Origin of the sequence: Enterobacter cloacae subsp. cloacae ATCC 13047 (genome assembly GCF_000025565.1) — a bacterium.
Lineage (GTDB): Bacteria > Pseudomonadota > Gammaproteobacteria > Enterobacterales > Enterobacteriaceae > Enterobacter > Enterobacter cloacae.
Genome location: NC_014121.1, coordinates 1,601,292 through 1,658,962 on the forward strand (window position 1 = coordinate 1,601,292; position 57,671 = coordinate 1,658,962).

Here is a 57,671-nt window from a genome sequence, read left to right on the forward strand (position 1 = left end):
GTCAGTGTCTCAATACGCTAACTTCTCCCTCAGGGAAACCCAACTATTAGGTAATATTGTAAATAATGCAATTGCAGTTAAAAGTAGAATGCACAATAATAGCTAAATACTTTCATAAGATCCGACTTGATTTAAAAATGGAATCGGCAATGATTTTTTTCAGCAAATTAAAATATCTTTTCTTTATCTAATGTATTAGTCTGTAATATTGGGAGGCAATTTGAGATGTCTATGTATGTGGATAATATTACTGGCGAGTTTTGCTTTCACAAAAATCTGGCGCTCACACCCTTTCTAACAAAAAAAGAAATAATGGAGAGTAATTGTTTAAATTGGGAGCCTTGGCCAGACAAGGGGGATAAAACTGTCTCTTATAGGACTATCTTTGACATAAAAGGAAACAAACAGGGTGATATCTATTTAATTGTTAATTTTGTTCAATGTAATGATATAAATGCTATTATTGGTAGTTGGAGTTTTGCTCCTGCAAAGTTAATCGATGGGGAGCAAAAGAAACCAGAGGGAAAGGTTACAAAAAGGCTAAGGGATTGGTTTAAAGAAAAAACTAATATCAACCTTCCGATTTATGGTTCATGGGGGCATATTGATGCGTCTTATGACTATTGGAATTGTTCAGGCACTATTTTTTGCAATTATCGTTCCAGTTTCAGAGATGATAAATCCTGGAAGGCTTACTGTAAATGGAATAGCATTAAACTTTAATTTGGGGATGGGGGCCGTATTGGGGGAGGGGCGTTGAACTTAGTGGAGAAAAACTGTAGACAGATTATGAGCCCAAAAAGAACTAAATATTATTCTATCTGGTTTGTTGGTATATAACACCTTAAGTAAATTCGCAAGTTTTTTGAACGTCTGGCCAAATAATATATGAATCATTTCAGTAACTGTGAAAAAAAGATTGGACGTGCAGATATTGCTAAAAATGAAGAGGAATTATCTATTATTCTTCCGGATGATTTCATTTCACATTATCTGCAATTTAATGGTGGCACTCCTGAGAAAAGTTGGTGGGCCGATGATGAAGATTTTGAACCAGTAGAGGTGGCTGGGTTTAAACCGTTTATTTATAATAGTCATACAAATGATGACCCAAGATCTTTAATTGATGGTTGCTATATCAGCATGTTGGATAGGCAAGTGATCCCTGAAAACCTTTTTCCCTTCGCAAATGATTGGGGAGGAAATTTCTTCTGTCTGGATTTAGATGATTACTCAATTGTATACTTTGCTACAGATTCTTTTGATGAGTATTTGACTATGCAAGAGAATCACATAAAACTTCAAAGATATCTGACAAACTCATTTTCAAACTTTGTTAATGGATTAGTAACAGAAGAAGATCTTTCTTAAGAAGCCATTAAATGTAAGAAATCTATTCACTGCAATTTATAAGGGTAAATGTAAATTGAATAAGATGCCAGATAATTCGATTATTGTTATTGATGTGGCTGGGACTAGTATAAAAATACGTGTTTTGGGAAGTGGTTTAATTATGAAAATGCAGATGATAGGTTTTTCATTAAAATATGAATTAATGGTTATACCTGTAATCGACGAACAGGATAAACAAAGAATAATAAGACTGTTAGTTGACGAAGATGCTCTTTTTTTATTTGGATATGGTTGGTATCCATCAGAATTAATAGAGTATTATCAAGAACAAAACATCAAATTTGGTAAATATAAAATTATATACTGGAGTGATAGAGATACATACCATATAGAGGAAAGATAACCCTCATAAAATAAATCCTGGAGAGCACTTATCAACCATTTTGATAATCTTCAAAGTACAGGAGGCTTTGTTGAATAAATCGAACTTTTGCTGAGTTGAAGGATCAGATCACGTATCTTCCCGACAACGCAGACCGTTCCGTGGCAAAGCAAAAGTTCAAAATCACCAACTGGCCCACCTACAATAAAGCCCTCATCAACCGTGGCTCCATAACTTTCTGGCTGGATGATGAAGCTATTCAGGCCTGGTATGAGTCAGCAACACCTTCTTCACGAGGCAGACCTCAGCGCTATTCTGACCTTGCCATCACTACTGTGCTGGTCATTAAACGCGTATTCAGGCTGACCCTGCGGGCTGCGCAGGGCTTTATTGATTCCATTTTTTCTCTGATGAACGTTCCGCTACGCTGCCCGGATTACAGCTGTGTCAGCAGGCGGGCAAAGTCGGTTAATGTCAGTTTCAAAACGCCCACCCGGGGTGAAATCGCACACCTGGTAATTGATTCCACCGGGCTGAAGGTCTTCGGTGAAGGCGAGTGGAAAGTCAAAAAGCATGGCCAGGAACGCCGCCGTATCTGGCGTAAGCTGCATCTCGCCGTTGACAGTAAAACACATGAAATCATCTGCGCTGACCTGTCGCTGAACAACGTTACGGACTCAGAGGCCTTCCCCGGGTTAATCCGGCAAACCCACCGGAAAATCAGGTCAGCCGCCGCCGATGGCGCTTACGATACCCGGCTATGTCACGATGAACTGCGGCGTAAGAAAATCAGCGCGCTTATCCCTCCCCGAAAAGGTGCGGGTTACTGGCCCGGTGAATATGCAGACCGTAACCGTGCAGTGGCTAATCAGCGAATGACCGGGAGTAATGCGCGGTGGAAATGGACAACAGATTACAACCGTCGCTCGATAGCGGAAACGGCGATGTACCGGGTAAAACAGCTGTTCGGGGGTTCACTGACGCTGCGTGACTACGATGGTCAGGTTGCGGAGGCTATGGCCCTGGTACGAGCGCTGAACAAAATGACGAAAGCAGGTATACCTGAAAGCGTGCGTATTGCCTGAAAACACAACCCGCTACGGGGGAGACTTACCCGAAATCTGATTTATTCAACAAAGCCAGTACAGGATGAAAAAATACTTTTGTTTTACTGGCTCAAGGTTTTTTTACCTAAAATTCAATAAGTCAACGGAAGTAAATGTTGTCTGTAGTTTCACAGTTCAACAACATGGCTTGTATGATAGGTTTTAGTCCTATGATATGGAGCATAACGTGTTGTCTTGATGAGAACCTGCGCACTGCGAATTCCGAGATTGTTCGGCGATAGACCTGGAACGCTACTTGAACCGTTTACTAAAGCATACCCTGAAAAAGACCAGGGTAATGTTCAACAGCTGCATGCTGAAAAAAGAGTTATTAATTACGACAAGATTGATATTTTCCCAGAGGAGCCATGATAAATTTGCAATCTTATAATGAAGTGTTGGGTTTTCTTGAGTTATTTTTTCAAAAATATATTCTTGATTATAATTGCCTCCAGGATATGCAATTTATTTTAGAGGGTTGTCGAAAAGAAAAAACGGTGGCTATTCGAGCTATAGACTCATGCTTTATGGTATATAGACGGAAGACTCAAGATTATAGAGTCCTTACTCATGAGGAACAGGAGATTTGGAGGCAGTTGTTCAATGTATGGCAATAAATTTTTATAAGCAAAACTGGCAAGATTGTTATTTAAATTAATATCCTGTATTGTTTTACTAAGGTTATGCTATTACCATCGACATCAGGAGGTAATCTCTTTTTTTTGTAAGATAGTATAAATCCGGAGTAAAAGTGATGACAGAAAAAGAATTACAAGAGAATCTTGTTTATTTAATGAAAAAATATGTTCGGGAAAGCCAACAGGAAGCTTTTTATGAAGACATATCAATGCCTGAAGTGCCAGTAAAAGGTATTTTAGCTGAATTTAATAAAGTCAAAAAAAGAACTGTTGATGAAGCGGATGGAGTTTTGATACGTGATATTTACTTTTATTTTTGTTGACTAACCTTTAAATGGAAAATTACTTTACTTAGGTGGTTTGTGACATTTTTTTGGACGATGAACAGGTTGATGCCTCGGACAGGATAAATGACTCTTGACTCGTCCCAATCCTTATCTGTGAAGGATAGTACAAAGATTAATTACAGCTTTTAATTTATATATCACGCATTACGCTTGATGTCTTTCTTTTTATTTTATTCACTAACTGTTCGCCGCTGATGATAATCCACTCTAAGGGGCGATTGAGAAAATAACCCATTACCGCCTGCTGCACGAGATGCACGGGAACGTACCGGTGGTTTGAGTCTACAGCGACCAGGACAGCTACGATCCGCTGGCGCGTATTGACGGCGATGATGCACCGGCGATCTTCTGGTTCCACCGCCAGCCCAACGGCATGTCGGAGCGGATAGTGGATATTGAAGGGCAGGTGCGCTGGGAAGGGGGGAACAGTGCCTGGGGCAAGCTGCTGCGCGAGAGCGAGACGCAGGGATCAGGATATTCCCAGAACATGCGGATGCAGGGGGAACTCCTGCATCGTGAGACAGGGTTGCCCGACAATCAGTTTCGGTATTTTTTGACCTGGCCGATTACTCTGAGGTACAGAAATGAAGAGAGATGACAGCGCGGTTGCATGGATCGGATATAGACACTGCACTTTCAATAGACTCCTTCACAAGGTGATTCGTGGTGGTTTGATGCATTAAGGAACGTGAAATCTTTCTGAAAGGACTTTTAAGAGCCTACATTGAGGTGATGTTACCATGATAAATGATAATAAACTTATTGATTATGCGCGAGAAAAAATACCGAATGAATATAATTCTTCTTTAAATAAAAATAATAATGTTCAATGTGCATCATTTATAAACAATACTCAAGATGAGTTGCGAATAATGAAAGCGCATAAAAATAATACAAAACTTACAGGGTTGAAGGTAGAAGGTCTTGATGAATTAATTATTGCTCTTGAAAATTTTGATGAAGAAACTGTCTTAGTAATTAATATCCGAACTAAGTTATTTTCCTTTAAAATTTATTCAGATAAAAATAATGCTCCACTGAGTGTTATAATCCTTAAGTTAAAAAAGAAAACCAACGAAGATATTCGATTTGGGCGAGATGTTCTTGGCATTACGACTCCTCCTCCTGACATAGAAAATGATTAGTCTTTATTGCTTAAACTGGTGTACAGACCAACCAGAATCTCCATGCGTAGCGTTCCGGTATGAATTTACACTTGCATACATGGCTCCTTTGGAAAATGGAAACACAGTTTTAGGCGCATACCAGAAATTGGATATGCTAAAATAAATTGGAATAAGAAATCAGAGAAGCCGGTCATGAATTACGATTCATATAATGAAGTACTAGATTACCTCAATGTTTTTTTCAACGAAAGAGTGAATTCATCAATTTATTTGGAAAAACTAATGACTTTGATCGAAGGATCTCGCTCTGAAAAAACGGTGATGATAAGAGCTATTTATGAAACATACATGCAGTATGTAAAACAAAATAGAGATGGCATAAAAGTTAGCGCAGGGGAAAAAGAAATGTGGATTGACTTATTGCACCATTGGCAATAAGACTTTATTGTTATGCGCATGTAATTGTAAATGTTATAACAAATGTGATTTGTACACGGAAAATTCTCGTCATATGGTTGTTATCATGTTAAGTCGAATATATCATTAAGATCTTGTTAGACAGTCAAAAGTAAAGCAGGGGAACATGATTGCATTAAATTTAAATCCGATTACCGGTGATCTGAAATTTGATGATCTGCCTTTGGGAATGGATACTGAAGAAGGCTTTTGTAAGAGTGGTTTATACCACGAATTAATCAAGCGCAAAGCTGTAAATAAAATCATGCCGAATCACTACCTTGTTGACTCAGTAGCGTTTTTCGACAAAAAATTTCAAGTTACTATACGCCCAGTGTGCTATGGTTTTCCTTTTATGCTTCATCTTGTTGATAAAAATAGTCAATACTATAACGCATTAAATGACTGGAATGCGCGAACTAATATTCATATGCTTAATGACTCAGTGAAAAGCTTGTCTGATTGGCTGAAAGAATCATTAAACCTGGAAACGCCTGATACCACGGAAACAGACATGATGAGATGGCGCTTTGAATGGGGGCGGGTTTCCGTCTCATATGAGATAAAATCATTTAATCATGGGATATATATAGTTTGGAATATAACATAGTCACTTTCAGATAAGATGGTTTAGATATGTTAGAAATGCATTTTGATGTTAATAGTGGCTTGGTGGCCATTGATAACTACCCCCTTGAATTAAAGGATTTAGAGACGTTTAAAAATTCGGAGTTTTACAAGTTATTCTCGCCATTTACGACAATAGGCCATTATTACTTCTCTATTGATAATATAGATTGGAAAGATCAAACTTTCATTTTGGAATTGAGGCCCTCAGTGTTTTCTTTTTCCCCTTCAATATTCCTTACAAGTAAGACTGGAAATTTTTATAAAACTTTAGGAGATTGGAATAAAAGAGCCAATTTGAATAATTTATCTGAAGAAGAACAACGCTTGACAGCATGGATTGAGAATGAAATAACCTCGCACCCCAAACTTAAAATTATCACTGCCCCGTATGGAATTCAATGGGATCATGAATGGGGAAGAATTATTGTACAGTCTAATGAAAAAAGCTTCGATTGTGGTATTTATATCGAATGGAATGTTTGATTAAATAATGTTAGTGATTAATAAATCGCCCCGTTTTCTTCTCACTTTACTTGATTAACAAATTCAAAAGTTTAAAAGAAATGAAAATAACTAATCGACTGAAAAAGAAAATATTAGTCCTGGATGGCATAGATAATGAATTTATAGATTATGGCACAGAAATAGCATGCCCTGAATGCGAGGGTGTAATAATCTATTCCATCGTGAACTCATATGAGTTTGACTTGCTTTCTGAAGAGGTAAAACACTTCCTGGCTAAGAAAATGAGAGGTGTGAAGTTCGTCAGTGACAGTAATATATATATTTACGATGACAGCCAACTAAATGTTTCGCAAAACACATGTTCAAAGTGTTTAAAAGAGTTTTCTACTGTATTAACGTATAAAGAAGTGCAGCCAGCCCGATACCGGGTTTATCTTGTGGGGCTTTTTGAAGGTGATTTGAAACAGCTCAAAATTTAAAAGTTGAGGTTTGCCAATGATTGAAAATCTCATTTGTAGTAAAGAGAATGACCTGCTTCAATGGGCATGTAGTGAAAGTAACATACTGGTTAATATGCCATTTTTAGACTATGCAATGGTCGACTCAACACGCCAGTTAGTCTTTGCGTTAAGCGAGCCAAAGCCAGTACAAACCGTTTTGACCATCTTAAATGCTCAGGGCGAAAAACTATTTTGGTCTGCACCTCCTGAAGGCGCGACTTTCTATTACTTAACATTCAACCTGTCAAAGGAAGTGGTCGTTGTCTGTAGCTATCCAGAAAAAAAAACGGCTGGCATGATTGGTTTTACTCCTGGGATATGACGCGTAACGCGTTGTCTTGCTCAGGCCCTGCATATTAAGATCAAATGCGCCCAAAATGATAACAATAACCGGGTGGCAAAAGAGGGACTGCATAAGCAATTTCAACAAGCGGCTAAAAAACACAACTGAGAGGCAAAGGATGAGCACGGTTTACATTGTCATTTTAACCTATATCAAACCACTCGAAGAAATTGATGCAGCGATACCAGCGCATGTGGAGTGGCTGAAAAAGGGGTATGCTGAGGGGATTTTCCTCGCATCCGGAAGACGGGTCCCGAGAAACGGTGGTGTCATTCTCGCTAAAAGTGAGAGTCTTGCCTCACTTGAAGAGCGACTACGCGAAGATCCGTTTCAGAGGTTAAAGCTTGCGACGGCTGACATCATTCCTTTTGAACCCAGCATGAAAACAGAACGCTTAGCCAATGTGTTTTGACCGCGCAATAAAAAAAATCCACGCCAAAGCGTGGATTTTTTTCATTCATACCGACTCAGACGTTAAACAGGAAGTTCATCACATCGCCATCTTTAACGATGTAGTCTTTCCCTTCAGCACGCATCTTGCCAGCTTCTTTCGCGCCTTGCTCACCCTTGTAGGTGATGAAGTCTTCAAACGCGATAGTCTGCGCACGGATAAAGCCTTTCTCGAAATCGGTGTGGATCTTGCCCGCAGCCTGTGGAGCCGTTGCGCCAACAGGGATAGTCCACGCACGTACTTCTTTCACCCCAGCGGTGAAGTAGGTCTGCAGGTTGAGCAGGGCATAACCTGCACGGATAACGCGGTTCAGACCTGGCTCTTCCAGACCCAGCTCGGCCATGAACTCGTCACGCTCTTCGTCATCCAGCTCGGCGATATCGGCTTCTACAGCGGCGCAAACCGGAACAACGACAGAACCTTCTTTCTCGGCGATAGCACGAACCTGATCGAGGTACGGGTTATTTTCAAAACCGTCTTCGTTCACGTTGGCAATGTACATGGTTGGCTTCAGCGTCAGGAAGCTCAGGTAGCGGATAAGCTCTTTCTCGTCTTTGCTCAGGTCCAGAGAGCGCAGCATACCTGCGTTTTCCAGCTGTGGCAGACATTTTTCCAGTACCGCTAATTCGGCTTTGGCGTCTTTATCGCCACCTTTGGCTTTCTTGGAGATACGGTGGATCGCACGTTCGCAGGTATCCAGATCCGACAGCGCCAGCTCGGTATTGATTACATCAATATCTTCCGCCGGGTTTACTTTACCTGCTACGTGGATAATGTTGTCGTTCTCGAAGCAACGCACCACGTGACCGATCGCTTCGGTTTCACGGATGTTGGTCAGGAACTGGTTACCCAGACCTTCACCTTTGGATGCACCTTTCACCAGGCCCGCGATGTCCACGAACTCCATGGTGGTTGGCAGAATGCGCTGCGGCTTCACGATTTCCGCGAGCTGGTCCAGACGCGGGTCGGGCATTGGCACAACGCCGGTGTTAGGCTCGATGGTACAGAACGGGAAGTTCGCCGCTTCGATACCCGCTTTGGTAAGCGCGTTAAACAGGGTGGATTTGCCCACGTTTGGCAGACCGACGATACCGCATTTGAATCCCATTTCTAAATCACCTTAATATCTTGATAATCAATCCGTTAACGATAACCGACTGATGAAAAGTAAATAACTACGCCTATTATACACGTAACCCGCCTACCGCGCGGTAAAAATGCCGTATCGGGCAGATTATTGCGCTTTGAAAGCATGTAAGCGGTTTGTCGCTTTGGTTAACCCATCTTTGAGCCAGATTTCAGTGCAGCGCGCCGCTTCGTCTACCGCCTCATCAATCAGTTTCTGCTCAGAAACCGGGGGCTTACCCAGCACAAAACCAACAACTTTGTTTTTATCGCCCGGATGGCCGATTCCTACGCGCAAACGGTGAAAATTCGGGTTATTACCCAGCTTACTGATGATATCTTTCAGACCGTTGTGTCCGCCATGGCCGCCGCCCAGTTTAAACTTTGCCACGCCTGGCGGCAGGTCCAGCTCATCGTGAGCAACCAGAATCTCATCCGGATTGATGCGATAAAACGTTGCCATTGCCGCCACGGCCTTGCCGCTCAGGTTCATAAAGGTGGTAGGCACCAGCAGGCGCACATCCGCGCCGGCGAGATTGATACGTGAGGTATACCCGTAGAATTTTGGTTCTTCACGCAGGGGAGCACGTAACCGTTCGGCCAGCAGATCAACGTACCAGGCCCCGGCATTGTGGCGGGTTGCAGCGTACTCTGCGCCTGGGTTGGCGAGGCCGACAATCAGTTTAATCGTCACGATTCAATTCCTAATGGGTTCCAGATCTGGCGCGTAGTTTACTGTCTGGCGCGCCGCTTGACAAAATTCTGCGACCTTAACAGCGAAATACGAATAATTACTTATTTGAACAATTAGAATTTCAAGCTGTTCAATGCGTTATTTGTAAATTTTTGTTTGGGAGTAATCTGTAATTGTGATCATTGACGCAACTCATAAAAGGGGCGTTGTCTATACTTTACACACAAGGAATAGGGACTTATTCCCTACAACCCAAAGTTCCGGAGGTGACATATGAAACGCAAAAACGCTTCGTTACTCGGTAACGTGCTGATGGGGTTGGGGCTGTTCGTGATGGTAGCCGGTGTGGGTTATTCAATTTTAAACCAATTGCCGCAGCTTGATCTCCCACAATACTTCGCGCATGGTGCGGTATTGAGCATCTTCCTGGGGGCGGTACTGTGGCTCGCCGGGGCGCGTGTGAGCGGTCATGAGGAAGTGTGTGATAAGTACTGGTGGGTGCGCCATTACGACAAACGCTGCCGCCGCGACCAGCATAAGCACAGCTAGTGCGCATAGAATAAAGAACACTGAAACGACTCCAGATGGAGTCGTTTTTTTTTGCCTGAGGGGTTGACCCTCACGTAACGTAAGGCACCAGAGTGGCGTCACTGGCAAAATAAAAGGAGCAGTTATGTTGATTCAGGTGGGTGAACTGGCAAAACGCGCTGGGATCACCGTGCGCACATTGCATCACTATGAGCAAACAGGGGTATTGCTGCCTTCTGCCAGAAGCGCGGCAGGTTACCGGCTTTATAATCTGGCGGATGTACAGCGCTTGCATATGATTCAGGCACTGGCAAAAGCGGGGCTGGAGCTTGCTGAAATCAGGGATTTTCTGGAGCAGGCGTCGCTTTCGTTAACGGAACTCCTCGATGCGCAAATCAGTTTGCTGGATAAACAGCTGCGCAGCATTAACACGCTGCGTGACAGGCTGGTGGACTTGCGCACCGGGCTTACCGGCGATGAAACCCCCGATCTGGAATCCTGGCTACAGACTCTGGAGTTAATGAATATGTACGATCGCTGGTTTAGCAAAGAAGAGTTACAGCAACTGCCGTTTGCGGTGCAGAAAGATGCGCTGGCGGCTGTCTGGTCAGGGCTGGTTACCGAGGCCAACACGCTGCTGGAACAGCACATACCCGTTTCTGACCCGCGGGCGATGGATCTCGCGACGCGCTGGATGGAGCGCCTGGAGCAGGACACTGCCGGCAAGCCGGAGTTTCTCACCCGGCTGAACGAGATGCACAGCGTCGAGCCGCAAATGCGTGAGCAAACGGGCATCACCGCAGAGATGACCGACTACATCACGCGGGCGTTTGCCGAATCGAAGCTGGCCATCTGGGAAAAGTATCTCTCTGCCGATGAGATGGCTTTTACCCGGAAACACTACTTTGACCGCATGATGGAGTGGCCGCCGCTGGTGGCGAAGCTGCACCAGGCGCAGCGGGAAAATCTCGACCCCGCCTCTGACGAGGCGCAAAAGCTGGCTGAAACCTGGCTGGCGTTGTTCCAGTCATACGCAGGAACAAACCCTGAGACGCAGCAAAAGTTTCGCGCTGCTATGCAGCAGGAGCCGCATCTGATGAAAGGGACGTGGATGACGCCTGCTGTGCTTGAATGGCTCCAGCAGGCGATAGGGATAATGATGCAGAGACGTTTCTCCGCATCAGATGAATCACAGATCCGCTAACGCGGCGTCACGGTTGGGATAGAAGGCAAGGCGGCCAGGGATCGGCTGCACGCCAGCGCGCGCCATAGTGCGCAGCGGCTGAAATTCCAGATTACTCACCCGCAGCTCGCAGCCTTCCGGCAGACGTTTTACAAAGCGCTGGAAGGCGTCCAGCCCACCGGCGTCCAGCACCGGTACGGCATCCCATTTCAGCACCACAATCCGTTTGCCCGCAATGCGGGATTCCAGATCGCTGAACAGGCCTTCCGCCGCAGCGAAGAACAGCGGACCGATTACCCGCAGCACCAGCACATCATCAGGCACCTCCACGTTTACCGGGGAAAGGCGCGTCATCTGCGCGATCCGGCGCATAAACAGCAGGGAAGCCAGCACGATGCCGACGCTGATGGCGATCACCATATCGAAGAGCACGGTCAGCGACATACAGATCAGCATGACGATGATGTCGTCTTTCGGTGCGCGACGCAGCAGGTTCACCACCTTATGCGCTTCGCTCATGTTCCAGGCCACCATCAGCAGCAGGGCGGCCATGGCGGAGAGAGGCAGCCAGGAGAGCAGCGGCGCGAGGATCAGCAACGCGAGGATCACCAGCAGGGAGTGGATAACCGCTGAAACCGGTGAGGTTGCACCCGCGCGCACGTTGGCCGCAGAACGGGCGATAGCCGCGGTGGCTGTAATACCGCCGAAGAACGGAGCGATGAGGTTACCTAAGCCCTGGCCGACCAGCTCGCTGTTGGCTTTGTGCTTGGTACCGGTCATGCCATCGAGCACTACGGCGCAGAGCAGAGATTCAATCGCCCCCAGCATCGCCATTGAAAAGGCGGCGGGCAGCAGTGCGCGCAGCGAATCCCAGCTTAAGGTAAAGCTGGAACCGGGCATGTCCCAGGGAAGAACCAGCTGTGGTAACAGTTGGGGAATACCGCTGCCCTGAGAACCGTCCGCCAGAACATAGTGGAACTGCGAGCCGATGGTGGCGACATGACCACCAAACATGTTGACGATGGCCATCACCGCGCAGCCCAGCAGCAACGCGGGCAGGTGGCCAGGCAGACGAATGCCTAAGCGCGGCCAGACGATGAGCGTACCCAGCGTAACGATCCCGATGGCGGCATCGCCCTGGTTGGCCGTGGGCAGTGCCATAAACAGTGCCCCCACTTTCTGCAGATAGTGCTCAGGAACGTGAGGCATCTGCAGCCCCAGGAAATCTTTAATTTGCATCGTTCCGATGGTGATGCCGATCCCGGAGGTGAATCCCAGCGTTACGGAAAGGGGAATATATTCAATCAGCCGGCCAAAGCGGGCCAGGCCAAAGAGAATCAAAAAGAGGCCAGACATGAGCGTGGCAACCAGCAGGCCTGCCAGGCCAAACTGCTGTGATACCGGATAGAGGATCACCACAAAAGCAGCGGTAGGGCCGGACACACTGAAACGCGAACCGCCCGTGAGGGCAATCACGATCCCGGCGACGGCCGAGGTATACAGGCCATACTGTGGAGCCACGCCGCTGCCAATCGCCAGCGCCATGGCGAGCGGAATGGCGATAATACCAACGGTGATCCCGGCAATCAGGTCACGGATAAAGCGTGACGAGGTGTATTTCTCTTTCCAGCATGCGTCGATGAGGGCGCGAAAGGGCAGAACATGTGAGGAAGTGATGTTTTTCACAATTATCTATCATCCGTATGCGCATCATCTGTCATATCAATGGCAGGTGAAGGAGGCATTAATCATACAAATAAAACCCAGAGACAAAAAAACCCGCCGCAGCGGGTTTTTCGGCCGTGTTCGATTAGTGTTCGAACATTGCAGAGATGGATTCTTCGTTGCTGATACGACGAATCGCTTCGGCCAGCATCCCGGACAGGGTCAGGGTACGTACGTTTGGCAGTGCCTTGATCTCGTCACTCAGTGGGATGGTATCGCATACCACAACTTCGTCAATGACGGAGTTACGGAGGTTGTTTACCGCGTTACCGGAGAAGATCGGGTGAGTCGCGTACGCGAACACGCGCTTGGCACCACGCTCTTTCAGCGCTTCAGCGGCTTTACACAGCGTACCGCCGGTATCGATCATGTCGTCAACCAGCACGCAGTCACGGCCAGCAACGTCACCGATGATGTGCATCACCTGAGAAACGTTAGCGCGCGGACGGCGTTTGTCGATGATTGCCATGTCGGTATCGTTCAGCAGCTTAGCGATAGCTCGGGCACGTACCACGCCGCCGATGTCCGGAGAAACCACAATCGGGTTGTCCAGGTTCAGCTGCAGCATATCTTCCAGCAGGATTGGGCTGCCGAATACGTTATCAACCGGGACGTCGAAGAAGCCCTGAATCTGCTCTGCGTGCAGGTCAACGGTCAGTACGCGGTCAACGCCAACGCTGGACAGGAAGTCCGCGACAACTTTAGCGGTGATTGGCACGCGCGCGGAACGGACGCGACGGTCCTGGCGGGCATAGCCAAAGTAAGGGATTACAGCAGTGATACGGCCTGCAGAAGCGCGACGCAGGGCATCGACCATAACAACCAATTCCATCAGGTTGTCATTCGTTGGAGCACAGGTGGACTGGATGATGAAAATATCACCACCGCGTACATTTTCGTTAATTTGTACGCTGACTTCGCCGTCGCTAAAGCGACCTACAGCGGCGTCGCCGAGGGAAGTGTACAGGCGGTTGGCAATACGTTGTGCTAGTTCCGGGGTGGCGTTACCAGCAAAAAGCTTCATATCAGGCACGAGAAGAACCTCAGGCATGCGTCCAGTGGTGGATAGCGTTCGCCGCAAACTGTGCGGGGCCAGGCGAAATGCTATCCAGGCGGTGTATTAAAGAGCGCGATGCAACGTCTGGAACAGGGTGACGTTGTCACCGAAACTCAGTCTGCGCCAGAATGGCCTGCTGTAGGGGGGAGGTGTTCATCCCGCGCGCTACAAAACCATGCAGCCAATCCGGCGCTTGCTCAAGCACCTGACGAGCGGCGGATTCGGTGTCAAATTCAGCAAAGACACAGGCCCCTGTACCAGTCAGGCGCGACGGCGCGTATTCTAACAGCCAGGAAAGCGCCGCATCAACCTCGCGAAAACGTTTTCTTGCGATAACCTCGCAATCGTTGCTGAATTCACAATTTAATAACGTTTCTATTGACCGCGCCGGGGTATTGCGTGGCAGCTCAGGATCTTTGAAGATGACCGGTGTCGGAATGCTGACGCCTGGATGGGCTACGAGGTACCATTTTTCCGGCGGTTCAACCGGGGAGAGGATTTCACCCACCCCCTCAGCAAATGCGGCATGACCGCGCACAAACACCGGGACATCCGCCCCCAGCGTTAACCCTAACGCGGCCAGTTCATCCGTTGACAATCCGCAGCCCCAGAGATGATTCAGGGCGACCAGGACGGTCGCGGCATTGGATGAACCGCCACCCAGCCCACCGCCCATCGGCAGACGCTTCGCAATGCGAATATCCGCACCGCTCCCGGCGGGCAAGCGCCCGGTGTCAGCCGCAGCGTTCATCAGCAGACGCGCGGCGCGCACGATCAGGTTATCCTCATGCGCTACGCCTTCCACCGGCGTCAGCAGACAAATCTGCCCGTCCTGACGCAGCTCAATCGAGAGCGTGTCGCCATAATCGATAAACTGAAACAGCGTCTGCAGGGTGTGATACCCGTCAGCACGTTGGCCGGTGATATATAAAAACAGGTTAAGTTTTGCCGGAGAGGGCCAGTGGGTCATCATTTAACGATCCAGTTGTCCATTTTCAGCTTGATGCGCTGGCTACCCTGCGTCAGCTCCATATTCGATGGCAGCGACGGTTTACTGTTGCTGTCATAGGCGCTGTACACCACCTTCCAGGTTTTACCGTTCTGCGTGTAGTTCACCTGGCTCAGACGGTACTGATCGTCCAGGGTGTAGTCGGTGGCGTCACCCGGCAGGCCCAGGATCCACTGGCGCAGGCTGTTCAGCGGGATAGGCATTCCGGTCAGTTTGCCAATCATCTCTTCCGCGTCGGTGGCGGTGTAGTGCTGGCCTTTGTTATCCGTGATCTGCGCTTCACCCGGCTTAGCGTTAAGCTCCAGCTCGGTACTGCCCAACGGGTTCAGCAGCAGCAGGCGGTAGTTATCCTGCCCCGTTTGCTGCCAGAAGAAGCGGGCATAAACCTTTTGTTCGTCAGAGAGATAAGCAAACGCGCCGCGGGTCTGGTACTGACTTAAATTACGTACGTCCTGCTGGTGCTGACGCCACTGTGGTGAGTCAGGGCTTTTGCCCGGGCCTTTTGGTTGAGTGACAGAACATGCGGTCAGAACCAGTGCTGCCAGCGGCAGCAGGCGAATCAGTCGGGTCATAATGAGGACAAATCCTTGAGATACGTTGCAGTTATAACTGTTAATGCTAGCGTTGAAGGGTGTCACCGTCTACGTTCAAATTATCTCAAAGCGTTGAGTAACCTATTACTCCGAAAGGGGGCAGTCTCTTTTATTGATCTCGCGCATCCTGTATGATGCGTCTTGCTAACCTTATTAACGCTGGTACTACTCCCGCTCAACATGACCCTATTAGCACTCGGCATCAACCACAAAACCGCCCCGGTTTCGCTGCGAGAACGCGTCACGTTTTCGCCGGATACGCTCGACCTGGCGCTGGATAGCCTGCTTGCACAACCGATGGTGCAGGGCGGGGTGGTGCTCTCGACGTGCAACCGTACCGAGCTTTACTTAAGCGTGGAAGAGCAGGATAACCTGCATGAAGCGCTGATCCGCTGGTTATGCGACTACCACAATCTCAACGAAGACGAGCTGCGTAAGAGCCTGTACTGGCATCAGGATAACGATGCGGTGAGCCATCTTATGCGTGTCGCGAGCGGTCTGGATTCGCTGGTGCTGGGCGAGCCGCAAATTCTCGGTCAGGTAAAAAAAGCGTTTGCGGATTCGCAAAAAGGGCATCTGAAAGCCAGCGAGCTGGAGCGTATGTTCCAGAAGTCATTCTCCGTGGCGAAGCGTGTGCGAACCGAAACCGACATTGGTGCCAGTGCGGTTTCTGTTGCGTTCGCGGCCTGTACCCTTGCACGTCAAATCTTCGAATCCCTGTCGACCGTCACCGTGATGCTGGTCGGCGCGGGCGAAACCATTGAGCTTGTGGCGCGCCATCTGCGCGAGCATAAAGTAAAAAAGATGGTTATCGCTAACCGCACCCGCGAGCGTGCACAGGTGTTGGCAGACGAAGTCGGGGCCGAGGTGATTGCGCTGAGCGAGATCGACGAACGTCTGAAAGAGGCGGACATCATCATAAGCTCGACGGCCAGCCCGCTGCCGATTATCGGTAAAGGGATGGTAGAGCGCGCGCTGAAATCCCGTCGTAATCAGCCAATGCTGCTGGTGGATATCGCCGTTCCGCGTGATGTCGAACCGGAGGTTGGCAAACTGGCCAACGCCTATCTCTACAGCGTGGATGACCTGCAAAGCATCATTTCGCACAACCTTGCCCAGCGTAAAGCGGCAGCGGTGCAGGCGGAAACCATTGTCGAGCAGGAAGCCAGTGAATTTATGGCCTGGCTGCGCGCGCAAAGCGTCAGCGAGACCATCCGCGAATATCGCGGTCAGGCGGAGCAGGTGCGTGATGACCTGACTGCCAAAGCGTTAGCAGCTCTGGAACAGGGCGGCGACGCACACGCTATTATGCAGGATCTGGCCTGGAAACTGACCAATCGCTTGATCCATGCACCAACCAAATCACTCCAGCAGGCTGCCCGTGACGGGGACGATGAACGCCTGACTATTCTGCGCAACAGCCTCGGGCTGGAATAGCGCCCTATACCCATTTTCTATTATAAGGTGCACTTACGCCTATGAAGCCTTCTATCGTCGCTAAACTGGAAGCTCTGCACGAGCGCCATGAAGAAGTCCAGGCGCTGCTCGGCGATGCCGGGACCATTGCGGACCAGGAACGTTTTCGCGCACTGTCGCGTGAATATGCGCAGTTAAGTGATGTTTCAAAATGCTTTACCGACTGGCAACAGGTTCAGGAAGATATCGAAACCGCGCAGATGATGCTTGACGATCCTGAAATGCGCGAAATGGCGCAGGAAGAGCTGCAGGATGCCAAAGCGCGCTCAGAAGAGATGGAGCAACAGCTGCAGGTGCTTCTGCTGCCGAAAGATCCAGACGACGAGCGTAACGCGTTTGTGGAAGTCCGCGCCGGAACGGGCGGTGATGAGGCAGCACTGTTCGCCGGAGACCTGTTCCGCATGTACAGCCGTTACGCCGAATCGCGTCGCTGGCGCGTGGAGATCATGAGCGCCAACGAAGGCGAGCACGGCGGTTTTAAAGAGGTGATCGCCAAAATCAGCGGTGACGGCGTGTATGGCCGTCTCAAGTTTGAGTCCGGCGGCCATCGTGTGCAGCGTGTACCGGCGACCGAGTCGCAGGGCCGTATTCACACTTCAGCCTGCACGGTTGCGGTGATGCCAGAGCTGCCGGAAGCGGAACTGCCGGACATTAACCCGGCGGATCTGCGTATCGATACCTTCCGTTCTTCCGGGGCGGGTGGTCAGCACGTTAACACCACCGACTCCGCCATCCGTATTACCCACCTGCCAACCGGCATTGTGGTGGAGTGTCAGGACGAACGCTCTCAGCACAAAAACAAAGCCAAAGCGCTGTCCGTGCTGGGTGCGCGTATTCACGCGGCGGAAATGGCAAAACGTCAGCAGGCGGAAGCTTCTACCCGTCGTAACCTGCTGGGCAGCGGCGATCGTAGCGACCGTAACCGTACCTACAACTTCCCGCAGGGCCGCGTGACCGACCACCGCATCAACCTGACGTTATACCGTCTGGATGAGGTGATGGAAGGCAAGCTCGATATGCTGATTGAGCCTATCGTGCAGGAATACCAGGCCGACCAGCTGGCGGCATTGTCCGAGCAGGAATAATGGATTTTCAGAGCTGGTTACGCCAGGCCACCGGCGCGCTCTCTGACAGTGAAAGCCCGAAGCGCGACGCCGAAATTTTGCTGGAATATGTGACGGGAAAAGCCCGCACGTATCTGTTGGCCTTCGGTGAAACCGAACTGACCGTAGAGCAGGAAGCGCAACTGTCCGCGCTGCTTGCCCGCCGTAAAACCGGCGAGCCGGTGGCACATCTGGTCGGGGAGCGCGAGTTCTGGTCGTTACCCTTGTTCGTCTCAGCGGCGACGCTGATCCCACGTCCCGACACCGAATGTCTGGTGGAGCAGGCGCTGGCGCGGTTACCCGCAGCGGCCAGCCGCATTCTTGATCTTGGAACGGGCACTGGCGCAATCGCGCTGGCGCTCGCCACCGAGCGGCCCGATTGCGCGGTAACGGCTGTTGATGTGATGCCCGACGCGGTGGCGCTGGCGCAGCGTAACGTTGAGCGACTGGGCGTGACTAATGTGACCGTGCTGCAAAGCAGCTGGTTCAGTGCGCTGGAGAAGCAGACGTTCGCGATGATTGTCAGTAATCCGCCCTATATCGACGAACATGACCCGCACCTGGCGCAGGGGGATGTTCGCTTTGAACCGCTGACGGCGTTGGTCGCAGGTAATGCAGGGCTGGCCGATCTGGAACACATTGTGACAACGTCACGACAACATCTCCTGCCCGGCGGCTGGCTGCTGGTGGAGCATGGCTGGACGCAGGGGGAGGCGGTGCGTGGGCTCTTCAGGCAGACGGGTTATGCTGCTGTCGAGACCTGCCGCGACTACGGCGGTAACGAGCGTCTGACGCTGGGGCAGTGGCAATGAGCCTGTTTACCGTGCTTATTACCGTCCACCTGATTTCCGTTGCGCTGACCATCGGCTTTTTCATTGCTCGTTACTGGTGGCGCTACAGCAACAATCCGCTGATAAATGCACGCTGGGTGCGTATCGCGCCGCACTGCATCGATACGGTGTTATTCCTTTCCGGTGTCGGACTCATGTGGAAGACCGGCTATCTGCCATTTACTGATAAAGGCGCATGGCTGACTGAAAAGCTGTTTGGCGTTATCATCTATATCGTTTTGGGTTTTATCGCGCTTGGACGTCGTCGTCCGCGCAGCCAGCAGGTCGGGTTTATCGCCTTTCTGCTGGGTCTGGTGGTGCTGTACATCATCATTAAACTCGCCACCACAAGAATACCGTTACTGGGGTAAGTCATGAGGTCCTTAGCCGATTTCGAATTTAATAAAGTGCCGCTCTGCGATGGCATGATCCTGATTTCGGAGATGATTCGCGACGATTTTACGTCGCAGTATGTCTACGATGAGCTGGAAAGTCTGGTCAGCCTGGCGCGCGAAGAGATCAATCAGGCGCGTCCGCAGGACTGGCAACTGGAAAAGCTGCTGGAGCTTTTCTACGGCGAGTGGGGTTTCTGCGACACGCGTGGCGTGTATCGCCTGTCTGACGCATTATGGCTGGACCAGGTCTTAAAAAATCGTCAGGGCAGCGCCGTTGCGCTGGGCTCTATTTTGCTGTGGATCGCGCACCGTCTGGATATTCCACTGGTGCCGGTCATTTTCCCGACGCAGATGATCCTGCGTGCCGAGTGGCTGGACGGGGAGATGTGGTTAATCAATCCGTTTAACGGCGATACGCTGGATGAACATACGCTGGATGTCTGGCTGAAAGGTAATATCAGCCCGGTGGCCGAGCTCTTTAACGAAGATCTCGACGAAGCCGATAACGCCGAAGTGATCCGCAAGCTGCTGGATACGCTGAAATCTGCACTGATGGAAGAGCGGCAGATGGAGCTGGCCTTGCGCGCCAGCGAAGTGCTGCTGCAATTTAATCCGGAAGACCCGTACGAAATTCGCGACCGCGGGCTGATTTATGCCCAGCTCGACTGCGAGCATGTGGCGCTGAACGATTTAAGCTATTTCGTCGAGCAATGCCCGGAAGACCCGATCAGCGAAATGATTCGCGCGCAGATCAACGCGATCTCGCACAAACAAATTACACTGCATTAATCTTAATTCCGATTCACACCTGAATAAGGCGATCCTATGAAACAAAAAGTGGTTAGCATTGGTGATATCAACGTGGCAAACGACCTGCCGTTCGTGCTGTTTGGCGGTATGAACGTGCTGGAATCCCGCGATCTCGCCATGCGTATCTGCGAGCACTACGTGACCGTGACCCAGAAGCTGGGCATCCCGTACGTGTTTAAAGCCTCTTTTGACAAAGCCAACCGCTCTTCCATTCACTCCTACCGTGGCCCGGGCCTGGAAGAGGGGATGAAAATTTTCCAGGAACTGAAGCAGACCTTTGGCGTGAAAGTGATCACCGACGTTCACGAGGCGTCTCAGGCGCAGCCTGTGGCTGACGTGGTTGACGTTATTCAGCTGCCAGCGTTCCTGGCTCGTCAGACTGACCTGGTGGAAGCGATGGCCAAAACCGGTGCGGTCATCAACGTGAAGAAGCCGCAGTTCGTGAGCCCTGGCCAGATGGGGAACATCGTCGATAAGTTTATCGAAGGCGGTAACGACAAGGTGATCCTGTGCGACCGTGGTTCCAACTTCGGTTACGACAACCTGGTTGTGGATATGCTGGGCTTCACCGTGATGAAAAACGTCTCTAACCAGTCTCCGGTGATCTTTGACGTGACCCACTCTCTGCAGTGCCGCGACCCGTTTGGTGCCGCGTCTGGCGGCCGTCGTGCGCAGGTGACCGAACTGGCGCGCGCCGGTATGGCGACCGGCCTGGCGGGTCTGTTCATTGAAGCGCACCCGGATCCGGCGAATGCGAAATGCGACGGTCCATCCGCGCTGCCGCTGGACAAACTGGAGCCGTTCCTGAAACAGATCAAAGCGATTGACGATCTGGTGAAGAGCTTCGACGAGCTGGATACCAGCAACTAATAAAAAAACCCGCTTCGGCGGGTTTTTTTATGGGACATATTGCCGGGTGGCGCTGCGCTTACCCGGCCTACAAAACCCGTAGGCCCTGCAAGCGAAGCGCCGCTGGGCAAAAAGGCTACGCAAAAATTGTCATTAAGTACGCCACAAACAGCGCCATATGCGCCGCGCCGTTAAGTACATTGGTGCGCCCGGTTGAGAACGAAATCTGACACAGCAGCAGTGACGCTACCATCACAATCATCTCCGGCGCCCCCAGCGCAAACTGCAGCTCGTTACCGGTCATAAAGGCAATCAGCGTCACCACCGGAACGGTAAGCGAAATGGTCGCCAGTACCGAGCCGAAGAACAGGTTCATGGCGCGCTGTACCTGATTGTTCAGCACCGCTTTCAGCGCGCCCAGCCCTTCCGGCGAGAGGATCAGCAGCGCCACCAGGAAGCCGGTAAAGGCCACCGGGGCATTCATCTCGGTTAACAGTGTCTCCAGCGGGTTGGCGTTCATCTTGGTGACGGCGATAACCGCAATCAGATGTACGATCAGCCAAACCGTATGCCATGCGCTGCTGTGGGCAGATGGTTTGCCATGGTGCGGGTCATCGTCGTCGCTGTCGTCTTCATGCTCGTACACAAACAGACTCTGGTGCGTTTTGGTCTGAATCAACAGGAACACGCCGTACATGGCGGCGGAAATCAATGCGACCAGCAGCGCCTGACCGGTAGAGAAGTTTGCTCCCGGCAGCGCCATCGGGAAGACCAGCACGATAATCGCCAGCGGGAACAGGGCGATCAAATACTGTTTAATGCCAAACAGGTTCATATACTGGGTGGCGAACTTACGGCCGCCCAGCAACAGTGAAAAGCCCACCAGACCGCCAGTCACAATCATAATGATGGAATAGAGCGTATCGCGCATCAGGGTTGGCGCAGCATCACCGGTCGCCATCAGCGCGGAAATGAGGCTGACCTCAAGAATCACAACGGAAAGGCTGAGAATTAACGATCCATATGGCTCGCCCAGACGGTGGGCCAGGACATCGGCATGGCGAACCACGCTAAAGGCACTGGTTAAAATCCCTACCAGCGCAAGAATGTTGATACCAACCACCACTGGCAGTGACTGACTGCTTCCCCAGAAGAGCAGCACAGCCAGTGCCAGAACCGGGAAAATGAGCGACGTCTCCTTGTGGCGGGTTTTTACCGCCTCGTGTGCTGCTGTCATGTGCTTCTCCATCAATGCAGGTGCTTGTAATTATAGATAGAATTTTGAGGTCATTAAATTAACAGATCTCTGTTAAATACCCTTTATCTTTTACTTAATTTTACCCTAATCCTTTTTTAAGTCTCCTGATATCCATAATGTCATATTTTTGATTAATACATATTAAATAACATGTAATTAACTTCATTAATTCTTCAAAATTGATCTGCGACTGGCAGCTTGCAGCATCGTCGTCCACACTTATCTTTTTAAGCAAAAGAGAGGTTAGTGATGCCATATAAAACGAAACGCGATTTACCCGATAACGTGCAAAACGTACTGCCCGCACATGCGCAGGATATCTATAAAGAGGCGTTTAACAGCGCCTGGGATCAATACAAAGATAAAGACGATCGTCGGGACGATGCCAGCCGGGAAGAGACGGCGCATAAAGTGGCCTGGGCGGCAGTAAAACATGACTACGAGAAAGGAGACGATGATAAATGGCATAAAAAGAAATAGCCGTAAAATAATAAGCTGCCTTCATTTTGACTTTTCAGGCGGTTGAACTGCCGTTGTATTGCAACTGGCCCGCGAATTGCTTATCGTTATTCAACTGCTGGCAAAATGACCAGTAGATAATGCCGGGAAGGTGAATTACAGATGTCGCAAGGAAGCATGCAGTGGCGGAGGTGTAAAGTGTTAACGCGTGATTTCTTAATGAAGGCAGATTGTAAGACGGCATTTGGTGCTATTGAGGAATCGCTTCTCTGGTCAGCTGAACAACGTGCGGCGTCGCTCGCTGCCACGCTTGCCTGCCGCCCGGATGATGGCCCGGTATGGATTTTTGGCTACGGTTCGCTGATGTGGAACCCGGCTCTGGAATTTGTCGAATCGGCGACAGGTACGCTCCCGGGGTGGCATCGCGCATTTTGTCTGCGATTAACCGCCGGACGCGGAAGTGCCTGTCAGCCGGGACGTATGCTTGCACTGAAAGAGGGCGGACGCACCACGGGGGTGGCGTATCGCCTGCCGGATGCCACCCTCGAAGAGGAGCTGACGCTGCTCTGGAAGCGCGAGATGATCACCGGCTGCTATATGCCAAGCTGGTGCAAGCTGGAACTTGATGACGGACGCACCGTCAACGCGCTGGTGTTTATTATGGATCCGCGCCATCCTCTGTATGAAGCGGATACCCGCACGCAGGTGATCGCGCCGTTGATTGCGGCGGCCAGTGGACCGCTCGGCACAAACGCGCAGTATCTGTTTTCACTCGATCAGGAACTGACGCGCCTCGGCATGCAGGACGAGTGTCTGAATGAGCTTGTAGCGAAGGTGAAAGCACTGCTGGAAGGAAATCCGCTGAATAACCCGCTGCGTCCGGGTTTTGCCTGATAATACGCCCGGCTGCGAGAGTGCAGACCGGGCGTCTGTTTTTAAGCGGCCACGTAGCTGACTGAGTGTTCGAGTGACTGACTATGGCTGTCAATCAGGACATCCCATGTGCCGGTATAAGGGACGGTTAGCCACGCCTTATCATCCTGCACGGTCAGGATATCTGCCTGCGATTGTTTTTGTGCCTTCGCACTCATCAAATGAATACGGCAGCGCTCTGAACAACGCACCACTACCGTATCCCCGCCAAACAGTTTCAAACTTGTTTTTACCAGTGCCATTTATTTACCCCGTAGTCTTAAACAACGCTCTCCCTGCTGCCATTTCCGAGCGTGATGTTGTTCACAATTCACTCATGGCATAACACCAAAGGGGGAGCGTCGGGATGCTGATTTTGATCAAAAAATGGCATAACGTTTAAACAAAAATGACAAAATACCTGAAAGCATTCAGCTGGCGCGCGTTTACACGGTGAAGGCGCGCCAGAAGAAAATTAAATGCGGAAATGTCCGGCAGTTTCAGCAAGGTCGCCCGCCTGGCTCTGCAGGGCGCTGGCGGCTGCGGCGGATTGCACCACCAGTTCAGCGTTCTGCTGCACCATTCTGTCGAGGTGCGTGACAGCATGGTTGATCTCATGGATGCCTTTCATCTGCTCGCTGGTGGCGATGGAAATTTCACGCATGATACCCGAGACGCTGCCGATGCTGGCGCGGATCTCATCCATGCTTTCCCCGGCCAGATGTACATAGCGGGAGCCGGTTGCCACGCTGTCGGTGGTGGAGTCGATAAGCGATTTGATCTCCTTCGCCGCCTGGGCGCTGCGGCTCGCCAGGTTACGTACTTCGCCTGCCACCACGGCAAACCCGCGGCCCTGCTCACCGGCGCGCGCTGCTTCCACCGAGGCGTTCAGCGCCAGGATATTGGTCTGGAAGGCGATGCCATCAATCACGCTGGTGATATCGCCAATTTTTGCCGAAGCCACTTCAATGGATTGCATGGTGCTGATGGCCTGAGAGACGACCTCACCGCCGCGTGAGGCCGCAGCGGAGGCTCTACTGGCCTGTTCATTCGCTTCTGCCGCAGACTCATTTGACTGGGTCACCGACGCGGTGATCTGCTCTACGGCGCTGGCGGTTTCACGCAGGCTGGAGGCTGCCTGCTCGGTGCGCCCGGAGAGATCCTGGTTGCCAGCCGCAATCTCCTGGGCGGCATTTTTCACCGAGGCGCTGGCATCACGCAGCTGGATCATCACCACCGAGAGCTTATCGCTAAAGGCGTTAAACGCCTGGGCAATTTGCGCCACTTCGTCGTTACCGCTCTCCGGCAGGCGCTGGGAGAGGTCGTTGGTACCGTTGGCGATATTATGCATCGCGTCGCGGATATCGGACAACCGCTTGAGCAGGCGGGCAATCAGGATGTGGACAAGCGCGCCGCTCAGCAGGGCGAGGATCACCAGCGAGAGTGCCGAGGCTTTCAGCAGCGAGCGCATGCCGGAGGTGGCGTCGTTATTGTCGAGCGCGACCACCAGCATCCAGTTTGTTCCCGGAACGGCCGTGGCGACGAGGGTTTTATCACCGCCGTCAAATGTGCCATCAACCGGTTCACCGCTTTTCAGGGTCGCTAAATCGGTGCCGGTAATGGTCTCAGCAAACGGTTTTAACGTCAGGGCCGGATCGTTGGCGGCGATAACGCTGCCGTCGCTGTTCAGAAGTAACCCGCTGCTGGCCGGGGTCGGGTGAATGCCGCGCACGTTAGCCACCACGCTATCCATGGCCACATCGCCCGCCACCACCGCTTTCAGGGTCCCGTTTTCTTTTACCGGTACCGCAAAAGTTACCACCAGTTTTCCGGTTCCGGCGTCCACGTAAGGCGCGGTCACCACCGGTCCGTCCTGGCTGACCACCTGCTGATACCAGGGGCGAATGGTCGGGTCATAATCCGCAGGCACGCCCGCAGGCTCAGAGAATTTCGCCGTTTTAGTGGCATAGCCCACATAGACGTTGGTGAAGCCTCCCGCCTGGGCGAGTTGTTTAAAGACCGGTACCGGGTCGTCACTCAGCGCCACGCTCTGGGCGGAGGTAATGACCGTCATTTTGCTTTTCACCCAGTCGGCAATCGCCATGTTATGGCTGGCGCTGGTGCTGGTCAGAATGTCACGCTGCGACTGCTGATTATCCTGGCGCGTGACCTGGAAATTAATGACGGTATTGAGAAGAAGGGCGACGACTAGGCAGCCTGTCGTCGCGGCAATGATGCGAGCACGAATCGATCTGAACATAAGTGAAATACCTGCTGTGTTGTTTCCATGCCTATCGGCAACCCCGCAGGTAAACTTGATGCTGAAACCGCGTCCATAAGAAAATAATATTTTTACGGGTTTATTATTAAAAAGTTAATACTTTATCGGCGGCTAACGTCCACTCGGCCAGCTCGACAAGTGTGCCAATTTCCACGCCGTCAATTAGCGGCAGCCCGGTGATACCGCGCCCGTCGGTGCAGGTTTTACAGAGCTTAACCGGCACGTTTTGCGCCGTCAGGATCTCCAGCATCTGCTGAATGTTGTAGCCCTCTGCCGGTTTTTGGCCTTTCAGGCCAGCGGTGACCGCGTCGGACATCAAAAAGATCCGCAGCTCCAGCTCGCTCGCGTTATCGCGCAATGCTATGGCCAGACGCAGGCTATTAAAAAGGGATTCGCTGCCGTAGGCCGCCCCGTTGGCGACGATCACAATCTTCTGCATGTTAACTCCTGTTTATATTAAGGCACGAATATTGCTTCATTCTCCCAGGTAGGGTTATCCGGGAGAGTAAGCATGACATTAATGGCTGGCAATTCGTCGGGTGCAACCGAATGGCTCCAGCGCGCAAAGGCGTTGCGTCAGGAGCAGCTCAGCAAGCTGGCACAGCTGGGCGTACTGGTGAATGGCATTAGCCAACTGGTGCATATGCTACAGTGCGAGCGCGGTGCATCAAACGTCTGGCTCTGCTCACAGGGTAAGCTCTATGCCCCCGAATGCAAAGCCAGCCGGGCGCTGGTGGATGAAAATCTCACCATACTGTATGGCATTCTGGATAGACACTCCCCAGTGCCGGGCAGCGCCGTGTGTGAGCGCATCGCCGCTGCGTTGCAGAGCCTTGAATCACTCCGCGCCCTGCGAGAAGGGGTGAACCAACAAACCGTTACCGCCCCGCAGGCGATGGAGCATTACTGTCGCATGCTTCGCCATCTGCTCAGTATCGTGCCGCAGCTCAACGACAGCATTGACGATCCGCAACTGGCGGGGCGTTTTGTTGCCCTCTACAGCCTGATGCAGGGCAAAGAGCTGGCGGGACAAGAGCGGGCGCTGGGGGCCATTGGCTTCACGCAGGGTTTTTTTGATGATGTCACCCGTCAGAGGCTGGTGGATCGCATTGACGGGCAGCAGGCCTGTTTTGAGATCTTTTTAAGCCACAGCCCGGCGGATGTGCAGAGCACCTTTTCCCGGGACTGCCAGCCCGACCGCGAGACGGAGCAACTCCGGCGTGTGGCCTGTACCCGCCAGCCTGCTGCGGATAATGGCGACACGGCGCTGAACTGGTTCGCCCTGCAAACGTCGCGTCTTGAGCACTTGCGCACCCTGGAGGAGATGGTTATCGCCGACCTGATGCTGGCGGTTGATGAGCGTATCCATCATGACCCTCAACATCCGGTAAGTGCCGATGAGAATGACGATCCGCTCGCGCTTTATCCGGATAAACCTTTGCTGCCGCTGGTTCGCCAGCAGGCTCGTGAAATAGAACAGCTTTCCCGCCAGCTCGCGACGCTGCGCGATACGCTGGAAGAGCGCAAGACCATTGATAAAGCCAAAAGCGTGCTGATGACCCACCACAACATGAGTGAGGAACAGGCGTGGACGGCGCTGCGCAAAATGGCGATGGACAAGAACCAGCGCATGGTGGATATCGCCCGCGCGCTGCTTACCGTGAAGCGATTGTGGCAGCTAACCCCTAAGGAGTAGCTGCACAATCAGTGGGCACGTTGTGCCTGATTGAGGTGCGTTTTTGCAGAGCCAGTGGGGCAAAAGCCATAAAAACAAGGCATTAAAACCTGGCATTAGCTTTGCATTATTTCAGTAACCAATTTTGACGGTGCGCCAACGGCGGTGCATCAGTCTTCGGGATAAAGGCGTCCAGCGGTGCTTCGGCACTGTCGGGCGCTTTTTTTTGTCTTTTTTTCAGGAGTGGTCATGGCGGATTTGTCGAGACGGCGGTTTTTGCAGGCCAGCGTGCTGGCGAGCAGTGCAATGTTGTTATCGGGTGTCATGCAGGCCGCGTGGGCGGCAGGCTCGGATAAACCCGAGCAGGAGACGGTGCGCATCGGGTTTATCCCGCTGACCGACTGTGCTCCGGTGGTCATCGCGGCGCTGAAAGGGTTCGATAAAAAGCATGGCATTACCATCGTGCCCACCAAAGAGGCGAGCTGGGCGGCCGTGCGCGATAAGTTAGTCGCGGGGGAGCTGGACGCGGCGCATATTCTTTACGGTCTGCTGTACGGACTGGAACTGGGGATCGCCGGTAAGCCACAGCAGATGGCGAATCTGATGACCCTCAACCAGAACGGCCAGGCGATTACGCTCTCTGCCGATCTGGCAGAGAAGGGCGTTCGCGATCTCGACGGGCTGAAGAAACTGATTGGTCAGCAGGCACCGGGCACGTACACCTTCGCGCATACCTTCCCGACGGGCACGCACGCCATGTGGCTCTACTACTGGCTGGCCAGTGCGGGCATTAACCCGTTTGACGATGTTCGCACCGTGGTGGTACCGCCGCCGCAGATGGTGATGAACATGCGCATTGGCAATATGGTCGGCTTTTGCGTCGGCGAGCCGTGGAATGCCCGGGCCATTAACGATCGCATCGGTTTTACCGCTGCAACGTCGCAGTCTATCTGGGCTGACCACCCGGAAAAAATCCTCGGTACCCGTCGCGACTGGGTGGAGAAAAATCCGCACACCGCGCGGGCGCTGGTGAGCGCAGTACTGGAAGCCGCGCGCTGGATCGACGCTTCACCGGAAAACAAACGTGAAACGGCGCAGATCCTCTCGCGTCGCGCATGGCTGAACACCAAAGAGCAGTACCTCACCGGACGGATGCTGGGTGAGTACGACAACGGGGTGGGCACGCGCTGGCAGGACGCGCATCCGATTCGTTTCTTCAACGACGGCGCCGTCAGCTACCCCTGGCTCTCTGACGGCATGTGGTTTTTAACCCAGTTCCGCCGCTGGGGCTTGCTTAAATCTGCACCGGACTATGTCGACATTGCCCGGCGTATCAACCAGACGGCGGTCTGGCAGGATGCCGCCACCGCGGTGGGGGGCATTACCACACCGACTTCACCACTACGCAGTAGCACCCTGATGGACGGCACCGTCTGGAACGGTACCGATCCTGAAGGCTATGCCAACCGCTTCGCTATTCACCGTAAAGGGGCCTGATTATGCAGCATCTGCACAGCACGAAAGCAAAACACGAGACGCCGGTGAGTGGCGAGGTGATTACCCTGCCACCGGTTCAGGTTCGCCGTCGTCCTCCGGCGATTGCCCGCCGGATTAACGACGTGCTCCAGCGTATCATTCCGGCGCTGCTGGGGCTGGGGCTGCTGGTGGTGCTCTGGCAACTGGCGGCAATCAACAGCAAAGGCTTCCCGACGCCGCTGAGCACGCTGGATTCTGCCATCACCCTGTTCGCCGATCCGTTTTATCGCGACGGGCCAAACGACATGGGGATCGGCTGGAACGTGCTTGCCTCCCTGCAGCGCGTGGCGGTGGGCTTTGGCCTGGCCGCGTTAGTCGGTATCCCGCTCGGTTTTCTGATTGGCCGTTTCACCTTTTTCTCACGCATGTTCAGCCCGCTGATTGCGCTGCTGCGCCCGGTCAGCCCATTGGCCTGGCTGCCTATCGGCCTGCTGCTGTTCCAGAAAGCAGAGCCTGCTTCCAGCTGGACCATTTTTATCTGTTCGATCTGGCCAATGGTGATTAACACCGCCGAAGGGGTACGCCGTATTCCGCAGGATTACCTCAATGTCGCCCGCGTGTTGCAGCTTTCTGAGTGGACCATTCTGCGTCGGATCCTCTTCCCGGCGGTGCTGCCGGCGGTGTTGACCGGGGTACGTCTTTCCATCGGTATCGCCTGGCTGGTGATTGTCGCCGCCGAAATGCTGACAGGCGGCTTAGGGATCGGTTTCTGGATCTGGAATGAGTGGAACAACCTCAACGTCGAAAACATTCTCATCGCCATCGTCATCATTGGCGTGGTCGGGTTACTGCTGGAGCAGGGGCTGATGCTGATCGCCCGTCGCTTTAGCTGGCAGGAAAAATAAGGAGCGAACATGAAACCAATCATTCAGGTCCAGGCCGTAAGCCAGCGTTTTTCTACCGCCAGCGGAGAATTTCTGGCGCTGCAGAACGTCTCGTTTGATATCCACGAAGGGGAAACCGTGAGCCTGATTGGCCACTCCGGCTGCGGCAAATCAACGTTGCTGAACTTGATCGCCGGGATCACCCTGCCGACGGAAGGGGGACTGATTTGTGACAACCGTGAAATTGCGGGTCCGGGACCGGAGCGTGCGGTGGTCTTTCAGAACCACTCCCTGCTGCCGTGGCTGACCTGTTTCGACAACGTTGCGCTGGCGGTCGATCAGGTGTTCCGCCACACCATGAGCAAGGCGGAGCGTCGTGAGTGGATTGAACACAACCTCGATCGCGTGCAGATGGGGCACGCCCTGCATAAACGCCCGGGGGAGATCTCAGGCGGCATGAAGCAGCGCGTGGGCATTGCCCGTGCGCTGGCGATGAAGCCGAAAGTGTTGCTGATGGATGAACCGTTTGGCGCGCTGGATGCCCTGACGCGTGCCCATCTGCAGGACTCCGTGATGCAAATCCAGCAGGCGCTCAACACCACCATTGTGCTCATCACCCACGACGTGGACGAAGCGGTGCTGCTCTCTGACCGCGTGCTGATGATGACCAACGGCCCGGCGGCGACCGTCGGCGAAATCCTGGAGGTTGACCTGCCGCGTCCGCGTAACCGGGTGCAGCTGGCGGACGACAGCCGCTACCACCACATGCGCCAGCAGATCCTCCATTTCCTCTATGAAAAACAGCCCAAAGCGGCGTAGTGGGGGCACCACGATGCGACTGGTCATTATCGGCAATGGAATGGCAGCAACACGGCTGATTGCCTCGCTGACCGGGCGTGCGCCTGGCCGCTTCGCGATCACCGTGTTGGGTGAGGAGCCTGAGCATGCGTACAACCGCATCCAGCTTTCGCCGGTGCTGGGTGGGGAAAAACGTCCGGAACAGATCCGCCTGCAGGACGATGACTGGTACCGCGAGCGCGGCGTCACGGTGCTCAGGGGGCAAAAGGTGCTCGCCGTGGACGTGGCGAAACGGGAAATCCGTACCGCGCAGACCACGCTGGGGTGGGATGAACTGGTCTTCGCCACCGGGTCGATACCGTTCGTGCCGCCGATCCCCGGGGGCGATGCGCCACACGTCTTTACCTTCCGTCGCCTTGAGGATACGCGAGCCATTGCGCAGATCCCGGGGCCAGCGGTGGTGTTGGGCGGTGGCGTGCTGGGCGTTGAGACGGCAGCGGCGCTGGCACAAACTTGTGACAACGTCACGCTGGTGCATCGCGGACCGTGGTTGATGGAACAACAGTTGGATCGGCAGGCGGGGCTGCTGCTGGAGGCTGCGCTGGCGGAGCGCGGCGTGCGCTGCGAGCTGTCGTCCGGGATCGCGGCAATCGCGCCGGATTCAGTGACGCTACACAACGGACGCCAGGTTAGCGCCGCGCGCGTGGTGCTGGCTACCGGCGTACTGCCCAACATCGCCCTGGCAAGCGCCAGCGGTATTCACTGCGCCCGTGGCATTGTGGTCGACCAGCAGATGCAGACCTCCGTCCCGGCTATTAGCGCCATTGGGGAGTGCTGCGAAATCGACGGTCAGACGTTTGGCCTGGTTGCCCCCTGCCTGGCACAGGCGGACATTCTCGCCGCCCGGCTGGCAGGGGACGCCCCAGTGCCTTTTGCCCATACCGACAGCGGGATGCGCCTGAAGGTCACCGGTGTGGAGCTCTTCAGCGCCGGGCGCGTAACGGCGCAACCGGAGGATACGGTCTGGGACGCGTGGGATCCGCTGACCCGTCACTACCGTCGCTTACTGATTCATCGCGGTGCGCTGGCTGGCGTACTGCTGATGGGAGATTGCCGCAACGCGGCAACATTTACCGATTTACTGGCAACGGCTGCGCCCGCACACGTGGACTGGCTGTTCGATCGATTCACTACGACGCAACCGCAGGTTGCAGGACAGAACGCTATGACAAAACCTACTCTGGTGGTGGTTGGGCACGGTATGGTCGGCCACCATTTTCTTGAAGACTGCGTAAACCGCAATCTGCATCAGCAATACCAGATTGTCGTCTTTGGCGAAGAGCGTTATGCCGCTTACGACCGCGTCCATCTCTCAGAGTATTTTGGCGGCCGCAGCGCGGAGTCCCTCTCGCTGGTGGAGGGCGACTTCTTTGCCAGACACGGCATAGAGTTGCGTTTGTCGCAGCAAATTGTCGCCATCGATCGCGACGCGCACGTTGTGCGTACCGCCAGCGGTCACGAAACCCACTGGGACAAACTGGTGCTGGCGACCGGCTCATATCCGTTTGTGCCGCCGGTGCCGGGCAACACGCTGCCGGGCTGCTTTGTCTATCGTACGCTGGACGATCTCGATAACATTGCCGCGCATGCGAAGGGATCCCGACGCGGCGTGGTCATTGGCGGTGGCCTGCTCGGGCTGGAAGCGGGCAACGCCCTCAAACAGCTGGGGCTAGAAACCCATGTGGTGGAATTCGCCCCCAACCTGATGGCGGTACAGCTCGACAACGACGGCGCGGCGATGCTGCGTAAAAAAATTGAAGCGCTCGGCGTCGGGGTTCACACCAGCAAAGCCACCACTGAAATTGCGGCCACCGACGACGGGCTGGTCCTGCGTTTTGCCGACGGTGAACAGCTGGACACCGATATGGTGGTCTTCTCTGCCGGGATCCGCCCGCAGGATGCGCTGGCGCGCAGCAGCGGCCTGGCGATCGGCGAGCGTGGCGGGATCTGCATTGATACCGCCTGCCAGACCTCAGATAAGGACATCTTCGCCATCGGGGAATGTGCGCTGTGGGAAGGTAAAATCTTCGGTCTGGTGGCGCCGGGTTACCAGATGGCACGCGTGGCGGCGGCCACGCTGGCGGGTGAGGAAAAATCCTTCACCGGCGCGGATATGAGCACCAAACTTAAGCTGCTGGGCGTGGACGTGGCCTCGTTTGGGGATGCCCATGGCCGTACGCCGGGGGCATTGAGCTACCAATGGACCCACGGCCCGCAGCAAATCTATAAAAAAATTGTCGTCAGCCATGACAACAAAACCCTGCTCGGCGGCGTGCTGGTGGGGGATGCCAGCGAATACGCCACGCTGGTGCAGATGATGCTTAACGGAATCAGCCTGCCAAAAGAGCCTGAAACGCTCATCTTGCCAGCCTTCTCCGGTAGCGCGCCAAAAGCGCTGGGGGTGGCGGCACTGCCGGAAAGCGCGCAGATCTGCTCCTGTCATAACGTCAGCAAAGGCGATATCTGCCAGGCAGTAAGCGCCGGTGCGACGGACATCGGCGCCATCAAGCAGTGCACCAAAGCGGCGACCGGCTGCGGTGGGTGCAGCGCGCTGGTGAAACAGGTGATGGAGTTCCAGCTGGCTGAGCAGGGCGTGGAGGTGAAAAAAGATATCTGTGAGCACTTCCCGTACTCGCGTCAGGAGATATACCACCTGGTGCGCGTCAACCATATTCGTACCTTCGACCAGCTGATTAGCCGCTACGGCCAAGGGCACGGCTGTGAGATCTGTAAACCGCTGGTGGGGTCAGTGCTGGCCTCCTGCTGGAACGAATACCTGCTGAAACCGGCGCATCTGCCGTTGCAGGACACCAACGACCGCTACTTTGCCAATATTCAGAAGGACGGAACGTACTCCATCGTGCCGCGCATGCCCGCCGGGGAAGTAACGGCCGACGGGCTGATTGCTATCGGGCAGATCGCAAAGCGCTACGGGCTGTACAGCAAGATCACCGGCGGCCAGCGTATTGACCTGTTTGGTGCCACGCTGGAGCAGCTGCCGGAGATCTGGCAGGCGCTGGTGGAGGCCGGATTTGAAACCGGGCATGCGTACGGTAAATCCCTGCGTACCGTGAAATCCTGCGTCGGGTCAACCTGGTGCCGCTATGGCGTGCAGGACTCCACCGGCCTTGCGGTCAAACTGGAGCACCGTTACAAGGGGCTGCGCGCGCCGCACAAAATCAAAATGGCGGTGTCCGGCTGTACCCGCGAGTGTGCCGAGGCGCAAAGCAAAGATGTCGGCGTGATCGCCACGGACAAGGGCTGGAATCTCTATCTGTGCGGCAACGGCGGCATGAAGCCGCGACACGCGGATCTCTTCGCCAGCGATCTGGATGAAGAGACGCTGATCCGTACCGTCGACCGTTTTCTGATGTTCTACATTCGCACGGCGGATCGCCTGCAGCGGACCAGCACCTGGATGGACAACCTTGAAGGCGGTCTCGACTATCTGCGGGAGGTGATCCTCGACGATAGCCTCGGTATTGCGCACGAGCTGGAGCAGGAGATGGTCCGTGTGGTGGAAACGTATCAGTGTGAATGGCAGACCACGCTTAACGATCCGAACCGTCTGGCGCTGTTCCGCACGGCGGTGAACGGTCCGGCGGCGGAAGAGAGTAAACGCTGGCAGGAAATTTGCGGTCTGGATGAGATCCCGGAGCAGGCGGGGATCGGCGCCCGGCTGGGGCGTAAGCCGATCGCGCTGTTCCGTTTTGGCAAATCGGTCTATGCCCTTGACGATCAGGAGCCAGGAAGCGGTGCGAACGTGCTGTCACGCGGTATTCTTGGCGATGCGGCGGGTGAGCCGGTGGTCATCTCGCCGCTCTATAAACAGCGTATTCGCCTGCGCGACGGCTGCCAGGTGGATAACGGTGAGCCTGCGGTGCGCGCCTGGCCGGTGAAAATCGAAAACGGCAAGGTGTGGGTGGGGAACGACGCGTTGCTGGTCCGTGCGGAGGCATCATGAATGGAACCCGAACAACGTGCCCGTACTGCGGCGTCGGTTGCGGCGTGGTGGCCCGGGTTGAGGGCGACAAGGTCACGGTGCGCGGCGATGAACGCCATCCCGCCAGTTTTGGACGGCTGTGCGTCAAAGGCGCGGCGTTAGGTGAAACCACGGGCCTGCAGGGGCGGCTGTTGCACCCGGTGGTGGACGGGCTGGAGGTGGACTGGCCGCAGGCGTTAAGCGCGGCCGGCGAGCGGCTGCGGGCGATTATCGACACCTGGGGGCCGCAGGCGGTGGCGTTTTACGCCTCCGGCCAGCTACTCACCGAGGATTACTACGCTGCCAATAAGCTGATGAAAGGGTTTATCGGCGCGGCGAACATCGATACCAACTCGCGGCTCTGCATGTCGTCGGCGGTAGCAGGCTATAAGCGCGCATTTGGCGAAGATGTGGTGCCGTGCAGCTATGAGGACGTGGAGAACAGCGATCTGGTGGTGCTGGTGGGTTCAAACGCGGCATGGACGCATCCGGTGCTTTATCAGCGGCTGGTTCAGGCGCGGCAAAACAATCCGCAAATGAAAGTGGTGGTGATCGATCCGCGTAAAACCGCCACCTGTGATATCGCCGACCTGCATCTGGCGCTCGCGCCCGGCAGTGACGCCGGGCTGTTTGTCGGTTTGCTCAACCTGATCCAGGGTACCGACGACTGGCCGATTGCCCGCGTGGCCGGGTTTTGTGGTCTTGATGCACAGGAGATTGCCACGTTTTACGACTGGTTCCTCACAGCGCCGCGTGCCATTACGCTCTACACCATGGGGATCAACCAGTCTTCCAGCGGCAGCGACAAGTGCAACGCCATCATTAACGTCCATCTTGCGAGCGGGAAATTTGCCCGTCAGGGCTGCGGGCCGTTTTCGCTGACCGGCCAGCCAAACGCGATGGGAGGAAGGGAAGTGGGTGGCCTCGCGAATCAGCTGGCGGCGCACATGAACTTCGAGCCGGACGATCTCTCGCGGGTGGCACGTTTCTGGGGAACCGAACGGCTGGCGCAAACGCCGGGCCTGATGGCCGTTGATCTGTTTAACGCCATTGCCCGCGGTGATGTGAAGGCGGTATGGATCATGGGCACCAATCCGGCTGTCTCGCTGCCGGATAGTCACGCGGTATGCCAGGCGCTGGCGAACTGTCCGCTGGTCATTGTTTCTGAGGTGATGCAGGAGACCGACACCAGCCGCTACGCCCACATTCGTTTCCCGGCGCTGGGCTGGGGAGAGAAAAATGGCACGGTCACCAACTCCGAACGGCGGATCTCACGCCAGCGCGCCTTTCTGGCTGCCCCGGGTCAGGCAAAACCGGACTGGTGGATAGTTGCCCAGGTGGCGAAACAGCTGGGCTATGGTGAGGCCTTTGCCTGGGAACATCCGCAGGAAATTTTTTGTGAACATGCGGCACTGTCGGCATTTGAGAATGACGGGGCACGGGCGTTTAATCTGCATGCGCTGGCGGGGCTTACCCGTGAGGCCTGGGATCAGCTTGAGCCTTATCAGTGGGCGGCGGGCGATTTTCCCCACCGGAATATGGTGCCCGTTGACCCGCGTCTGCACGGCGCGGTGCCAGATGCGTTATATCCGTTGCTGCTGAATACCGGACGCATCCGCGATCAATGGCATACCATGTCCCGTACGGGATATGTTCCGGGGCTGATGCAGCATATCTCTGAGCCCTGCGTTGAGATCTGCGCCGCAGATGCCGCGCGTTTCGCCCTTTGCGAAGGGCAACTGGCGCGGATCAGCTCTCCGCGTGGAGTGATGGTGGCAAAAGTACGTATCAACGATGGGCAAAGGGAGGGTGAAGTATTCGCCCCCATGCACTGGAATGCGCAGTTTGCCCGTCAGGGAAAGGTTAATACGCTGGTGGCAGGGCGCTGCGATCCGCAGTCCGGTCAGCCGGAGAGTAAACAGACCGCCGTCAGGATCATGCCATGGCAGCCTGAATGGCAGGGAGAGCTGTATGCCCGTGTGCTGCCGGAACTGCCGCCTTCGGTACACTGGTGGCGCAAAGCCTCACGCCTGACGGTGGCGGCTGACGAACCGTTGATGCCGTGGGTGAAAGAGTATGCTGAACAGCAGGGCTGGCAGCTGCAACTTGCCCGGACGGATGCGCGCAGCAGCGTACTGGCATGGCATAACGGCGAGCTGATGCTCGGATTCTGGGAAGGGACTACGTTGCCAGCGCTGGCGCATGCGACTATTGAAGAGGCTTTCCGTCGGGCTCCAGAGACGCTTGCGGAGCGGCATACGCTCCTGAACGGCGCGGGCGCGGGGGAGAGTGTCGATCCGGGACGCATTATCTGCAGCTGTTACTGCGTCGGGGAAAATGCGATACGGGAGGCGATTGTCGGCGGGTGCGATTCCGTTGCAGCGCTGGGGGCTAAGCTACGGTGTGGGACGAATTGCGGCTCCTGCGTGCCGGAGCTGAAAGGGCTGTTTGGATAATGGTCTAAGAGTGTCGGGTAAAGCGACAATAATGTTCAGGATATTCCTGAAATTTGCGCTAAGACTGCATTTCACAGCTTATCGCGTTAACATTAAAAGCGTTGCCTCATAAACACAGGTTCTTATTTACGACGTTGATGGCTGTATCGTCCCGCATTCGCTTTCTGTTATTACTCCCACTTCTTACGGCGGGTGCCGTTCACGGTGCCCCGAATTCCTTTATGCATCAGGCAGAAAACCCCTTTGATAACAACGGGGACAGTTTGCCCGATCTCGGCATGGCGACGCCAACAGACGAGGGGGAAAAGCACCTGGCCGAAATGGCAAAAGCCTTTGGCGAAGCCAGTATGACCGATAACGGCCTCACCACCGGCGAGCAGGCGCGTCAGTTCGCGTTTGGTAAGGTGCGTGACGCGGTGAGCGGCGAGGTGAATCAGCAGATTGAGTCCTGGCTCTCGCCCTGGGGCAACGCCAGCGTCAATTTACTGGTGGATGACGAGGGGAACTTTAACGGCAGCAGCGGGAGCTGGTTCATCCCCTGGAATGATAACAACCGTTACCTGAGCTGGAGCCAGCTGGGGCTGACGCAGCAGAGTGACGGCCTGGTGAGCAATGCCGGCATCGGTCAGCGCTGGGTTGCCGGAAAATGGCTGCTCGGCTACAACACCTTTTACGATAACCTGCTTGATGAAAACCTGCAGCGTGCCGGGCTGGGTGCGGAGGCGTGGGGCGAGAATCTGCGTCTGTCTGCCAATTACTATCAACCGCTGGCCAGCTGGCGCGAGAGTTCGGACGTGCAGGAGCAGCGCATGGCGCGTGGCTATGACGTGACCGCTAAAGCCTGGCTGCCGTGGTTTCATCATTTCAACACCAGCGTCAGCTTTGAGCAGTACTTTGGTGACAACGTTGACCTGTTCAACAGTGGAACCGGCTATCACAACCCGGTGGCGGTCAACCTGGGGCTTAACTATACGCCTGTTCCGCTGGTCACCCTGACGGCGGCGCATAAGCAGGGCGAGAGCGGTGCGAGTCAGAACAACCTCGGGCTTAAGCTCAACTACCGCTTCGGCGTGCCTCTTTCCAAGCAGCTTTCCGCCAGCGAAGTTGCCGCCACGCGCTCCCTGCGCGGCAGTCGCTATGATTCACCGGAGCGGGATAACCTGCCGGTAATGGAGTTCCGCCAGCGCAAAACGCTCTCCGTCTGGCTGGCGACCCCGCCGTGGGATCTGAAAGGGGGCGAGACCGTGATGCTCAAGCTTCAGGTACGCAGCACTCATGGTATTCGGCAGATCCACTGGCAGGGCGATACCCAGGCACTGAGCCTGACCGCACCGGCCAACACGCACAGCAGCGATGGCTGGAGTGTGATTATGCCTGCCTGGGATGACAGTGACGGGGCGAAGAACCGCTGGCACCTGTCGGCGGTGGTTGAAGATGAAAAAGGACAGCGCGTCTCATCCAATGAGATCACGCTTACCGTGGTTCAGCCGCTTGTCGCGTTACCTGACGACGACCCGCGCTGGAAGTTACTCCCGGATGAGTAATCCTCAGAAAATGCGTTCCTGATGCACCCACACGGCGGCTTCAACGCGGGATTTTAACTTCATCTTCTTCAGCATATGTTTCACATGCACCTTGACCGTGCTTTCGGTGATATCCAGACGACGGGCGATCATTTTGTTCGGCAGACCCTGGGCAATCAGCTTCAGAATATCGCGCTCGCGCGGGGTTAACTGGCTGACGTCGCGGTCGGAGGTGGCGCGGTTTGCCCGCAGGCTGGCGGCCAGCACCGGGGTTAACGCCTCGCTCAGTACCATTTCGCCTGCGGCAGCCTGTTGCAGGGCCTTGAGCAGATCTTCCGGCTCCATGTCTTTTAGCAGGTAGCCGTCTGCACCGCGTTTTAACGCCGTGACGACATCTTCTTCATGGTTTGAGACGCTGAAGACCACCACGCGTCCCGACAGCGATTTTTCACGCAGCTTATCGAGCGTCTCCAGACCGTTCATGCCTGGCATGTTGAGATCGAGCAGGATCAAATCAGGATCAAGCGATTCGGCAAGTTCAATACCTTGTTCACCGTTGCTGGCTTCGCCAACGACGGTGATATCAGGTGCCATGCTGACCAGCTGTTTTACGCCAGTACGCAGCATCGGATGGTCGTCAATCAACAGGATGGATGCCGGTTCCTGATTAGTCATGGGTTTCTCCCTGGATAGTTGTGAGGGGTTTTTCGGGGATAAAGGTGACAACCACTTCTGTGCCACCTGTTTCTCGCCGACGAACCTGGCAATCACCGCGCAGGCTTTGGGCGCGGTCTCGCATGATAATTAAACCGTAATGGTTTGTCCGTTCGGCATTTTCCGGCACGCCGCGGCCGTTGTCATGAACCGTGAGCTTCACCTGATTATCGTGCTGGCTAACGGTAACGGTGACCGCCGTCGCGTCAGCGTGTTTTAGCACGTTGCTCAGCGCTTCGCGGGCGATCTGCAGTAAATGAATGGCCTGATGCGAAGGCACAAAACGAGGCGGTAACTGGTAATCGAGCTTCACCGGGAACCCCAGTCGGGCGCTAAATTCCTGGCAGCTTGCTTCCAGCGCCGGGCGCAGGCCGGGCTCGGTGAGCTGCAGGCGGAAGGTGGTCAGCAGTTCGCGAAGCTGTACCCAGGAGGTGTTCAGCTCGTTGCGGATCTGGCTCAGCAGCGCTTTGTTGCTTTCCGGCATTTCTGCGGCCTGCATTTGCAGACAGCTGACCTGCATTTTCATACAGGAGAGCGACTGGGCAATAGAGTCGTGGAGTTCGCGGGCGATGGTGGCGCGCTCTTCCATCACGATCAGCTGCTGCTGCTTCTCCTGATGGCGGTCTAGGGCCAGCGTGGCCGTCAGCTGTTCAACCAGCGTATCCACCAGTTGCTGCTGGTCGTGGCTCAGATGACGCCCGGCGGGCAGGGTCGCCAGCAGAATACCGTACTGGGTGTGGCTGTCTGTCAGCCGCCATTTTAGCGTCGTGCCGCTGGTGGTCAACGGCGGTAAGCCGCGTGGGCACAGATGGCAGCCTTTGTCATCGCAGGTCATGTCTGACTGACAGGTAAACTCCTGGTGATTTTCTTCATCTTCCATGTCGTACACCCGAAGCTCCAGATCGTGCAGCAGGGTCAGATTCTGCAGGCCATTCAGGACCGGTGAGAGACGTTCGCACAGCGGCACCTGCATATGCAGGCGGCGATTAGCCTGCCACAGGAACGAGAGGATCTCGTTTTTCTGCTCCAGCCCCGCGGTTTTCTCCTGTACGCGTTTTTCCAGCACCGCGTAACTCTCGGCGAGTTCATCTGACATGGTGTTGAGCGCCTGGCCCAGCATCGCCATTTCGTTACGTCCGCTGATGTGGGTGCGCTGGGTAAAATCCCGGGCGGTCACCGCGCGGGCCATCGCCAGCAGTTGCTTCCAGGGATTCAGCAGCCGGGCGCGCAGCCAGACAATGGTGAAAATCAGCAGCAGCCCCATAAACAGCGCCATCGCCCGGTGGATCATCACCACCCGGTCGATGCGTAATTCGGTGGTTTGATCGAAAGAGGAGACCAGGGTATCAATGCGGGAAACGAACCCGGCGACATCATGAGCAACGGTATCAGGATTTTTCGCCTGCTTTAACCCCGGCTCCAGCTGAGTGTGCCAGTAGCCCTGAAGGGCTTTAAGCTGGGATTCCTGACCGGCACGAATCGCGGCACTTTCCAGTTCGGTGCTGAAAGCGGTATGTTCCATATCGTCCAGCAGCTTCTGATCGTCCTGGGTTAACGGCACCGATGCCAGTAGACGATAACTCTGCATGCGTAGTGAGCCTGCCTCGTTGATGGCATGGGCATTACCCTGTACACCCTGTACCAGCCAGCCGGAAATCGCCATGCCGGTCACGCCGATGGCGGTAGACAGCAAAACGATCAGGGCGACCTGATTGACGAGTGTTAGCGGAGATAAACATCTTTTTAACATAGAGTTGCCGGGCTCCTGACGTGGCCTGCTTGCAGGAATGGCGTTATTCTGGTGCATACCCTGGAGTATACCCATACCAATAAAGGATTACCTCTAAATTGCCAATGGGGTAAGGCTCAGGGGGAGGAATGGACAGCGAGACGTCAGTCCTGTGAAAAACCACGTCTTTTTTACCGTTTTACTCTACTCACTAAGGATGATGGCTTTTTTTTCGCCGCAAATCCTCCCACTTTTCCTTTGATTTATATCAACTTACCGCCGCCCTAAAACCCTAATGTTTGCAGCATCATTCGAGAATCAGAGGTGTCTATGAGTCACACATCCGCTCCCGAAAGGGAAAATGGTGCCGTTATAACTGACTGGCGTCCGGAAGATCCGGCGTTCTGGCAGCAGCGCGGCCACCGTGTCGCAAGCCGAAATCTGTGGATTTCCGTTCCATGTTTATTGTTAGCGTTTTGCGTATGGATGTTGTTCAGCGCGGTAGCGGTGAATCTGCCTAAGGTCGGATTTACCTTTACCACCGATCAGCTGTTTATGCTGACCGCGCTGCCGTCGCTGTCGGGAGCCTTGCTGCGCGTGCCTTACGCGTTCATGGTGCCGGTTTTTGGCGGCCGTCGCTGGACGGCGTTCAGTACCGGTATCATGATCGTGCCTTGCGTGTGGCTCGGTTTTGCGGTGCAGGACACCTCCACGCCATTTAGCGTGTTCGTGATCATCTCTCTGCTCTGCGGTTTTGCGGGCGCAAACTTCGCGTCCAGCATGGCAAACATCAGCTTCTTCTTCCCGAAAGCGAAGCAGGGTGGTGCGCTGGGGATTAACGGCGGCCTGGGTAACATGGGCGTCAGCGTAATGCAGCTGATTGCACCGCTGGCGATCTCCGTCTCTATCTTCGCGGCGTTTGGCGGCGGTGGGGTGACGCAGGCAGATGGCTCTTCCCTGTATCTGCAAAACGCGGCCTGGATTTGGGTACCGTTCCTGGTGGTCTTTACCCTTGCGGCCTGGTTCTTTATGAATGACCTGTCTGCATCGAAGGCATCCCTGAGCGAGCAGTTGCCGGTGCTGAAGCGCGGCCACCTGTGGGTGATGGCGCTGCTCTATCTGGCGACCTTCGGCTCGTTCATTGGTTTCTCTGCGGGCTTTGCCATGCTGTCGAAAACCCAGTTCCCGGAGGTGCAAATTCTGCAGTTCGCCTTCTTCGGACCGTTTATTGGCGCGCTGGCGCGTTCGCTGGGCGGCATGGTCTCTGACCGTCTGGGCGGGACCCGCGTGACGCTGATTAACTTCGTTGTGATGGCGGTCTTCTGTGCGCTGCTGTTCCTGACCCTGCCAGCCGACGGACAGGGCGGTAACTTCATCGCCTTCTTCGGCGTGTTTATGGTGCTGTTCCTGACGGCCGGGCTGGGAAGTGCTTCTACCTTCCAGATGATCTCCGTCATCTTCCGTAAGCTGACCATGGACCGCGTGAAAGCGCAGGGCGGTAGCGAAGAGCAGGCCATGCGCGAAGCGGCAACGGATACGGCGGCAGCGCTGGGCTTTATCTCCGCGATTGGCGCTATCGGTGGCTTCTTTATTCCAAAAGCGTTCGGGATCTCGCTGGACCTGACCGGCTCTCCGGCAGGAGCAATGAAAGTATTCCTCGTTTTCTATATCGCCTGTGTCGCCATCACGTGGCTGGTATATGGCCGTAATTCCAAGAAAAATAAGTAAGTTTGATTATCCGTTTACGCGACCTTCGGGTCGCGTTTTTTTGTTTTCTCAGTAGTTACAACATACTCCTGGTTTTTCTAACGTCCTGCCCGCAGGTAACTCTGTGATCGCCATCGCTTTTCAGCCGAGCCTACCCCTTAATACCCGAGATGTTAAAAACAGGCGGGCTTATTGTACGATAAATAAAAAATACCTTTAAAAATCATCATGATATAAAAATAAAAATTCTACCGCTTTGGTGGTATTCGCTATAACACCTTACTTCATAGTCCCCCTCCGTCTTGATCGTTATCAATTCTCCCTCTCTTACAGGACGTTACCTTCGCTGCAAATCAGCAATGTCGATTTAGAGAGCCACAGGCTCCACACAGGAGATACCCGATGAGCAAATTTTTGGACCGGTTTCGCTACTTCAAACAGAAGGGTGAAACTTTTGCCGATGGGCACGGCCAGGTTCTGGATACCAACCGGGACTGGGAAGACGGTTACCGCCAGCGCTGGCAGCATGACAAAGTCGTCCGTTCAACCCACGGTGTAAACTGCACTGGCTCGTGTAGCTGGAAGATTTTCGTTAAAAACGGTCTGGTGACCTGGGAAATGCAGCAGACCGACTATCCGCGCACCCGCCCGGATATGCCGAACCATGAACCACGTGGCTGCCCGCGTGGCGCCAGCTACTCCTGGTATCTCTACAGTGCGAACCGTCTTAAATATCCTCTGATGCGCAAGCGCCTGATGAAAATGTGGCGTGAAGCGAAGGTGCAGCACAGCGATCCGGTAGAGGCGTGGGCATCCATTATCGAAGACGCCGACAAAGCGAAAAGCTTCAAGCAGGCGCGTGGCCGCGGTGGTTTTGTTCGCTCCTCCTGGAAAGAGGTGAATGAGCTGATTGCCGCCTCTAACGTCTATACCGTCAAAACTTACGGTCCTGACCGCGTGGCAGGCTTCTCGCCGATCCCGGCGATGTCGATGGTCTCTTACGCTTCTGGCGCGCGCTATCTTTCCCTGATTGGGGGAACCTGTCTGAGCTTCTACGACTGGTACTGCGACCTGCCACCAGCGTCTCCACAGACCTGGGGTGAACAGACCGATGTGCCGGAGTCCGCCGACTGGTATAACTCCAGCTACATTATCGCCTGGGGCTCAAACGTACCGCAGACCCGTACCCCGGATGCCCACTTCTTTACTGAAGTGCGTTACAAAGGCACCAAAACCGTTGCGGTGACCCCGGACTACGCCGAAATTGCCAAGCTGTGTGACCTGTGGCTGGCGCCTAAACAGGGTACTGACTCCGCGATGGCGCTGGCGATGGGCCATGTCATGCTGCGTGAATTCCACCTCGATAAACCAAGCCAGTACTTCACCGATTACGTGCGTCGTTATACCGACATGCCAATGCTGGTGATGCTGGAAGAGCGTGACGGCTACTACGCAGCAGGTCGTACGCTGCGTGCGGCGGATCTGGTGGACGCGCTGGGCCAGGAAAACAACCCTGAGTGGAAAACCGTCGCGTATAACAGCAACGGTGAGCTGGTGGTGCCAAACGGTTCAATCGGCTTCCGCTGGGGTGAGAAGGGCAAATGGAACCTTGAACAACGTAACGGTACAACCGGCGAAGAGACCGAGCTGCGCCTGAGCATGCTGGGCAGCCAGGATGAGATCGCAGAAGTGGGCTTCCCGTACTTTGGCGGCGAAGGTTCTGAGCACTTCAACAAGGTTGAGCTACAGAACGTGCTGATGCACAAACTGCCGGTGAAACGCCTGCAGCTGGCCGACGGCTCTAGCGCCCTGGTGACCACCGTGTATGACCTGACGCTGGCCAACTACGGTCTGGAGCGCGGTCTGAACGATGAAAACTGCGCGACCAGCTATGACGATGTGAAGGCGTACACCCCAGCCTGGGCGGAGCAGATCACCGGCGTACCGCGTGCGCAGATCACTCGTATCGCCCGTGAATTCGCAGAAAACGCTGACAAAACCCACGGTCGTTCAATGATTATCGTCGGTGCCGGTCTGAACCACTGGTATCACCTCGATATGAACTACCGTGGCCTGATCAACATGCTGATCTTCTGCGGCTGTGTCGGTCAGAGCGGTGGCGGCTGGGCGCACTACGTGGGCCAGGAAAAACTGCGTCCGCAGACCGGCTGGCAGCCGCTGGCGTTTGCCCTTGACTGGCAGCGTCCGGCGCGTCATATGAACAGCACTTCCTACTTCTATAACCACTCCAGCCAGTGGCGCTATGAGACGGTTACCGCGCAGGAGCTGCTGTCGCCAATGGCAGATAAATCCCGCTACAGCGGTCATCTGATCGACTTTAACGTCCGCGCTGAACGCATGGGCTGGTTGCCGTCCGCGCCTCAGCTGGGCACTAACCCGCTGCGCATTGCAGAAGAGGCGAAGCAGGCAGGGATGTCGCCAGTGGATTACACCGTTAAGTCTCTGAAAGACGGTTCAATCCGTTTTGCGGCCGAGCAGCCGGAAAACGGTAAAAACCATCCGCGTAACCTGTTCATCTGGCGTTCCAACCTGCTGGGCTCGTCCGGTAAAGGCCACGAGTACATGCTGAAATACCTGCTCGGTACCGAAAACGGTATCCAGGGTAAAGATCTCGGCAAGCAGGGCGGCGTGAAGCCGGAAGAAGTGGAGTGGAAAGACAACGGTCTCGACGGCAAGCTGGATCTGGTGGTGACTCTCGACTTCCGTCTCTCCAGCACCTGCCTGTACTCCGATATCGTGCTGCCTACCGCTACCTGGTACGAAAAAGACGACATGAATACCTCGGATATGCATCCGTTTATTCATCCGCTGTCTGCGGCCGTTGACCCGGCGTGGGAATCAAAAAGCGACTGGGATATCTACAAAGACATCGCGAAGAAATTCTCTGAAGTCTGCGTAGGGCACCTGGGCAAAGAGACCGACGTGGTGACGCTGCCTATCCAGCACGACTCAGCTGCTGAACTGGCGCAGCCGCTGGACGTGAAGGACTGGAAAAAAGGTGAATGTGACCTGATCCCGGGCGTAACGGCACCGCACATTATTCCGGTGGAACGTGACTACCCGGCGACCTACGAGCGCTTTACCTCTATCGGCCCGCTGATGGAGAAAATCGGTAACGGCGGGAAAGGGATTGCTTGGAACACCCAGAGCGAAATGGATCTGCTGCGCAAGCTCAATTACACCAAAGCGGACGGCCCGGCCAAAGGCCAGCCGATGCTGAATACGGCGATTGATGCGGCAGAAATGATCCTGACCCTGGCACCGGAAACCAACGGCCAGGTTGCCGTGAAGGCCTGGAAAGCGCTGAGTGAATTCACCGGCCGCGACCATACGCATCTGGCGCTCAACAAAGAAGACGAAAAAATCCGCTTCCGCGATATTCAGGCGCAGCCGCGCAAAATTATCTCCAGCCCGACCTGGTCTGGCCTGGAAGATGAACATGTCTCTTACAACGCCGGGTATACCAACGTTCACGAGCTGATCCCATGGCGTACTCTGTCCGGTCGTCAGTCGCTGTATCAGGATCACCAGTGGATGCGTGACTTCGGTGAAAGCCTGCTGGTTTACCGTCCGCCAATCGACACCCGCTCCGTGAAAGCGGTGATGGGCGCGAAATCGAACGGCAACCCGGAGAAGGCGCTGAACTTCCTGACGCCGCACCAGAAGTGGGGGATCCACTCTACTTATAGCGACAACCTGCTGATGCTGACCTTGTCCCGCGGTGGTCCGATTGTGTGGATGAGTGAAGCGGACGCCAAAGATCTGGGTATTGAAGATAACGACTGGATCGAAGTGTTCAACAGCAACGGCGCCCTGACGGCGCGTGCGGTGGTGAGCCAGCGCGTACCGGCCGGGATGACCATGATGTACCACGCGCAGGAACGTATCGTGAACCTGCCGGGTTCAGAGATCACCGAGCAGCGCGGCGGTATTCACAACTCCGTGACCCGTATTACGCCGAAGCCGACCCACATGATCGGTGGCTATGCACAGCTGGCCTACGGCTTTAACTACTACGGTACGGTAGGTTCTAACCGCGATGAGTTCGTGGTGGTACGTAAGATGAAAAATATTAACTGGTTAGATGGCGAAGGTAATGACCAGGTACAGGAGAGCGTAAAATGAAAATTCGTTCACAAGTCGGCATGGTGCTGAATCTGGATAAATGCATCGGCTGTCATACCTGCTCAGTCACCTGTAAGAACGTCTGGACCAGCCGTGAAGGGATGGAATACGCCTGGTTCAACAACGTGGAAAGCAAGCCGGGCACCGGCTTCCCGACCGACTGGGAAAACCAGGAGAAGTGGAAGGGCGGCTGGATCCGTAAAATCAACGGTAAGCTGCAGCCGCGCATGGGTAACCGTGCGATGCTGCTGGGTAAAATCTTCGCCAACCCGCATCTGCCGGGTATCGAAGATTATTACGAGCCGTTTGACTACGACTACCAGAACCTGCATAACGCGCCGGAAAGTAAGCACCAGCCGATCGCCCGTCCTCGCTCGCTGATCACCGGTCAGCGCATGGACAAAATTACCAGCGGTCCAAACTGGGAAGAGATTCTGGGCGGCGAGTTCGAAAAACGCGCCAAAGACCAGAACTTCGAGAACATGCAGAAGGCGATGTACGGCCAGTTTGAAAACACCTTCATGATGTACCTGCCGCGTCTGTGTGAGCACTGCCTCAACCCGGCGTGCGTGGCGACCTGCCCGAGCGGCGCCATCTACAAGCGTGAAGAAGACGGCATCGTGCTGATCGACCAGGACAAGTGCCGCGGCTGGCGTATGTGCATCACCGGCTGCCCGTACAAAAAAATCTACTTCAACTGGAAGAGCGGTAAGTCTGAGAAGTGCATCTTCTGCTACCCACGTATCGAAGCCGGTATGCCGACCGTCTGCTCCGAGAGCTGCGTAGGCCGTATTCGTTACCTCGGCGTGCTGCTGTATGACGCGGACGCGATTGAAAATGCCGCGAGCACCGAGAACGAGAAAGATCTGTACCAGCGTCAGCTGGACGTGTTCCTTGACCCGAACGATCCGAAAGTGATTGAGCAGGCGCTGAAAGACGGCATTCCGCAGAGCGTAATCGACGCGGCGCAGCAGTCTCCGGTATACAAAATGGCGATGGACTGGAAGCTGGCCCTGCCGCTGCACCCGGAATACCGCACGCTGCCGATGGTCTGGTACGTACCGCCTCTGTCGCCGATTCAGTCAGCCGCGGATGCAGGCGAGCTGGGCAGCAACGGCATTCTGCCGGACGTGGAGAGCCTGCGTATCCCGGTTCAGTACCTGGCAAACCTGCTGACCGCAGGCGATACCCAGCCGGTACTGCTGGCGCTGAAACGTATGCTGGCGATGCGCCACTTCAAACGTGCGGAAACCGTGGACGGCGTGACCGACACCCGTGCGCTGGAAGAGGTCGGCCTGACCGAAGCGCAGGCCCAGGAGATGTACCGCTACCTGGCCATTGCCAACTATGAAGATCGTTTCGTGGTACCAAGCAGCCACCGTGAACTGGCCCGCGAAGCCTTCCCGGAGAAAAACGGTTGTGGCTTTAGCTTTGGCGACGGTTGCCACGGGTCAGACAGCAAATTCAACCTGTTCAACAGCCGCCGCATCGACGCCATGGATGTGACCAGCAAAACGGAGCCGCACCCATGATTGAACTCGTGATTGTTTCGCGTCTGCTGGAGTACCCGGATGCCGCGCTGGCGCAGCATCAGCAGGAACTCTTTGATGCGCTCGCGTCCTCTGAAAACCTGGATAAAGAAGATGCCCAGACACTGGGCGTTTTCCTCCGCGACCTGTTAGCGCGCGATCTTCTCGATGCGCAGGCGGATTACAGCCAGCTGTTTGATCGCGGTCGCGCAACCTCGCTGCTGCTGTTTGAACACGTTCACGGTGAATCCCGCGATCGGGGGCAGGCGATGGTGGACCTGATGGCCCAGTACGAGCAGCACGGCCTGCAGCTCGACAGCCGCGAGCTGCCGGATCATCTGCCGCTGTACCTGGAGTATCTGGCGCAGTTGCCAAAAGAAGAAGCGCTGGGTGGTCTGCAGGACATCGCGCCGATTCTGGCGTTGCTCAGCGCCCGTCTTCAGCAGCGCGAGAGCCGCTATGCGGTGCTGTTTGGGGTGCTGGTGAAGCTGGCGAATGCCTCGGTCGACAGTGAAAAAGTGGCGGAGAAAATTGCGGACGAAGCCCGCGACGACACGCCACAGGCGCTGGATGCAGTCTGGGAAGAAGAGCAGGTGAAATTCTTTGCTGACCAGAGCTGCGGCGAATCTGAAATTTCGGCTCACCAGCGTCGTTTTGCCGGCGCGGTTGCCCCGCAATATTTGAATATCTCTAACGGAGGACGGCACTAATGCACTTCCTGAATATGTTCTTCTTTGACATTTACCCGTATATCGCGGGCACCGTGTTCCTGGTGGGAAGCTGGCTGCGTTATGACTATGGTCAGTACACCTGGCGTGCTGCCTCCAGCCAGATGCTGGATCGTAAAGGGATGCACGTTGCGTCTAACCTGTTCCACATCGGTATTCTGGGAATTTTTGCCGGCCACTTCCTGGGAATGCTGACGCCACACTGGATGTATGAAGCGTGGCTGCCCATCGAAGTGAAGCAGAAGATGGCGATGATCGCTGGTGGCGCTTGCGGCGTGATGACCCTGGTGGGTGGTCTGCTGCTGCTGAAACGCCGTCTGTTCAGTCCGCGTGTGCGGGCTACCACTACCACGGCGGATATCCTGATCCTCTCTCTGCTGATGGTTCAGTGCGCACTGGGTCTGCTGACCATTCCATTCTCGGCGCAGCATATGGACGGCAGCGAGATGATGAAGCTGGTGGGATGGGCGCAGTCCGTAGTGACCTTCCACGGAGGCGCATCTGAACATCTGGATGGGGTGGCGTTTATCTTCCGCCTTCACCTGGTGTTGGGTATGACCCTGTTTGTGCTGTTCCCGTTCTCTCGTCTGGTGCACATCTGGAGCGCGCCGGTGGAGTACCTGACGCGCAAATACCAGATTGTGCGTGCCCGTCGCTAATTTGTCGTTTTGATACTAACCCCGCATTCGCGGGGTTTTTTTTCGCCCCAGCCCAGATTATTGCCTGCCGCAGCAAACAGGATCAGCGCGCCGCCCGCCAGTTGGGTAATATCCAGCGAATGCCCGAAGACCACATTATCGACAACGATGGCTACTACCGGATAGATAAAGGACAGTGAACCGGTAATGGGCGTCGGAAGTTTTTGGATGGCGCTATACAGCAGCTGATACATGATACCGGTATGGACAATGCCCAGCGTCAGTAAAATTGGCCACGGAAAATCAGCGGACAAGGCGGGCATACGGGCAAACGGCAGTAGCATTACCACGCCTGTCAGCACCTGAATAAACGCTATATGCTGTGGCGCGATGGATTTCAGTTTGCGGGCAATAATCGCCGTCAACGCATAGAAGAACGCCGCACCCAGTGCCAGACCGATCCCCGCGAGCCAGGCTGAGCCATGGGAACCGGACAGTTCACCTGAGAGCAAAATTATCACCCCGCCGAAGGCAAGAAACAGCCAGCCCCATTTGACCAGACTGACGCGTTCGCCTAATAACATACCCATCATCACCAGCATAAAGGGCTGAGTGTTATAAACCACAGTGGAAAGGCCAATCGAAATACGTTCATAGGCAGCGAACAGCAGCAGCCAGTTCACCACTAATGCTACCCCGCCGAGAATAGCCAGCAGCAGAGAGGTGCGGGTGAGGGGACTAAAGGGTTTTTGGCTCATCCGAATGAAAATGAACAGTGCGATTGCGCCGATCAGACAGCGCCAGAAAACCACTTCTGACACTGGCAGTCCGGAGAGTAAAACAAACGCGCCAATCGAGCCGGAAATTAACATCGCCAGGCTCATTTGCCAGACGCCTTTATGTAAGTCACGCATCATTCACCTCCTGGTTGATGACGCTATTGTCGAAAATTGCTGTCGGGTTTTACAGGGTTCAGATAAGGTTAAATACGCGAATGGCTTTTTAAAATTAGGTGAAAACGATGGAATACCTTCTCGATGATATCGATCGGCAAATTTTGGCTTATCTGGTCGAGGATGCGCGTATGTCGCTGAAGGTGCTCAGCGGCCGTATCGGTCTGACCTCGCCCAGCACGGCAGAACGCCTGAAAAGGCTGGAAGAGCGTGGAGTGATTCAGGGTTACGGTGCGCGGGTCAATCTGGCGGCGTTAGGTTATACGCTGCAGGCGCTGGTGCGGGTTCGCCCGTTGCCTGGACTGTTACATAAAGTGGATAAATACATCCAGGCGATGCCGGAGTGCATTGAAAGTGACAAAGTGACCGGTGAAGACTGTTTTGTCATCCGGCTGGTGGTGCGGTCGATTGAACAACTGGATGTGTTGCTGGACGGGCTGGCGGAGCATGCCCAGTGTAATACGTCGATTGTGAAGAGCTCACCGGTGAAGCGACGCTTGCCGCCGATGTAGCCGTCTGTCGCCGGGTGGCGGCTACGCCTTACCCGGCCTACGAAAGTGTGCTCGGTTTGGTTTTGTTATGATTTTGAATTGATGGTGGTGGGGGAAGGATTACTCGGCGCGTTGCGCCTCGCCCTTCGGGTCGTTGCCTGCGGCAACGCTTTCTCGCTACGCTCGAATCGAACCTTAGTCGAAGCTTCTCATCCTTCCCGCATGCGATGAATATAGAACACTTAGCGAAGTGTGGGTTTGATGCGACATGGAAGTAATGGTGGTGGGGGAAGGATTCGAACCTTCGAAGTCGATGACGGCAGATTTACAGTCTGCTCCCTTTGGCCGCTCGGGAACCCCACCACGGGGTAATGCTTGTACTGGCCTGCTTCCTGCTGGAAGCGGGGCGCATCATATCAAATGACACGCCCCTGTAAAGCGTTACCACAAGAAAAATAAACTGGTTGCCTGATTTTTACCCGCAAAGCTGTAAAGCTAACCAATTCATTTCACTGTCGATTAAAGAATGATTGTTCTGTTACCGTAAACGAATACGCGCTGCGCCAGCACCTGATAGAGTGCGCGGCTCAGAACGTTCTTCTCAACATCGCGCCCGGCACGCATCATGTCTTCCGCCGTGTAGGTGTGATCCACATGAATCACATCCTGCATGATGATTGGGCCTTCATCCAGATTGTCATTCACGTAATGCGCCGTTGCGCCGATGATCTTCACGCCGCGTTCATAGGCCTGGTGGTAGGGGCGTGCGCCAATAAAGGCGGGCAGGAAGGAGTGGTGAATGTTGATAATTTTGTTCGGGAAACGCGCCACGAAGGAGGGCGTCAACACGCGCATGTATTTCGCCAGGACAACGTAGTCCGGGTTGTGCGCTTCAATAGCCTCAGCCATCAGATTGTCGTGCTCTTCACGCGTATGGCCTTCATGGCTCACCAGCTCGAACGGAATATCAAAACGTTCAACCAGCGTACGCAGCGTCTCGTGGTTACCGATAACGGCGGCGATTTCGACATCCAGACCGCCGTAGTTTGCTTTCATCAGCAAATCGCCCAGACAGTGGGCTTCTTTGGTCACCAGAATCACGATGCGACGACGGCCTGCTGGCGTCAGCTCGCGTACGGAACCTTCCGGCAGCGCGCTATCCAGATCGGCAAGCAGAGTGGTGTCGTTGAAAATACCTTCCAGTTCGGTACGCATGAAGAAACGACCGGTACGGTGGTCAACGAATTCGTTGTTCTGCACGATATTCAATTCATGTTTGTAACAGATGTTGGTAATTCGTGCGATCAGCCCTTTTTGATCGGGACAGATGGTGCGCAGAACTTTACGTTGTAGTGATTGCATCGCCGGGAAATCCTGTTTGAGTATTTGCGAAGTCTCGGTTGTCGGGCGTTACTGCCCGCAACACTTTTTAAATTTTTTACCAGAACCACAAGGGCAGGGATCGTTACGACCAAACTGCGGGCGCGTTCCGTCAATATAATACCATTGCCCGCTTTCCTTTAAGAACCGGGAACGCTCGATAATGGCACCCGGTTTATTGTGTTCAGTAAACCGGGCAACAAAGCTGACGTAACCTTCATTTTCGTGACTACCGGGTGCGGATTCATAAACGGTAAGACCGAGCCACTGGGTATTGGCGAACCCGGCTTCGATCTCCTGTTTGAAACTGGCGGCCTGGCATGAGGGGTGCCAGGTTTTAATCAGGTAGTCTGCGTCCTTGATCACAAAAGCGGTATACCGTGAACGCATAAGGTGTGATGGGTCTGGTGCAACCTGATCGCCAGAAAGATATCGCTGGCAACATAGGCTATACTCCAGAGCGCTACCACAGGGGCAGAGTTGAGACACGATTCTCTTCCTGGAACAAAAAATTAAGGGCGTAAAACGCTTCGGGTAGCACCATGTTAACTGAGCTGTTGCGTTGACGCTATGTCGGGAATCCAGGGGAAGTAAAACAGGGCTAATGAGAAAGGTTAAAATTGGACTGGCGCTGGGCTCAGGTGCAGCCCGCGGATGGTCACACATCGGCGTGATAAATGCCTTAAACCAGATGGGCGTCGATGTCGATATTGTTGCAGGATGTTCGATTGGATCGCTGGTAGGTTCCGCCTATGCGTGCGGCAAATTGCCCGAACTTGAAGCGTGGGTGCGATCCTTCAGTTACTGGGACGTGCTGCGCCTGATGGACCTTTCGTGGCAGCGCGGCGGTTTGCTTCGCGGTGAACGCGTCTTTAACCAGTTCCGTCAGATTATGCCTCTTCAGGACTTCAGCGATTGTCAGTTGCCATTTGGTGCCGTGGCGACGAATCTCAGTACGGGACGTGAGCTGTGGCTGACCGAAGGGGATATCCACCTTGCCGTTCGCGCCTCCTGCAGTATGCCGGGCCTTATGGCTCCTGTCCCGCATAATGGTTATTGGCTTGTTGATGGCGGAGTCGTTAACCCCGTGCCAATCTCTTTGACGCGCGCAATGGGGGCTGACATCGTGATCGCGGTCGATTTACAACACGACGCTCACCTGATGCAGCAAGACCTCATGCCGGTCAATTTGCAAAGCGAAGATGCCGAGGCGGAAAAACTGGCCTGGCATGAGCGCTTACGCGGGCGAATTGGCCGGATAGCCGCGCGCCGCTCGGTCGCTGCGCCCACGGCAATGGAGATTATGACCACCTCAATCCAGGTGCTGGAAAACCGCCTCAAACGTAACCGTATGGCGGGCGACCCACCGGATATTCTGATTCAACCCTATTGTCCACAAATCTCTACCCTTGATTTCCATCGGGCTGAGGCCGCCATCGCAGCGGGCTCTTTAGCCGTCGAAAAGAAAATGGACGAATTATTGCCATTTGTGCGAACCGCACGTTGAGCACCTTTTTTTGACTACTTCAGCAAAATCTGACAGGCGATAGTGCCGATAGCATGCCACTATTTAGTAACTGTCAGCCAGGGGAGGAACCATGACGCAGCCATTGGCCGGAAAACACATTTTGATTGTTGAAGACGAGCCCGTTTTCCGATCGCTACTGGATTCGTGGTTATCCTCGCTGGGGGCAACCACTGCCCTGGCTGAAGATGGTGTTGATGCCCTGGAAAAAATGGTCAGTATCACGCCCGATCTGATGATCTGTGATATCGCAATGCCGCGGATGAATGGCCTGAAGTTGGTTGAACATCTGCGTAATGAGGGTAACCAGACGCCCATTCTGGTGATCTCCGCGACGGAAAATATGGCGGATATTGCCAAAGCATTGCGTCTGGGGGTGCAGGATATTCTGCTGAAACCAGTAAAAGATCTGAACCGTTTGCGTGAAACGGTATTGGCCTGCCTTTATCCGAATATGTTTAATTCCCGCGTCGAGGAAGAAGAGCGCCTTTTCCAGGACTGGGATGCTTTAGTCAGTAATCCGCCTGCCGCGGCCAAGCTATTGCAGGAACTTCAGCCGCCGGTACAACAGACCTTTTCACACTGTCGAATAAATTATCGCCAGCTTGTGGCCGCGGATCAGCCCGGTCTGGTGCTGGATATTGCGCCATTATCGGATTCCGATCTTGCGTTTTATTCCCTGGATGTTACCCGTGCCGGGGATAATGGTGTATTAGCAGCGTTATTACTTCGTGCGCTATTTAACGGGCTGTTGCAGGAACAGTTATCGCATCAGGGGCAACGGCTTCCGGAGTTAGGCAGTTTACTTAAACAGGTTAACCAGCTTTTTCGCCAGGCCAATTTACCAGGACAATTTCCATTGCTGGTTGGCTATTACCATAGTGGATTGAAAAATCTTATCCTCGTTTCAGCGGGTCTGAACGCCTCTCTGAATACCGGGGAACATCATATTCAGGTTAGCAACGGTGTGCCGCTGGGGACATTGGGTACGGCTTATCTTAATCAAATTAGCCATCGCTGTTCTTCCTGGCAGTGCCAAATTTGGGGTGCCGGCGGGCGGTTGCGGTTAATGTTGTCCACGGAATAAGCAGTTGGATCTTAATTTTAAGATTGCCTTACCTGTGTTTTGTGGGGAGTGCTACTATCGCTGCCCAGATTCATGCGTATTTATCCTAATTGATCGGCAACGCGTTCTTTTCAGACCCAGACTGTGTGATGAGGCTGATATACTCAACGCGTTATTTAATGCATAAAAGTTCAAAACTTGAACAGCTCAGGAGAATTTGAATGGCTGCCCTAAATTCGAAAGTCAGAAAGGCCGTCATCCCGGTAGCGGGATTGGGTACCAGGATGTTACCAGCAACTAAGGCAATTCCTAAAGAGATGTTGCCACTGGTTGATAAGCCATTAATTCAGTATGTCGTAAACGAATGTATCGCGGCCGGCATCACTGAAATTGTGCTGGTTACACATTCATCTAAAAACTCTATCGAAAACCATTTCGATACCAGTTTCGAACTCGAAGCCATGCTGGAAAAACGCGTTAAGCGTCAGCTGTTAGAAGAAGTTCAGTCTATTTGCCCTCCGCACGTTACCATTATGCAGGTGCGTCAGGGGCTGGCGAAAGGTCTGGGCCACGCGGTACTTTGTGCATATCCTGTTGTGGGTAATGAACCTGTTGCGGTCATTCTGCCAGACGTCATTCTGGACGAATATGAATCCGATCTCTCTCAGGATAACCTTGCTGAGATGATCAAGCGCTTTGACGAAACGGGCAGCAGCCAGATTATGGTTGAACCTGTTGAAGACGTGACGGCTTACGGTGTGGTTGACTGTAAAGGCGTTAATCTTGAACCCGGTGAAAGCGTGCCAATGGTAGGCGTCGTAGAGAAGCCTAAAGCCGACATAGCGCCGTCTAATCTGGCGGTAGTAGGTCGCTATGTCCTGAGCGCTGAAATCTGGCCACTGCTGGCGAAAACGCCTCCAGGAGCAGGAGATGAGATCCAGCTGACCGATGCCATCGATATGCTGATCGAGAAAGAGACCGTTGAAGCCTACCATATGAAAGGTAAGAGCCATGACTGCGGTAATAAACTCGGTTATATGCAGGCATTCGTGGAATATGGCATCCGCCACAATTCACTGGGTGAAGAATTTAAAGCCTGGCTGAAAGAGAGCGTGGGTATTAAAAAATAACCCCGCCTGCAAATGATCAAGACCGGTGAGGCGATGCCCACCGGTTTTTTTATGCCCACAACTCAGGGTAACCACGCCGGTCTGTAAGGAACGTTAATTAGTACGATGTCCCAATATGACGGCATGTAAGGGGATGTTTGCAGGAATTGAGGATAAAAAAAATCCCGCATTAAGCGGGATTTTTCTGAATACGTTAGGATTAATCCTTGATCAGGAAGTCGTCCAGCTGTTTACCTTGCTCATCCATGGCTTTTTTGATAACAGCAGGTGTACGACCCTGGCCAGTCCAGGTTTTAGTTTCGCCGTTCTCGTCGACATAGCTATATTTAGCAGGACGAGCAGCGCGTTTTGCTTTAGTACCGGTCTTCGCTGCAGCCATGCTGTTCAGCAATTCATTTGGATCGATACCATCAGCAATCAGCATTTCACGATATTGCTGCAGTTTACGCGTACGCTCTTCGATTTCAGCAGCAGCAGCGCTTTCTTCTTCGCGACGTTCATTAACTACAACTTCTAATTTTTCCAGCATTTCTTCAAGCGTTTCCAGGGTGCATTCTCTTGCCTGCGCACGAAGAGTACGGATGTTGTTCAGAATTTTAAGTGCTTCGCTCATTGTAGTAATCTCAAACTTATAATGGGGGGTGGTTTGTTGTCCTAATAATAGAGCGATAAATTCAGTTGTGCAATAGGTGGGAATGTAAGGAATTCAAAAAATACGGAATAATGGGCGCTATTATTAATTACGCTAACTTAAATTTCATACCCACACAGGCTCGCTTGTTATCACGCTTACCTGCTTAACCCGTTCGGTTGCATCTTTTTTTTGTGACATTTACCGCAGGAATTATAGTTGCGGCGGATAAATATCAGCCTTTTGTATTAGTTTCTGCCAGCGTTGCCAGGGCAAAAATAGTTAATAAATAGTGAATTTTAATGAACGTGGATTCCAGTATAAAAAGAAGTGTTATGTTTAGTGGGTTCGCGACATATAGAGCA

Annotated in this window: 55 protein-coding genes, 1 tRNA gene, 1 other RNA gene and 1 pseudogene (1 of these 58 only partly in view); 40 read left to right on the forward strand and 18 right to left on the reverse strand. The window is 53.9% G+C overall.

The genetic code is table 11. The features are described 5' to 3' along the window. The 14 genes and pseudogenes from ECL_RS07735 to ECL_RS07800 form a co-directional block, all read left to right on the forward strand. Nucleotides 1–106 carry the end of a hypothetical protein gene (locus tag ECL_RS07735; protein ID WP_126347844.1) on the forward strand. It extends 167 nt beyond the left edge of the window, so 106 of the gene's 273 nt are visible here — the last part of the coding sequence; the start codon falls outside the window, past its left edge; its stop codon occupies nt 104–106. 119 nt (nt 107–225) lie between these two features. Continuing rightward, entirely contained in the window at nt 226–723 is a 498-nt protein-coding gene (locus ECL_RS07740; RefSeq protein ID WP_044158308.1) for a hypothetical protein, read from the forward strand. A 165-nt stretch (nt 724–888) separates the two neighbouring features. Beyond that, a complete protein-coding gene (locus ECL_RS07745; RefSeq protein ID WP_013096214.1) occupies nt 889–1,371 on the forward strand; it encodes an SMI1/KNR4 family protein in 483 nt (160 codons plus the stop codon). 64 nt (nt 1,372–1,435) lie between these two features. Next, the gene (locus ECL_RS07750) at nt 1,436–1,756 is read left to right on the forward strand and encodes a hypothetical protein (RefSeq protein ID WP_044158306.1); all 321 of its coding nucleotides are present in this window, start codon (nt 1,436–1,438) and stop codon (nt 1,754–1,756) included. A gap of 95 nt (nt 1,757–1,851) precedes the next feature. After that, nucleotides 1,852–2,820 (forward strand): IS5-like element IS903B family transposase, encoded by a 969-nt coding sequence (locus ECL_RS07755; protein WP_013087110.1) that lies wholly within the window; start codon nt 1,852–1,854, stop codon nt 2,818–2,820. Nucleotides 2,821–3,595: 775 nt separating this feature from the next. Next, the gene (locus tag ECL_RS07760; RefSeq protein WP_013096217.1) at nt 3,596–3,802 is read left to right on the forward strand and encodes a hypothetical protein; all 207 of its coding nucleotides are present in this window, start codon (nt 3,596–3,598) and stop codon (nt 3,800–3,802) included. 259 nt (nt 3,803–4,061) lie between these two features. Next, nucleotides 4,062–4,379, forward strand: a pseudogene (locus tag ECL_RS07765) (hypothetical protein); the annotation flags it as partial. Between the two features lie 187 nt (nt 4,380–4,566). Further along, nucleotides 4,567–4,971: a hypothetical protein gene (locus tag ECL_RS07770; protein ID WP_013096219.1), complete on the forward strand. Its 405-nt coding sequence runs from the start codon at nt 4,567–4,569 to the stop codon at nt 4,969–4,971. A gap of 174 nt (nt 4,972–5,145) precedes the next feature. After that, nucleotides 5,146–5,391 (forward strand): hypothetical protein, encoded by a 246-nt coding sequence (locus ECL_RS07775; protein ID WP_014832286.1) that lies wholly within the window; start codon nt 5,146–5,148, stop codon nt 5,389–5,391. A 145-nt stretch (nt 5,392–5,536) separates the two neighbouring features. Continuing rightward, nucleotides 5,537–6,019, forward strand: a complete 483-nt coding sequence (locus ECL_RS07780; protein WP_013096220.1) for a hypothetical protein — start codon at nt 5,537–5,539, stop codon at nt 6,017–6,019. Nucleotides 6,020–6,045: 26 nt separating this feature from the next. Continuing rightward, a complete protein-coding gene (locus tag ECL_RS07785) occupies nt 6,046–6,522 on the forward strand; it encodes a hypothetical protein (RefSeq protein ID WP_044158298.1) in 477 nt (158 codons plus the stop codon). Between the two features lie 80 nt (nt 6,523–6,602). Further along, a complete protein-coding gene (locus ECL_RS07790) occupies nt 6,603–6,983 on the forward strand; it encodes a hypothetical protein (RefSeq protein ID WP_044158295.1) in 381 nt (126 codons plus the stop codon). A 16-nt stretch (nt 6,984–6,999) separates the two neighbouring features. Beyond that, nucleotides 7,000–7,326 carry a hypothetical protein gene (locus ECL_RS07795; RefSeq protein WP_044158294.1) on the forward strand — a complete coding sequence of 109 codons (327 nt, stop codon included), beginning with the start codon at nt 7,000–7,002 and terminating at the stop codon, nt 7,324–7,326. Nucleotides 7,327–7,465: 139 nt separating this feature from the next. Then, a complete protein-coding gene (locus ECL_RS07800) occupies nt 7,466–7,759 on the forward strand; it encodes a YciI family protein (RefSeq protein ID WP_013096224.1) in 294 nt (97 codons plus the stop codon). Nucleotides 7,760–7,814: 55 nt separating this feature from the next. Here ECL_RS07800 and ychF read toward each other — a convergent pair whose 3' ends face one another. Beyond that, nucleotides 7,815–8,906: a redox-regulated ATPase YchF gene (gene ychF / locus ECL_RS07805; protein ID WP_013096225.1), complete on the reverse strand. Its 1,092-nt coding sequence runs from the start codon at nt 8,904–8,906 to the stop codon at nt 7,815–7,817. Between the two features lie 126 nt (nt 8,907–9,032). Further along, on the reverse strand, nt 9,033–9,617 hold the full coding sequence (gene pth / locus ECL_RS07810; RefSeq protein WP_013096226.1) for an aminoacyl-tRNA hydrolase: 585 nt from the start codon (nt 9,615–9,617) through the stop codon (nt 9,033–9,035). A gap of 273 nt (nt 9,618–9,890) precedes the next feature. Between pth and ychH the strand changes: the two genes are divergently transcribed. Both ychH and ECL_RS07820 read left to right on the forward strand, forming a co-directional pair. Beyond that, on the forward strand, nt 9,891–10,166 hold the full coding sequence (gene ychH / locus ECL_RS07815; RefSeq protein ID WP_013096227.1) for a stress-induced protein YchH: 276 nt from the start codon (nt 9,891–9,893) through the stop codon (nt 10,164–10,166). 124 nt (nt 10,167–10,290) lie between these two features. Beyond that, nucleotides 10,291–11,349 carry a MerR family transcriptional regulator gene (locus tag ECL_RS07820; protein WP_013096228.1) on the forward strand — a complete coding sequence of 353 codons (1,059 nt, stop codon included), beginning with the start codon at nt 10,291–10,293 and terminating at the stop codon, nt 11,347–11,349. Here ECL_RS07820 and dauA read toward each other — a convergent pair. The 4 genes from dauA to lolB form a co-directional block, all read right to left on the reverse strand. Further along, nucleotides 11,335–13,014, reverse strand: coding sequence for a C4-dicarboxylic acid transporter DauA (gene dauA, locus ECL_RS07825; RefSeq protein ID WP_013096229.1), 1,680 nt, complete (start codon nt 13,012–13,014; stop codon nt 11,335–11,337). The two genes, ECL_RS07820 and dauA, sit on opposite strands and share 15 nt — an antisense overlap. 124 nt (nt 13,015–13,138) lie before the next feature. After that, nucleotides 13,139–14,086, reverse strand: coding sequence for a ribose-phosphate diphosphokinase (prs, locus tag ECL_RS07830; protein WP_003856663.1), 948 nt, complete (start codon nt 14,084–14,086; stop codon nt 13,139–13,141). A 127-nt stretch (nt 14,087–14,213) separates the two neighbouring features. Beyond that, on the reverse strand, nt 14,214–15,083 hold the full coding sequence (ispE, locus tag ECL_RS07835; RefSeq protein ID WP_013096230.1) for a 4-(cytidine 5'-diphospho)-2-C-methyl-D-erythritol kinase: 870 nt from the start codon (nt 15,081–15,083) through the stop codon (nt 14,214–14,216). Then, entirely contained in the window at nt 15,080–15,691 is a 612-nt protein-coding gene (lolB, locus tag ECL_RS07840; protein WP_013096231.1) for a lipoprotein insertase outer membrane protein LolB, read from the reverse strand. Before lolB ends, ispE begins: the two co-directional genes overlap by 4 nt. 201 nt (nt 15,692–15,892) lie before the next feature. On the opposite strand from lolB, the gene hemA reads away from it, so the two are divergent. The 6 genes from hemA to kdsA are packed head-to-tail and all read left to right on the forward strand — an operon-like array spanning nt 15,893 to nt 21,196. Further along, nucleotides 15,893–17,149, forward strand: a complete 1,257-nt coding sequence (gene hemA, locus ECL_RS07845) for a glutamyl-tRNA reductase (protein WP_013096232.1) — start codon at nt 15,893–15,895, stop codon at nt 17,147–17,149. A gap of 41 nt (nt 17,150–17,190) precedes the next feature. Then, the gene (prfA, locus tag ECL_RS07850) at nt 17,191–18,273 is read left to right on the forward strand and encodes a peptide chain release factor 1 (protein WP_013096233.1); all 1,083 of its coding nucleotides are present in this window, start codon (nt 17,191–17,193) and stop codon (nt 18,271–18,273) included. Continuing rightward, on the forward strand, nt 18,273–19,103 hold the full coding sequence (gene prmC, locus ECL_RS07855; protein ID WP_013096234.1) for a peptide chain release factor N(5)-glutamine methyltransferase: 831 nt from the start codon (nt 18,273–18,275) through the stop codon (nt 19,101–19,103). The genes prfA and prmC overlap by 1 nt, the downstream gene beginning before the upstream one ends. Beyond that, on the forward strand, nt 19,100–19,492 hold the full coding sequence (gene sirB2 / locus ECL_RS07860) for an invasion regulator SirB2 (protein WP_013096235.1): 393 nt from the start codon (nt 19,100–19,102) through the stop codon (nt 19,490–19,492). The genes prmC and sirB2 overlap by 4 nt, the downstream gene beginning before the upstream one ends. A 3-nt stretch (nt 19,493–19,495) precedes the next feature. Next, nucleotides 19,496–20,305: an invasion regulator SirB1 gene (gene sirB1 / locus ECL_RS07865; protein WP_013096236.1), complete on the forward strand. Its 810-nt coding sequence runs from the start codon at nt 19,496–19,498 to the stop codon at nt 20,303–20,305. Nucleotides 20,306–20,341: 36 nt separating this feature from the next. Then, on the forward strand, nt 20,342–21,196 hold the full coding sequence (kdsA, locus tag ECL_RS07870) for a 3-deoxy-8-phosphooctulonate synthase (protein WP_013096237.1): 855 nt from the start codon (nt 20,342–20,344) through the stop codon (nt 21,194–21,196). Nucleotides 21,197–21,311: 115 nt separating this feature from the next. On the opposite strand, the gene chaA is transcribed toward kdsA, so the two are convergent. Next, a complete protein-coding gene (gene chaA, locus ECL_RS07875) occupies nt 21,312–22,412 on the reverse strand; it encodes a sodium-potassium/proton antiporter ChaA (RefSeq protein WP_013096238.1) in 1,101 nt (366 codons plus the stop codon). 270 nt (nt 22,413–22,682) lie between these two features. On the opposite strand from chaA, the gene chaB reads away from it, so the two are divergent. Next, on the forward strand, nt 22,683–22,913 hold the full coding sequence (gene chaB, locus ECL_RS07880) for a putative cation transport regulator ChaB (protein WP_013096240.1): 231 nt from the start codon (nt 22,683–22,685) through the stop codon (nt 22,911–22,913). Between the two features lie 177 nt (nt 22,914–23,090). Beyond that, nucleotides 23,091–23,786 (forward strand): gamma-glutamylcyclotransferase, encoded by a 696-nt coding sequence (locus ECL_RS07885; RefSeq protein ID WP_013096242.1) that lies wholly within the window; start codon nt 23,091–23,093, stop codon nt 23,784–23,786. Between the two features lie 41 nt (nt 23,787–23,827). On the opposite strand, the gene ECL_RS07890 is transcribed toward ECL_RS07885, so the two are convergent. The 3 genes from ECL_RS07890 to ECL_RS07900 all read right to left on the reverse strand — a co-directional run bounded on the left by ECL_RS07890 (nt 23,828) and on the right by ECL_RS07900 (nt 26,524). Beyond that, the gene (locus tag ECL_RS07890; RefSeq protein WP_013096243.1) at nt 23,828–24,067 is read right to left on the reverse strand and encodes a DUF1883 domain-containing protein; all 240 of its coding nucleotides are present in this window, start codon (nt 24,065–24,067) and stop codon (nt 23,828–23,830) included. Between the two features lie 212 nt (nt 24,068–24,279). Continuing rightward, entirely contained in the window at nt 24,280–26,064 is a 1,785-nt protein-coding gene (locus tag ECL_RS07895; RefSeq protein WP_013096244.1) for a methyl-accepting chemotaxis protein, read from the reverse strand. 106 nt (nt 26,065–26,170) lie between these two features. Next, nucleotides 26,171–26,524, reverse strand: coding sequence for a DsrE/DsrF/TusD sulfur relay family protein (locus tag ECL_RS07900; RefSeq protein ID WP_013096245.1), 354 nt, complete (start codon nt 26,522–26,524; stop codon nt 26,171–26,173). A 72-nt stretch (nt 26,525–26,596) separates the two neighbouring features. Here ECL_RS07900 and nasR point away from each other — a divergent pair, with 72 nt between their 5' ends. The 7 genes from nasR to ECL_RS07935 all read left to right on the forward strand — a co-directional run bounded on the left by nasR (nt 26,597) and on the right by ECL_RS07935 (nt 38,960). Next, nucleotides 26,597–27,781 (forward strand): nitrate regulatory protein NasR, encoded by a 1,185-nt coding sequence (gene nasR, locus ECL_RS07905; protein WP_013096246.1) that lies wholly within the window; start codon nt 26,597–26,599, stop codon nt 27,779–27,781. 228 nt (nt 27,782–28,009) lie between these two features. Beyond that, a complete protein-coding gene (locus ECL_RS07910) occupies nt 28,010–29,257 on the forward strand; it encodes a CmpA/NrtA family ABC transporter substrate-binding protein (protein ID WP_044158291.1) in 1,248 nt (415 codons plus the stop codon). 2 nt (nt 29,258–29,259) lie between these two features. Beyond that, nucleotides 29,260–30,141 (forward strand): nitrate ABC transporter permease, encoded by an 882-nt coding sequence (gene ntrB, locus ECL_RS07915; RefSeq protein WP_013096249.1) that lies wholly within the window; start codon nt 29,260–29,262, stop codon nt 30,139–30,141. Nucleotides 30,142–30,150: 9 nt separating this feature from the next. Then, a complete protein-coding gene (locus ECL_RS07920) occupies nt 30,151–30,939 on the forward strand; it encodes an ABC transporter ATP-binding protein (RefSeq protein ID WP_013096250.1) in 789 nt (262 codons plus the stop codon). Nucleotides 30,940–30,952: 13 nt separating this feature from the next. Continuing rightward, complete coding sequence (gene nirB, locus ECL_RS07925) at nt 30,953–34,942, forward strand: nitrite reductase large subunit NirB (RefSeq protein ID WP_013096251.1); 3,990 nt, start codon at nt 30,953–30,955, stop codon at nt 34,940–34,942. Continuing rightward, nucleotides 34,939–37,416, forward strand: coding sequence for a nitrate reductase (locus ECL_RS07930; protein WP_013096252.1), 2,478 nt, complete (start codon nt 34,939–34,941; stop codon nt 37,414–37,416). The genes nirB and ECL_RS07930 overlap by 4 nt, the downstream gene beginning before the upstream one ends. Before the next feature lie 137 nt (nt 37,417–37,553). Further along, nucleotides 37,554–38,960, forward strand: a complete 1,407-nt coding sequence (locus ECL_RS07935; protein ID WP_044158289.1) for a YchO/YchP family invasin — start codon at nt 37,554–37,556, stop codon at nt 38,958–38,960. A 3-nt stretch (nt 38,961–38,963) separates the two neighbouring features. Here the strand turns inward: ECL_RS07935 and narL are convergent, their stop codons facing one another. Next, complete coding sequence (narL, locus tag ECL_RS07940) at nt 38,964–39,614, reverse strand: two-component system response regulator NarL (RefSeq protein ID WP_003856701.1); 651 nt, start codon at nt 39,612–39,614, stop codon at nt 38,964–38,966. Further along, a complete protein-coding gene (narX, locus tag ECL_RS07945) occupies nt 39,607–41,403 on the reverse strand; it encodes a nitrate/nitrite two-component system sensor histidine kinase NarX (protein WP_013096254.1) in 1,797 nt (598 codons plus the stop codon). The genes narL and narX overlap by 8 nt, the downstream gene beginning before the upstream one ends. A 309-nt stretch (nt 41,404–41,712) precedes the next feature. Between narX and ECL_RS07950 the strand changes: the two genes are divergently transcribed. The 5 genes from ECL_RS07950 (at nt 41,713) to narI (ending at nt 50,151) form a co-directional block, all read left to right on the forward strand. After that, nucleotides 41,713–43,110, forward strand: coding sequence for a NarK family nitrate/nitrite MFS transporter (locus tag ECL_RS07950; RefSeq protein ID WP_013096255.1), 1,398 nt, complete (start codon nt 41,713–41,715; stop codon nt 43,108–43,110). 381 nt (nt 43,111–43,491) lie between these two features. Beyond that, nucleotides 43,492–47,235: a nitrate reductase subunit alpha gene (locus tag ECL_RS07955; protein WP_013096256.1), complete on the forward strand. Its 3,744-nt coding sequence runs from the start codon at nt 43,492–43,494 to the stop codon at nt 47,233–47,235. Beyond that, entirely contained in the window at nt 47,232–48,767 is a 1,536-nt protein-coding gene (gene narH, locus ECL_RS07960; protein WP_013096257.1) for a nitrate reductase subunit beta, read from the forward strand. The genes ECL_RS07955 and narH overlap by 4 nt, the downstream gene beginning before the upstream one ends. After that, complete coding sequence (gene narJ, locus ECL_RS07965; RefSeq protein ID WP_013096258.1) at nt 48,764–49,474, forward strand: nitrate reductase molybdenum cofactor assembly chaperone; 711 nt, start codon at nt 48,764–48,766, stop codon at nt 49,472–49,474. The genes narH and narJ overlap by 4 nt, the downstream gene beginning before the upstream one ends. Further along, nucleotides 49,474–50,151, forward strand: a complete 678-nt coding sequence (gene narI / locus ECL_RS07970) for a respiratory nitrate reductase subunit gamma (RefSeq protein ID WP_013096259.1) — start codon at nt 49,474–49,476, stop codon at nt 50,149–50,151. The genes narJ and narI overlap by 1 nt, the downstream gene beginning before the upstream one ends. Here the strand turns inward: narI and ECL_RS07975 are convergent. Further along, a complete protein-coding gene (locus tag ECL_RS07975) occupies nt 50,148–51,044 on the reverse strand; it encodes a DMT family transporter (RefSeq protein WP_044158285.1) in 897 nt (298 codons plus the stop codon). The genes narI and ECL_RS07975 overlap by 4 nt on opposite strands. Before the next feature lie 107 nt (nt 51,045–51,151). On the opposite strand from ECL_RS07975, the gene ECL_RS07980 reads away from it, so the two are divergent. Next, nucleotides 51,152–51,595, forward strand: coding sequence for an Lrp/AsnC family transcriptional regulator (locus tag ECL_RS07980; protein WP_044158283.1), 444 nt, complete (start codon nt 51,152–51,154; stop codon nt 51,593–51,595). Nucleotides 51,596–51,677: 82 nt separating this feature from the next. Here the strand turns inward: ECL_RS07980 and ECL_RS07985 are convergent. The 4 genes from ECL_RS07985 to ECL_RS08000 form a co-directional block, all read right to left on the reverse strand. Beyond that, nucleotides 51,678–51,808: non-coding RNA, RtT sRNA (locus ECL_RS07985), on the reverse strand. Nucleotides 51,809–51,852: 44 nt separating this feature from the next. Further along, nucleotides 51,853–51,937, reverse strand: a tRNA-Tyr gene (locus ECL_RS07990). Between the two features lie 156 nt (nt 51,938–52,093). Beyond that, nucleotides 52,094–52,936, reverse strand: coding sequence for a formyltetrahydrofolate deformylase (gene purU / locus ECL_RS07995; RefSeq protein WP_013096262.1), 843 nt, complete (start codon nt 52,934–52,936; stop codon nt 52,094–52,096). A gap of 48 nt (nt 52,937–52,984) precedes the next feature. After that, nucleotides 52,985–53,443, reverse strand: coding sequence for a YchJ family protein (locus tag ECL_RS08000; protein WP_029883447.1), 459 nt, complete (start codon nt 53,441–53,443; stop codon nt 52,985–52,987). Nucleotides 53,444–53,558: 115 nt separating this feature from the next. On the opposite strand from ECL_RS08000, the gene rssA reads away from it, so the two are divergent. The 3 genes from rssA to galU all read left to right on the forward strand — a co-directional run bounded on the left by rssA (nt 53,559) and on the right by galU (nt 56,675). After that, nucleotides 53,559–54,461: a patatin-like phospholipase RssA gene (gene rssA, locus ECL_RS08005; protein WP_013096264.1), complete on the forward strand. Its 903-nt coding sequence runs from the start codon at nt 53,559–53,561 to the stop codon at nt 54,459–54,461. 91 nt (nt 54,462–54,552) lie between these two features. After that, nucleotides 54,553–55,566 (forward strand): two-component system response regulator RssB, encoded by a 1,014-nt coding sequence (gene rssB, locus ECL_RS08010; protein WP_013096265.1) that lies wholly within the window; start codon nt 54,553–54,555, stop codon nt 55,564–55,566. Between the two features lie 200 nt (nt 55,567–55,766). Next, on the forward strand, nt 55,767–56,675 hold the full coding sequence (gene galU, locus ECL_RS08015) for a UTP--glucose-1-phosphate uridylyltransferase GalU (RefSeq protein WP_044158279.1): 909 nt from the start codon (nt 55,767–55,769) through the stop codon (nt 56,673–56,675). A 199-nt stretch (nt 56,676–56,874) separates the two neighbouring features. Here galU and hns read toward each other — a convergent pair whose 3' ends face one another. After that, a complete protein-coding gene (hns, locus tag ECL_RS08020; protein ID WP_008502781.1) occupies nt 56,875–57,288 on the reverse strand; it encodes a histone-like nucleoid-structuring protein H-NS in 414 nt (137 codons plus the stop codon). Between the last annotated feature and the right edge of the window lie 383 nt (nt 57,289–57,671).

Coding starts and splice junctions, on each gene's coding strand:
- ECL_RS07740 (WP_044158308.1), top strand. CDS start 226: ATGTCTATGTATGTGGATAATATTACTGGCGAGTTTTGCTTTCACAAA.
- ECL_RS07745 (WP_013096214.1), top strand. CDS start 889: ATGAATCATTTCAGTAACTGTGAAAAAAAGATTGGACGTGCAGATATT.
- ECL_RS07750 (WP_044158306.1), top strand. CDS start 1,436: ATGCCAGATAATTCGATTATTGTTATTGATGTGGCTGGGACTAGTATA.
- ECL_RS07760 (WP_013096217.1), top strand. CDS start 3,596: ATGACAGAAAAAGAATTACAAGAGAATCTTGTTTATTTAATGAAAAAA.
- ECL_RS07770 (WP_013096219.1), top strand. CDS start 4,567: ATGATAAATGATAATAAACTTATTGATTATGCGCGAGAAAAAATACCG.
- ECL_RS07775 (WP_014832286.1), top strand. CDS start 5,146: ATGAATTACGATTCATATAATGAAGTACTAGATTACCTCAATGTTTTT.
- ECL_RS07780 (WP_013096220.1), top strand. CDS start 5,537: ATGATTGCATTAAATTTAAATCCGATTACCGGTGATCTGAAATTTGAT.
- ECL_RS07785 (WP_044158298.1), top strand. CDS start 6,046: ATGTTAGAAATGCATTTTGATGTTAATAGTGGCTTGGTGGCCATTGAT.
- ECL_RS07790 (WP_044158295.1), top strand. CDS start 6,603: ATGAAAATAACTAATCGACTGAAAAAGAAAATATTAGTCCTGGATGGC.
- ECL_RS07795 (WP_044158294.1), top strand. CDS start 7,000: ATGATTGAAAATCTCATTTGTAGTAAAGAGAATGACCTGCTTCAATGG.
- ECL_RS07800 (WP_013096224.1), top strand. CDS start 7,466: ATGAGCACGGTTTACATTGTCATTTTAACCTATATCAAACCACTCGAA.
- ychF (WP_013096225.1), bottom strand. CDS start 8,906: ATGGGATTCAAATGCGGTATCGTCGGTCTGCCAAACGTGGGCAAATCC.
- ychH (WP_013096227.1), top strand. CDS start 9,891: ATGAAACGCAAAAACGCTTCGTTACTCGGTAACGTGCTGATGGGGTTG.
- ECL_RS07820 (WP_013096228.1), top strand. CDS start 10,291: ATGTTGATTCAGGTGGGTGAACTGGCAAAACGCGCTGGGATCACCGTG.
- ispE (WP_013096230.1), bottom strand. CDS start 15,083: ATGATGACCCACTGGCCCTCTCCGGCAAAACTTAACCTGTTTTTATAT.
- lolB (WP_013096231.1), bottom strand. CDS start 15,691: ATGACCCGACTGATTCGCCTGCTGCCGCTGGCAGCACTGGTTCTGACC.
- hemA (WP_013096232.1), top strand. CDS start 15,893: ATGACCCTATTAGCACTCGGCATCAACCACAAAACCGCCCCGGTTTCG.
- prfA (WP_013096233.1), top strand. CDS start 17,191: ATGAAGCCTTCTATCGTCGCTAAACTGGAAGCTCTGCACGAGCGCCAT.
- prmC (WP_013096234.1), top strand. CDS start 18,273: ATGGATTTTCAGAGCTGGTTACGCCAGGCCACCGGCGCGCTCTCTGAC.
- sirB2 (WP_013096235.1), top strand. CDS start 19,100: ATGAGCCTGTTTACCGTGCTTATTACCGTCCACCTGATTTCCGTTGCG.
- sirB1 (WP_013096236.1), top strand. CDS start 19,496: ATGAGGTCCTTAGCCGATTTCGAATTTAATAAAGTGCCGCTCTGCGAT.
- kdsA (WP_013096237.1), top strand. CDS start 20,342: ATGAAACAAAAAGTGGTTAGCATTGGTGATATCAACGTGGCAAACGAC.
- chaA (WP_013096238.1), bottom strand. CDS start 22,412: ATGACAGCAGCACACGAGGCGGTAAAAACCCGCCACAAGGAGACGTCG.
- chaB (WP_013096240.1), top strand. CDS start 22,683: ATGCCATATAAAACGAAACGCGATTTACCCGATAACGTGCAAAACGTA.
- ECL_RS07890 (WP_013096243.1), bottom strand. CDS start 24,067: ATGGCACTGGTAAAAACAAGTTTGAAACTGTTTGGCGGGGATACGGTA.
- ECL_RS07895 (WP_013096244.1), bottom strand. CDS start 26,064: ATGTTCAGATCGATTCGTGCTCGCATCATTGCCGCGACGACAGGCTGC.
- ECL_RS07900 (WP_013096245.1), bottom strand. CDS start 26,524: ATGCAGAAGATTGTGATCGTCGCCAACGGGGCGGCCTACGGCAGCGAA.
- nasR (WP_013096246.1), top strand. CDS start 26,597: ATGACATTAATGGCTGGCAATTCGTCGGGTGCAACCGAATGGCTCCAG.
- ECL_RS07910 (WP_044158291.1), top strand. CDS start 28,010: ATGGCGGATTTGTCGAGACGGCGGTTTTTGCAGGCCAGCGTGCTGGCG.
- ntrB (WP_013096249.1), top strand. CDS start 29,260: ATGCAGCATCTGCACAGCACGAAAGCAAAACACGAGACGCCGGTGAGT.
- ECL_RS07920 (WP_013096250.1), top strand. CDS start 30,151: ATGAAACCAATCATTCAGGTCCAGGCCGTAAGCCAGCGTTTTTCTACC.
- nirB (WP_013096251.1), top strand. CDS start 30,953: ATGCGACTGGTCATTATCGGCAATGGAATGGCAGCAACACGGCTGATT.
- ECL_RS07930 (WP_013096252.1), top strand. CDS start 34,939: ATGAATGGAACCCGAACAACGTGCCCGTACTGCGGCGTCGGTTGCGGC.
- ECL_RS07935 (WP_044158289.1), top strand. CDS start 37,554: ATGGCTGTATCGTCCCGCATTCGCTTTCTGTTATTACTCCCACTTCTT.
- narL (WP_003856701.1), bottom strand. CDS start 39,614: ATGACTAATCAGGAACCGGCATCCATCCTGTTGATTGACGACCATCCG.
- narX (WP_013096254.1), bottom strand. CDS start 41,403: ATGTTAAAAAGATGTTTATCTCCGCTAACACTCGTCAATCAGGTCGCC.
- ECL_RS07950 (WP_013096255.1), top strand. CDS start 41,713: ATGAGTCACACATCCGCTCCCGAAAGGGAAAATGGTGCCGTTATAACT.
- ECL_RS07955 (WP_013096256.1), top strand. CDS start 43,492: ATGAGCAAATTTTTGGACCGGTTTCGCTACTTCAAACAGAAGGGTGAA.
- narH (WP_013096257.1), top strand. CDS start 47,232: ATGAAAATTCGTTCACAAGTCGGCATGGTGCTGAATCTGGATAAATGC.
- narJ (WP_013096258.1), top strand. CDS start 48,764: ATGATTGAACTCGTGATTGTTTCGCGTCTGCTGGAGTACCCGGATGCC.
- narI (WP_013096259.1), top strand. CDS start 49,474: ATGCACTTCCTGAATATGTTCTTCTTTGACATTTACCCGTATATCGCG.
- ECL_RS07975 (WP_044158285.1), bottom strand. CDS start 51,044: ATGCGTGACTTACATAAAGGCGTCTGGCAAATGAGCCTGGCGATGTTA.
- ECL_RS07980 (WP_044158283.1), top strand. CDS start 51,152: ATGGAATACCTTCTCGATGATATCGATCGGCAAATTTTGGCTTATCTG.
- purU (WP_013096262.1), bottom strand. CDS start 52,936: ATGCAATCACTACAACGTAAAGTTCTGCGCACCATCTGTCCCGATCAA.
- rssA (WP_013096264.1), top strand. CDS start 53,559: ATGAGAAAGGTTAAAATTGGACTGGCGCTGGGCTCAGGTGCAGCCCGC.
- rssB (WP_013096265.1), top strand. CDS start 54,553: ATGACGCAGCCATTGGCCGGAAAACACATTTTGATTGTTGAAGACGAG.
- galU (WP_044158279.1), top strand. CDS start 55,767: ATGGCTGCCCTAAATTCGAAAGTCAGAAAGGCCGTCATCCCGGTAGCG.
- hns (WP_008502781.1), bottom strand. CDS start 57,288: ATGAGCGAAGCACTTAAAATTCTGAACAACATCCGTACTCTTCGTGCG.